This is a genomic window from Sphingomonas sp. SUN019 (genome assembly GCF_024758705.1).
In the GTDB taxonomy this organism is placed as follows: Bacteria; Pseudomonadota; Alphaproteobacteria; order Sphingomonadales; family Sphingomonadaceae; genus Sphingomonas.
In genome coordinates this window covers 396,044-452,644 of sequence record NZ_CP096971.1, presented here as the reverse complement: position 1 = coordinate 452,644, position 56,601 = coordinate 396,044, and the positions used below count along the sequence as shown (strand labels likewise).

The window sequence follows — 56,601 nt, the reverse complement described above, 5'->3', positions numbered from 1 at the left end:
CGGGCACGTCGATATCGTGGCCGGGAGGATTGACCTCGGGCGGCGGTGTGTCGGGGCGGCCCGGTTGGGTCGGCTGTGCAGGCACTTCGTTCGGTGGGGTAGTCGCCATCGTCATTCTCCTTATCCACCCCAACGCCCCGCGACCGCGCGGGTTGCCGCATGGCTTGCCCCGCGCGCATACCCGGTATAGAGGCGCGCGACCGGCGGTGCCTCAATGCGGGCGTGGCGGAACTGGTAGACGCGCTTGGTTTAGGTCCAAGTATCGCAAGATGTGGGGGTTCGAGTCCCTTCGCCCGCACCAGTCCCCGCTATGCGAGCGGGGTGGCACCACCCCCAGAAATTCCAGACGAAAGCGCTACCGATGCAGACTGTCGAGACGTTGAACGAGGGGCTGAAGCGCGCCTACACCCTCACCATCACCGCCAAGGACATCGAGAAGAAGGTCGATGCCGAGCTGAAGCGCGTCGCGCCGCAGGTGAAGATGCCCGGCTTCCGCCCCGGCAAGGTGCCAGCGAACCTGGTGCGCAAGATGCACGGTCCCGCGCTGATGCAGGATGCGCTGAACAATTCGATCCAGGAGGGCGTGCAGTCGCTGATCGCGGAAAAACAGCTCCGCCCGGCGATCCAGCCCTCGGTCGAGCTGGCCGACGGTTATGAGGACGGCAAGGACGCCGAGATCAAGGTCGCGCTGGAAGTGCTGCCGCAGGTGCCGACCCCCGCGATCGACGCGCTGAAGCTGGAGCGCCTCAGCGTGCCCGTCGCCGAGTCGGCGATCGAGGAGCAGTTGCAGAAGTTCGCCGACCAGCAGAAGAAGTGGGACGACGCCAAGGCGACGTACAAGGCCAAGACGGGCGACCTGGTGACGGTCGATTTCGCCGGCAAGACCGCCGACGGCGTCGCGTTCGAGGGCGGCACCGGTGAGGACATGGCGGTCGAGATCGGCTCGGGCCGCCTGATCCCGGGCTTCGAGGATCAGCTGGTCGGGACGAAGACCGGCGACGACAAGACGCTGAACGTCACCTTCCCCGACGATTATCCTGCCAAGGAACTGGCCGGTCAGCCCGCGACGTTCGACATAACGGTCAAGTCGGTGAAGACCGCTGGCGAGAGCGTGATCGACGAGGAACTGGCCAAGAGCCTGGGCCTCGAGAGCCTGGAGCAGTTGCGCGGCCTGCTGAAGGGGCAGATCGAGCAGGAGCATAACGGCCTGACGCGCACGCACATGAAGCGCAAATTGCTCGACCAGCTGGCCGAGGGGCATGATTTCGAAGTGCCGCCGTCGATGGTCGAGGCCGAGTTCGCGCAGATCTGGGCGCAACTCGAGCATGAAGCCACGCACGAGCCCGATCCCGAAGCCGCGATGAAGGAAATTGAAGCCGAGCGCGGCGACTATCAGAAGATCGCCGAGCGCCGCGTGCGGCTGGGCCTGTTGCTGTCGGAAATCGGCCAGGCGAACGGCGTCGAGGTGAGCGCGCAGGAGATGAACCGCCTGATCGCGCAGGCCGCGCAGCAATATCGCGGCGAGGATCAGCAGCGCTTCATCCAGTACGTGCAGCAGGATGCGATGGCCGCAGCCCAGCTTCGCGCGCCGCTATATGAGGACAAGGTCGTCGATTTCCTGTTCGACAAGGCCGAAGTGACCGACCGTGAAACGACGCGCGAGGAGCTTGAGGCGGCAATCGAGAGCGACGAGGGGTTTTCGACCGGCACGCATTCGCACGACCACGAAAACCACAAGCCGAAAGCGGCGAAGAAGGCCGCGGCCAAGAAAAAGGCCGAGCCTGCCGATGAAGCGGTAGCAGCGGAGCCTGCGAAGAAGGCGCCGGCCAAGAAGGCTGCGACGACCGAAGATGCGCCGGCCGAGGCTGCGGCCAAGCCCGCCGCCAAGAAGACGGCCGCCAAGGTCGAGGAAGCGCCGGTCGAGGCCGAAGCTCCTGCGAAGAAGCCTGCGGCGAAGAAGGCTGCAGCCAAGCCGGTGGCCAAGGACGATAACGCCGCCGTCGAGACTGCGTCCGCCAAGCCCAAGGCGAAGAAGGCCGCAGCAAAGTCGGAAGGCTGAAGCCTACCTCGTCATGCTGGATGTTTTCCGGCATCCACCGTTCGGCAAGGGTTTCGACCTAAATACGCGCTGGACGGTGGATCCCGGAACGAGTCCGGGATGACGAAGGAATTGTGATCTTGTCCGAACCCCGCATCGCCGTCCTGCTGCCGTGCTATAACGAGGAAGCGGCGATCGTGCAGACGATCGCTGGATTTCGCGCGGCGCTGCCGACGGCGGTGATCTACGTCTATGACAACAACAGCGCCGACCGGACGCGCGAGGTTGCGCGCGCGGCGGGTGCGATCGTGCGGTGCGAGCGTATTCAGGGCAAGGGCGCAGTGGTGCGGCGGATGTTCGCTGATGTCGACGCCGACGTCTATGTGATGGCCGACGGCGACGCGACTTATGACGCCGCGTCCGCACCTGCGCTGGTCGCGCGCGTGCTGGACGAACAACTCGACATGATCGTCGGCAGCCGGCTCGGCGAAGCGGCGGCGGCGTATCGTCGTGGGCATCGGCTGGGCAATGCGATGCTGACGGGGATGCTGGCGAAGTTGTTCGGACGCAGCTTCACCGATATCTTGTCAGGTTACCGGGTGTTCTCGCGACGGTTCGTGAAGAGTTTCCCGGTCCTGTCGGTCGGGTTCGAAATCGAAACCGAAATCAGCGTCCATGCACTCGAATTGAAGATGCCGACCGCCGAGGTCGAGACGCCGTATTTCGCACGGCCCGCGGGATCGGTGTCGAAACTCAGCACTTACCGCGACGGCTGGCGCATCCTGGGGACGATCGTGACGCTCTACCGGATCGAGCGTCCGATGTGGTTCTTCGGTGGGATCGGCGCGCTGCTCGCGGTGCTGGCGGTGATCCTCGCGATCCCGCTGGCGATCACCTATGCGCAGACCGGGCTGGTTCCGCGTTTTCCGACCGCGATCCTCGTCACCGGACTAATGATCCTGGCCGCGCTGTGCCTGTTCGCCGGGCTGATCCTCGACACTGTCGTGCGCGGGCGGCGCGAGGTGCGGCGGCTGGCCTATCTCGCCTATGGCGCACCGGGGGCGGAGCGGCTTACCGGCGGGGCTTGAACAAGCATTACGAAGCGCCGATGTTGGTGCTCTTCAGGGCATAAGAGAGTTTTTCCATGCACAATCCGTTCGAGACCGGCGACTTTGCGAGCCCGCTGGCCAGCGCCGGGCTCGGCCTGCAGCAGACGCAGGCAGGCCTCGTCCCCATCGTGATCGAGCAGTCGAATCGCGGCGAGCGCAGCTTCGACATCTTCAGCCGTTTGTTGCGCGAGCGTATCATCTTCGTGACCGGCGGGGTCGAGGACGGCATGGCATCGCTCATCACCGCGCAGTTGCTGTTCCTCGAGTCGGAAAATCCGAAGAAGGACATCTTCATGTATATCAACTCGCCGGGCGGAGTCGTCACGGCGGGCATGGCGATCCACGATACGATGCAATATATTCGTCCGCGCGTCGGGACGGTGTGTGTCGGTCAGGCCGCGTCGATGGGCAGCTTCCTGCTGGCGGCGGGCGAACCGGGGATGCGCGTCGCGCTTTCCAACGCTCGCATCATGATCCATCAGCCGTCGGGCGGGGCGCAGGGCATGGCCGCGGACATCGAGATTCAGGCGCGCGAAATCCTGCGGATGCGTCACGATCTCAATACCTTGTATGCGAAATATACCGGAAAGACGCTGGCCGAGATCGAGCACGCGATGGACCGCGACAAGTTCATGTCGACCGAAGAGGCGAAGACCTTCGGGCTGATCGACGAGGTGTTCGACAAGCGTCCGGCGCCGGCTGACGATCTGGCCCAGGCGGCTTGAAATCTGGCGGCCGGAAGGTCGGCGGGTGCAACCCGCCCGCTCTTTCGGCATTGCCGTTTCGTGACGGACCGGGTTACCATGCCCAGTCCGCAACACGCGCGTGATCCGCGCGGAAGGAATGATTGAATGACGAAGCTGAGCGGCGGCGATTCGAAGAGCACGCTATATTGCTCGTTCTGCGGCAAATCGCAGCATGAGGTGCGCAAGCTGATCGCGGGTCCGACCGTCTTCATCTGCGACGAGTGCGTCGAGCTGTGCAACGACATCATCCGCGAGGAAACGAAGTCCGCGCTGGTGAGCAAGAAGGACGGCGGTGTGCCGACGCCGCAGGAAATCTGCGACGTGCTCGACGACTATGTGATCGGGCAGAAGCGCGCCAAGCGCGTGCTGTCGGTGGCGGTGCACAATCATTACAAGCGGCTGAACCACGGCGCCAAGGGTGCCGATGTCGAGCTGTCTAAGTCTAATATCCTGCTCGTCGGGCCGACCGGTTGCGGCAAGACGCTGCTCGCGCAGACGCTGGCCCGCATTCTCGACGTGCCGTTCACGATGGCCGACGCGACGACGCTGACCGAGGCGGGCTATGTCGGCGAGGATGTCGAGAACATCATCCTGAAATTGCTTCAGGCATCGGACTACAACGTCGAGCGGGCGCAGCGCGGGATCGTCTATATTGACGAGATCGACAAGATTTCGCGCAAGGCAGAAAATCCGTCGATCACGCGCGACGTGTCGGGCGAGGGCGTGCAACAGGCGTTGCTGAAGCTGATGGAGGGCACCACCGCGAGCGTCCCGCCGCAGGGCGGGCGCAAGCATCCGCAGCAGGAGTTCCTGCAGGTCGATACGACGAACATCCTGTTCATCTGCGGCGGCGCGTTCAGCGGCCTCGAAAAGATCATCGGTGATCGCCTGCAGGGCAAGTCGATCGGGTTTGGGGCGTATGTCGCCAGTCCTGAGGAACGCCGCACCGGCGAGACGCTGAAGTCGGTCGAGCCCGAGGATCTGCTGAAATTCGGCCTGATCCCGGAGTTCGTCGGCCGTCTGCCGGTCATTGCGACGCTGGAAGACCTCGACATCCCGGCACTGGTGAAGATCCTGTCCGAACCGAAGAATGCGTTGGTGAAGCAATATCAGAAGCTGTTCGACATGGAGCAGGTGCAGCTTGGCTTCACCGACGATGCGCTGGTGCAGGTCGCGAGGAAAGCGATCGACCGCAAGACCGGCGCGCGCGGGCTTCGATCGATCCTGGAGAGCATCCTGCTCGACACCATGTTCGACCTGCCCGGCATGGACGGCGTCGACGAGGTGATGATCGACAAGGACGTGATCGAGGGCCGCAAGGAACCGATCCGCGTCTATGCCGAAAAGAAGAAGGCCGGCGACGCGGCCTAATCGCCGTCCATAAACGACAAGCTAGGGGCGTCGGGCGACCGGCGCCCTTTTCGTTTGCACACTTCGTTACGGACCCAATGCGGGTCCGCGCGCATTGGTTTGTCGGGCAACAGGAGCGACCATGACCGACACAACCGTGATGCATCCGACGAAGCGACCGTTGTTCGAGCGGATGGCGTTGCCGTGGTGGACGTGGGCATTTCCGCTGCTGGGGCTGGTCGCGATCGCGGTCGGACTGGCGAAGCTGGGGACGGCCGGCACGATCGCGGCGGCGGTGATCCTGATCGGCAGCGTATTGGCGGCGGTGCATCATGCCGAGGTCGTGGCACACCGCGTGGGCGAACCGTTCGGGACGCTCGTGCTGGCTGTCGCTGTGACGGTGATCGAGGTGTCGCTGATCGTCAGCCTGATGCTGGCCGATTCGGGCGATGCCTCGGCACTGGCGCGCGACACGGTGTTCGCGGCGATCATGATCATTCTGAACGGGATCGTCGGGCTGTGCTTGCTGGCGGGTGGACTGAAGCACGGCGAGCAGCGCTTTACATTACGTGGTGTAAGCGCGGCTTTGTGCGTGCTGGCGGCGATGGTGGTGCTGTCGCTGGTGCTGCCGAACTACGTCACGTCGACGCCAGGGCCGAGCTATGCGCCATCGCAACTGGTGTTCGTCGCGGTCGTCTCGTTGATCCTCTACGTGTCGTTCGTGATGGTGCAGACGGTGCGGCACCGCGATTATTTCCTGCCCGAGGGCGACAATCTGCCGAAGGACGCGCACGCCGCGCCGCCGACCGACGCCGCGGCCTGGGCGGCGTTTGGCACCTTGCTGGTAGCACTGGTCACGGTCGTATTGCTGGCGAAGGATCTGTCGGCGACGGTCGAGGCCGCGGTGTTGAATGCCGGGCTGCCGCTGGCGGTGGTCGGCATCGTGATCGCCGCGCTGGTGCTCGCGCCCGAAAGCCTGGCCGCATACCGGGCCGCATGGAAGGACCGGTTGCAGACCAGCCTCAACCTGGCGCTCGGTTCGGCGCTGGCGACGATCGGGTTGACGATTCCGGCGGTTGCGATCGTATCGCTGGTGCTGGGCCTGCCGCTGGCGATGGGACTCGATCCCAAGAGCATCGTGCTGCTGATTTTGTCGCTGTTTACGATCACCTTGTCGCTCGGCACCGGCAAGACGACGGTGCTGGGCGGCGTGGTGCATCTGGTGATCTTCGCGGCGTATCTGTTTACCACGATTGTGCCGTGAACGCGTCCGACGATTGATGGATTTCGCGCGCACACCATATATGATCCATCACGCCGCCTGAGGTGAGGGCGGTATCGGAGCGTTCATGACCCAGACCTTCCCCCTTCTTCCGCTGCGCGACATCGTCGTATTCCCCAACATGATCGTGCCGTTGTTCGTCGGCCGCGACAAATCGGTCGCGGCGCTCGAAGCCGCGATGGCCGCCGACAAGGAGATTTTCCTCGTCGCGCAGCTCGATCCTGCACAGGACGATCCCAAGGCCGACGATCTTTACGACATCGGCGTCACCGCGACCGTGCTGCAGCTGTTGAAGCTGCCCGACGGGACGGTGCGCGTGCTGGTCGAGGGCAAGACGCGCGGGCGGCTGGGCGGACTGGTCGAGGCCGACGGCTATGTCACGACCGAGGTCGTGCCGGTCGAGGACAAGGAAGCCGAAGGGACCGAAGTCGCCGCGCTGATGCGGTCGGTGGTCGATCAGTTCGAGAATTACGCGAAACTGAACCGAAAACTGCCCGCGGAGACCGCGGTGCAATTCTCCGAGATCGAGGATGCAAGCCGTCTGGCCGATGCGGTTGCGGGCAATATCTCGATCAAGGTGGCGGACAAGCAATCGCTGCTGATCGAGGCCGATCCCGGCAAGCGGCTGGAGATGGTCTTCGCCTTCATGGAGGGCGAACTGGGCGTCCTGCAGGTCGAGAAGAAGATCAAGAGCCGCGTGAAGCGCCAGATGGAGAAGACGCAGCGCGAATATTACCTGAATGAGCAGTTGAAGGCGATCCAGCGCGAACTCGGCAACGAGGGCGAAGAAGGCGAAGGCGACGAGATCGCCGAGCTGACCCAGAAGATCGCGACGCTGAAGCTGTCGAAGGAGGCGCGCAGCAAGGCGACAGCCGAGCTGAAGAAGCTGAAGTCGATGGCCCCGATGAGCGCCGAGGCGACCGTCGTGCGCAATTACCTCGACGTGCTGCTCGGCCTGCCGTGGGGCAAAAAATCGAAGCTGAAGAAGGATATCGCGCAGGCGCAGATCACGCTCGACGAGGATCATTATGCGCTGGAGAAGGTGAAGGACCGGATCGTCGAATATCTGGCGGTCCAGGCGCGCACCAACAAGCTGAAAGGCCCGATCCTGTGCCTCGTTGGTCCTCCCGGCGTCGGCAAGACGAGCCTCGGCAAGTCGATCGCCAAGGCGACCGGGCGCGAGTTCATCCGCCAGTCGCTGGGCGGCGTGCGCGATGAGGCCGAAATCCGTGGGCACCGGCGGACGTACATCGGATCGCTGCCGGGCAAGATCGTGACGAACCTGAAGAAGGCTGGAACGTCGAACCCGTTGTTCCTGCTCGACGAGATCGACAAGCTGGGTCAGGATTTCCGCGGCGATCCGGCGTCGGCGTTGCTCGAAGTGCTCGACCCCGAACAGAACGGCAAGTTCCAGGATCATTATCTGGAGCTGGACATCGACCTGTCCGACGTGATGTTCGTGACGACCGCGAACACGCTGAACCTGCCGCAGCCGCTGCTCGACCGGATGGAGATCATCCGGCTGGAGGGCTATACCGAGGATGAGAAGGTCGAGATCGCGCAGCGGCATCTGATCGCCAAGCAGATCGAGGCGCACGGCCTGAAAGCGGGCGAGTTCGAGCTGACGACCGAGGGGCTGCGCGCGCTGATCCAGATGTATACCCGCGAGGCCGGAGTGCGGACGCTGGAGCGCGAGATCGCCAAGCTCGCGCGGAAGGCTTTGCGTCGCATCCTCGAGGGCAAGATGACCAGCGTCATCATCACGCCCGAGAATATCGGCGACTATGCCGGGGTACAGAAATACCGCCACGGCCTGAGCGAGACCGAGGATCAGATCGGCGCGGTGACCGGGCTCGCCTGGACCGAGGTCGGCGGCGAATTGCTGACGATCGAAAGCGTCACCGTGTCGGGCAAGGGCGCGGCGAAGCTTACGGGCAAATTGGGCGACGTGATGAAGGAGTCGATCGAAACCGGCTTCAGCTTCGTCAAAGCGCGCGCGCCGAGCTATGGGATCAAGCCGAGCCTGTTCGCGCGGAAGGACATCCACATCCATCTGCCCGAAGGCGCGGTTCCGAAGGACGGGCCTTCGGCAGGCGTCGGGATCGTCACTTCGATCGTGTCGACGATGACCGGCATTCCGGTGCGGCGCGAGGTGGCGATGACGGGCGAAGTGACGCTGCGCGGCCGCGTGCTGCCGATCGGCGGGCTGAAGGAAAAATTGCTCGCGGCGCTGCGTGGCGGGATCGAGACGGTGCTGATCCCGCAGGAGAATGAAAAGGATCTCGCCGAGATCCCGCAGAACATCAAGGACGGGCTGAAGATCATTTCGGTCAGCCATGTCGACGAGGTGTTGCGACTCGCGTTGACCCAGCCGCTGGAGGCGATCGACTGGACGGAGGCGGACGAATTGGCGGCTCTCCCGCCGACTGCGGTTCCTCCGGTTGGTGCGGAGTTGCATCACTAATATAGATTAAGCATCTTTGCTGCCGCGGTTCATCGCAACCGCGGCGGTTTCGTTTGACAGCCCGAATTGGCGCGGCCTTACTGTCCCACTCGGCACCGCGCCGCGAATCCACAATTTTACTATAACAGATTGAACGGGGGCCTTTCGGTATGAACAAACAGGAATTGATCGCGGCCGTCGCGAATTTGTCGGGGCTGGCAAAGGGCGACGCCAGCCGCGCCGTCGAGGCAGTGTTCGACACGATTTCGGGCAGCCTGAAAAAGGGTGACGAGGTCCGTCTGGTCGGGTTTGGCACGTTCGCGATTTCGAAGCGCAAGGCGTCGACGGGGCGCAACCCCCGCACCGGCGAACCAATGACGATCAAGGCGTCGACCCAGCCGAAGTTCAAGGCGGGCAAGGTGCTGAAGGATTCGCTGAACTAGGGGCGGACCGACAGCTTTCCAATCCTCCCCTGCAAGGGGAGGTGGCAGCGCGCAGCGCTGACGGAGGGGTGTCACACTATCGATAGGGCGACACCCCTCCGACGCTACGCGCCACCTCCCCTTGCAGGGGAGGAACGTTTTTGATCCGCTCACGCGGATAAGGCGGCACCGGCCCGCTCCCCCGCCCCGCCTCCCTTTCAGGATACTCTGTGGGAGGTGAGGCGGGGGAGCGGGCCAGTGCCGCCTTCGCTAAAACAGCGGCCAAACGCATCTGGACAGCGGACCACACCCCGCTTAAAGGCCCGCTTCCGAATTCGATTTCGGGCGCGTAGCTCAGCGGTAGAGCACACCCTTCACACGGGTGGGGTCACAGGTTCAATCCCTGTCGCGCCCACCATTGATAGACCCCGTTGCTCCATCGTGAGCAGCGGGGTCTTGTCGTTAAGGCGCTCTTGTTTCTGCGGCTTGGGTGGCGGCTGTCACGAAACCGCCATGCAAGAGTCTCCGAACCGACCCCGAAACCCAACATCCCTGTCATGCGCCGCTCCTAGTGCGGCTGTCGAAGCCGATCGGGGGGTCCGAATCGGCCAGTCGTCACGCCTGCAACAGGTTCAGGGAGTTCCACATGACCAGCTTCAAGCGCGCTTCGCTCATGCTGATGGCGGGCAGCGCCATCGCCGCCCTCTCGGCCTGCGGCGCGAGCGATATTGCTTCCCCCGGCGAAGGCGTGATCGTGATCCCGTCGCCGACCCCGACGCCTGCGCCATCGCCGACCCCCACGCCGGGCGCGGGCCTCGTCACGCCAGCCGCGGCTTGTCCCACGATAGCGGGGCCGAACCCGCTGGTCGATCGCGGCACCATCACCGGCCCGACCGGCACCTATCGCAACTGCGCCTTCCCGGTGCGCTTCACCGCCTCGACGCAGATCCCCAAAGTGGCGGGCGTCGTCTACTCGCTCGATGGGCGCGTCGACGTCGGCACCGATGCGGGTGCGGCGAGCACCGGCAATACCGCGACGCTGACGATCGATCCGGGCGTCGTCGTCTTCGGTGCGACTGGCGTGTCGTTCCTGGCGGTCAATCGCGGCAACCAGATCAATGCGGTCGGCACCGCGACTCAACCGATCATCTTCACCGGTCGTGGCAACGTCGTTGGCCAGACCGACGACAATACGTCGCAGCTATGGGGTGGCGTGGTTCTCCTGGGCCGTGCGCCGATCACCGATTGCCTTGCACCGGGCGCGGCGCCCGGCACCACCGCGTGCGAGCGTGACACCGAAGGCACGTCCAACGCGCTCTACGGCGGCGCAACGCCGGCCGACAGCAGCGGCCGGATGAGCTACGTCCAGATCCGCTATTCGGGCTTCATCCTGTCGGCCGCCAGCGAACTGCAGGGCCTGACCCCGTCGGGCGTCGGTTCGGGCACGACACTGGACCACATCCAGATCCACAACAGCTCGGACGACGGCATCGAGGTGTTCGGCGGGCGTCCGAACATGAAGTATCTCGTCCTGACCGGGAACGAGGACGACAATCTCGACACCGACGTCGGGTACAAGGGCTTCATCCAGTACGTGATCGCTATCCAGCGTGCCGGTGGTGCGGTGGGCGATGCGATGATCGAGGCGGATTCGAACGGCAATGAAGACGCCGTGCCGCGCCAGAACGTGACGCTGTCGAACTTCACCTTCATCCAGCGTTCGACTTCGGGCGCGGACGTGAGTGCGATGCTGCTGCGCGGCGGCACCGACTATACGATGATCAACGGCGTCGTTTCGTCGCCTGCCAATCTGCCGTGCTTGCGCATCAACAGCCTGACCACGACGCAGGCGGCGAATGCCGCCCTCGACGAAGCCGGTCCGCCGCGCTTCTTCTCGGTCCTGCTGGCGGGTTGCAACCCGGCGTTCAACGGGTCGGGCGGCGTCGCGACCGCCGATGTGCAGTCGATCTTCAACGCTGGCACGAACAACAATTCAGCGTTCACGACCACGCTGACCAACGGCTTCATCAACGGCGCGAACGAAACCGCGGCGACCGCGGCGGACCCGACGACAGTGGTCAATTCGGGTGGGTTCTTCACCGCTGCGAGCTATGTCGGCGCGGTCAAGGATGCGAACGACACCTGGTATCGCAACTGGACCTGCAACTCAGCGACCGCCGATTTCGGCAGTGCCGGCGGGGCGTGCACCACTCTGCCCACCACCTGATGCCGGGCGTGCGGGGGGCGGCCGACAGGTCGTCCCCGCCGTCGATTGTTGAATGCCCGGGGGATTTGAAATGTTGAAGCCGATATCCTTTGCGAGCCTGTTGCTCGTTTCCACCAGCCTGATCGCTCCCGCGGCGTTTGCGCAGACGACCGCGCCGACCTCCAGCGCGCCATCGACCGCGACCGGCAGTCCTCAAGGCGACGAGCAGACGCAAACCGCTACGCCTGTTTCGTCTCAGCCGGGTGAAGATCCGCAAGGTTCCGCCAGCGATCAATCCGCCCCCGATGTTTCGATTCCCGGCGGCGGCGACATCGTGGTCGTCGGCCGTCGCCGCGTCGACGTGCAGCAACAGGCCCCGCAAGTCGTGTCGGTGCTGTCGAGCGAGGATATCGCGAGGACCGGCGAAGGCGATATCGCCGGTGCTTTGCAGCGCGTGACCGGCCTGTCGGTGGTCGGTGCGGGCTTCGTCTATGTCCGTGGTCTCGGCGATCGCTATTCGCTGGCGTTGCTGAACGGTTCGCCCTTGCCGAGCCCGGAGCCGCTGAGGCGCGTCGTGCCGCTCGATATCTTCCCGACCGACGTGATCGCATCGTCGCTCGTGCAGAAGAGCTATTCGGTCAATTTCCCCGGCGAGTTCGGTGGCGGCGTGATCAACCTGACCACCAAATCAACCCCGGACGAACCATTCGTGACGCTGAGCGGATCGGTCGGCGGCGACAGTTTCACGACCGGCAACCTCGGCTACGTCTATTACGGCAGCCCGACCGACTGGACCGGGTTCGACAACGGCACGCGCGACGTGCCGGGACCGCTGCAGGCGGCGCTGGACAGCGGAAAGCCGATCCTGGCGGGCGCGGATTTCAGCCGCGCCGACCTGCAGAATATCGCGATCAGCCTGAGCAATTCGCGCACCAGCGTGGTGCAGAAGGTCGGCAATATGCCGATCAACTTCTCCGGCAACGTGACCGGCGGCGGCAGCAAGGATGTTGGCGACGTGCGCCTGGGCCTGATCGCGTCGGCCGGGATCGGGAATACCTGGCGCACGCGCCAGACGTTGCAGCAATTCTCGGTCAGCGCGGATCTGTCGGGGCCGCCGCAGACCAGTTTCGACCGCGTCGTCACCGACAATCGCGTCGTCGTGAACGGGCTGCTGGGGCTGTCGGCGGAGTTCGGCGAGAATACGATCCGCTGGACCAACCTGTATATCCGCGACACGATCAAGCAGACGCGGCTGGCGATCGGCGTCGATCAGAACCAGCAGGACCGCGACGTCCTGAAGCAGGATACGGCGTGGTACGAACGCCAGCTGATCAATTCGCAACTGGTCGGCGAATTCAAGTTCGGCGACCTCGATCTCGATCTGCGCGGCGGCTACGCCAATTCGCAGCGTGAGGCGCCGTATGAGCGCACGTTCACCTATGTTCGCACAAACACCGTGGGCGACCCGACCGGCGACCGCCTCGTTAACGATCTGGGCGGCAACAAGGGCGATGCGACGATCGCGTTCAGCGACCTGAACGAAGATCTGTGGTCGGGCGGCGCGGACGCGGTCTATGCGATCGTCCCCGAAGTGAAGCTGGGGATCGGTTACGCTTATTCCGACACGCAGCGTACCGCGGTGCGCCGCGCGTTCCAGTTCCGCGCGACCAATCTGCCGGTGCCGGTGCAGCAATTGCGCCCCGATTACCTGCTGTCCGATTCGGTGATCCAGAATTTCGGCGTCGAACTGCAGGAAACGTCGGCGCAGGACGGGACCGCGGCGTTTGACGCCGGGCTGCGCACGCACGCCGGATACGGCCAGATCATTGCGCAGGTGCTCCCGTCGCTGAACATCACGGCAGGTGTTCGCTACGAGACGGCCAAGCAGACCGTCACCGCGATCGACCTGTTCAATTCTGGGCTGGGGACCGGGTTTAACACAAACCTGAACAACGATTATTTCCTGCCTGCCGTCACGCTCACCTACGAGTTGGCGCCCGAGATGCAGTTCCGGGTCAGCGGGTCGAAGACGATCGCGCGGCCGCAATTCCGAGAGCTGATCCGCCAGCTGTACATCGACACCGATTCAAACCGCACGTTCCAGGGCAACCCCTCGCTGGTCGACAGCGAGCTGACCAATGCCGAGGCGCGCTACGAATGGTTCTTCGCGCGTGACCAGCGCATCACGCTGGCGGGGTTCTACAAGAAGATCGATCGGCCGATCGAAACCTATTCGTCGATCCTGTCGTCCGACATCACGACCAGCTTCGCCAACGCGCCCGAGGCGACGTTGTACGGGGCCGAGCTTGAGATGCAAAAATACTTCCCGCTAGATACGCTGGGCGGCGAATTCTTCGCGACGCGCCGCCTCGCCCTGATCGGCAACTACACCTACACCAAGTCAAAGCTGAAGGTCGGGGCGGACGACGTGACCGTCATCAACGGCGTCGAACAGGCCGCAAGCAACTTCTTCCGCGATGGCGCGCCGCTGACCGGCCAGTCCGATCACATCGGCAACATCCAGATCGGGCTGGAGGACACCGACCATCTGTCGCAGCAGACCTTGTTGCTCAGCTATGCGACGAAGCGCGTGACGACGCGTGGTCCATCGGGCCAGCCCGACGTCTATGAGAAGCCCGGTTTCCGGCTCGATTTCGTGGCGCGCGAGGATGTCGACCTGTTCGGCCTGAACGCCGAGGTGAAGTTCGAGGCGCGCAACATCACCGCAACAAAGTATCAGGAGTTCCAGGAGTTCGACGGCCGGCGAATCTATTACAATCTGTACGATGTCGGCGCATCGGTTTCGCTCGGGCTGGGGCTGAAGTTCTAGTACAATACGAGAATTGTCCTCCCCTGGACCCCGGTTTCGGCCGGGGTCTTTTTTATGCCCAGGGGCGTTCGCGGAACCACTTCGTCACGATATACTTGGTGCCTGCGCGCACCTTCATGCCGTGATGGATCGTCGCAGGGTTGAGCGATCCGTCGGGACGGCGGTTGTCCCAGCAGAGCAGTTTGCCCTTCTCGGGCTGGACGATCTTGTCGATCGTCTTGAACCGCGTCGCGCCGCCGGCGTAGGGCTCGTTCAGATAGATCATCGCAGTCCACGTGCGGTTCCCCGCGACCGCGCAGAAGCGATCATAGTCGACGCCGTTCGGCTCGAAATAATCGGTGTGCGCCTTGAACTCCTGACCGACGGCGTAACGCTGGCCCTGGACCGGTTCGCCATGCGCGGCGTCGAGCCCGGTGAAGGCGGCGATCCGGTCGTTGACCGCCGCCACGATCGGGTCGGTGGCGGGCAGGTCGCAGGTCTCGCTGGTGCGGAACGCGGCGTCGCCGTTGAAGTCGGAGATGGTCGATGGGCGGCGCTGCGCTTCGATCCGTTCGATCAGCGCCGCACACAGATCGGCGTCGAGAAAATTCCTTTTCAGGAACAAGGTCAGTTTGGGGGAGGGCACGCGTTGGATGCCCGGTTGCGCGGTCAGCCGCGCGACGATCGGATCGGATGCCATGCGCGCGACGATACCGTCGGCCGGTCGCCCGCGCCAAGCCCCAGAAATATTACACAAGGCTGCAATGCGCCTGTAACATGGATGCCATAGCCGCGGCTGCGGGGACGGGCGTTACGAATGCGATTGAAGTTCGACGCCCGCGCGCGGGCGATCCTGAAACGGCTGCCGGTGGTGAACGTCTATTCGGTGCTGGAACTGCTGCTGCTGGCGGGGCTGGCGGTGCAGTGCGCGCGGCTGGTGTGGACCGTGCTGACGCCGGTGTCGCCGCTGGGCGACTGGCGTCCGGCGGGGCCGGTGATTCCCTCAGCGCCCGCGGCGGTGCTGCGCGGGTTCGACCCATTCTTTCGCATCTCGGGGACGCAGAGCGGTCCAGCGGTGGTGACGTCGCTGCAACTGAAACTGTTCGGCACACGTATCGACGAAGCTACGGGGCAGGGGTCGGCGATCGTCGCCGGACCCGACGGGGTGCAGCAAAGCATCGCGGTAGGAGAAGAGATCATTCCTGGTGTGGTTCTGAAAGAGGTCGCGTTCGATCATGTCGCGATCGAGCGTGGCGGCGTGCGGGAGGATCTGTTCCTCGATCAATCGGGCGGGGCGGCGGCGGTTACTGCTGCGCCCGCGCCCGGTGGAGCCGCGCCTGCGCCGGGTGCGCCATCACCGGCAGGCGGGGCGGGCGTGACGGTGCAGCAATTGCAATCCGACGTGGGCTTCATCCCGCGTATCGACAGCGGGCGGATCAGCGGACTGGTGGTGCGCGCGCAAGGATCAGGCGCCGCGTTTCGCGCAGCGGGGCTGAAGGACGGCGATATCGTCACTGCGATCGGCGGACGCCCCGTGACCGGGCCGGCTGACATCGACCGGCTATCAAGTGATTTCGCAGGCGGCGGCAATCTGTCGCTGACGGTCGAGCGCGGCGGGCAGACCTTGCCGATCGCGGTGCAGATGGCGGCGCCGAAGTGAGGCGCTTCCTGCTCGCCACCGGGCTGGCGCTGACGCTTGCCGCTCAGACTAACGCGCAGACCACGCTGAACGTCCGCGACGCCGATATCCGCGCGTTTATCGCCGATGCCGCGAAGGTCACCGGGCGCACCTTCATCATCGATTCGCGCGTGCAGGGGAAGGTGACCGTCGTCACCGACCGGCCGCTCAGCCGGTCGGAGTATTTCGAGGTCTTCCTGTCGACGCTGCGCGCCAACGGGCTGGTCGCGGTGCCGACCGCGGGCGGCGCGTTCCGCGTCCAGCCGACCGACAACGCCGCTGCGCAGCCGGGCCGCGTCGGGTCCGCAGGCGCGGCGCGCAACCAGTTTGTGACCGAGGTCGTCCGGTTGCGCGCGATCGACGCGCAGAGCGCGGTCGATACGGTGCGGCCGTTGGTCAGCGCGCAAGGGTCGGTAACCGCGAACCGCAGCGGCAATTCGATCGTCGTCGCCGATTTCGCCGACAACATCCGCCGCGTGCGTGAAGTGCTGCGCCGGATCGACACCGACGGGTCTGCAACACGCACGGTCGCGCTGCAGAATGCGGGCGCGCGCGAGATCGCGACCGCGTTGCAGGCGCTGGCGGGCGGCGGTCAGGGCGGCGCGGCGGGGCAGGTCGCAAACGCGGTGTCGGTGGTGCCGATCGAGAGCGCCAATTCGATCGCGATCCGCGGCGACGCGTCGAGCGTAGCTCGGCTGGCGCAGGTCGCGATCGATCTTGATCGCAAGGCCAAGAGCGGAACCGAAATCCGCGTCGTATTCCTAGAGAACGCAGACGCGGCGCAATTGCTGCCGGTGCTGCAGCAACTGGTGGGGCAAGCGCCCGATCAGGTGCCGCAGCAGGGGCTGTCGCAATCGCGTTTCGGGCAGAGCGCGCAGCAGGGTTCGACCGGTTCGATGCAGACATCGAATGCGCCGACCTCTTCCAGCAACGCACCCCAATCGGCGGGCAACGCCCCGGCCGAGGCTGCGGTCACGACGCAAGGCGGGCGCACCGCCGCGGTCGTCACGCGCTTTGCCGGGGCCAATGCGATCGTCATCGCCGCCCCCGCCGACATCCAGCGCCAATTGTCCGAGGTCGTGCGGCAGCTCGACACGCGGCGCGAACAGGTGCTGGTCGAGGCGATCGTCGCCGAGGTGTCGGACCAGACCGCCAGCCGCCTGGGCTTCCAGTTCCTGCTCGGCAGCCTGTCGGGTGGCGCGTTCGGGACGACCAGCTTTTCCAACAGCGCCCCCAATCTACTGACGATCGCGGGCGCGATCGGTGCTCGTGAACTGAATACCACGACGACCACGATCAACGGATCGACGGTCACGACGAGCACGAACAGCGCGGTCAGCGATTCGCTGGCGCAGTCTGCAATCAACTCGATCCTTGGCGCGGGCGGTGGGATCGCTGGGTTCGGCGGGACGATCGGCAAGGACACGATCTTCGGATCGATCATCAACGCGGTGAAGAGCGACACGACGTCGAACCTGCTGCAGGCGCCAAGCCTCATCACGCTCGACAATCAGGAAGCGCGCATCCTGGTCGGGCAGGAAATCCCGATCACCACGGGACAGGCGCTGAGCCAGAATTTCGACAATGCATTCCGCACGGTGCAGCGTGAGAATGTCGGCATCCAGCTGGAGGTACGGCCGCAAGTCAACTCCAGCGGATCGATCAAATTGTTCCTGCACCAGCAGGTCAGCTCGATCGCCGGGCCGGTGTCGAGCGACAACAGCGACCTGATCCTGAACAAGCGCGAGGTGGAGACGACGCTGACCGTCGACGACGGGCAGATCGCGATCATCGGCGGCTTGCTGAGCGACGACGAACGCCGGACGCTGGAGAAGATCCCGTTGCTGGGCGACATTCCGGTATTGGGAAACCTGTTCCGGTCAAAAGCGCGGCAGCGGACCAAGACGAACCTGATGGTGTTCATCCGCCCGACGATCCTCCGTTCGGCCGCGGACAATCGCCGGGTGACCGAACAGCGTTACGGCTATCTCCGGCTGCAGCAGGGCGAGCAGGAGCCGGGCCGCGAGCCGTCGATCGACCAACTGGTGCGCGATTACATGGGCGCGGCCCCGCCGATTCCGTCCGCCCCGGTGCCGGGCAATATCGAAGACCCGCGCGTCAACGTGCCGGTGGTGCGCAGCACGTCGACCGTCATCAAGCAGCAGCGGCGGAGGAACAAGTGAGCCTGCCGATCCGTCCCGATGAAACGGACGGAAACGTGCCTGCGCGTCCAATTAGTCATTCCCGCGAAAGCGGGAACCCATCGCCCGAGGTCGCCACAGACCAGCCGTCGGGCACGGACGAAGCACCGGAGATGGGTTCCCGCTTTCGCGGGAATGACGCGGGTGTTGCGGTCCCGCCCGTCATTCTGCCCTACCTCTTCGCCCGTAAATTCGGCGTCGTGCTGGATGGCGACCGCGTCGCGCTGCGCGAGGGGGCGGACCCGAAGGCGTTGCTCGAAGTGCGCCGCGCGCTCGGGCGGCCGTTCGACATAGCGATCGTCGAACCCGCGGCATTCGACAGGCTGCTCAGCGACAATTACGCGATGGACGGGCAGGCGACCGCGCTCGCCGCAGTCGGCATGGGCGACGAACTCGACCTTCTCGCCGAGGGCATACCGACCGCGGAAGATCTGCTCGACACCGCCGACGACGCGCCCGCCATCCGCCTCATCAACGGCGTGATCGCCGACGCTGCGCGGCATGGCGTTTCGGACATTCACATCGAGCCGTATGAAACCGGGCTGGTCGTGCGGATGCGGATCGACGGCGTATTGCGCGAGACGCTCAGGATGCCGCCGCACGTTGCGCCGGTCGTCGTAAGCCGGATCAAGGTGATGGCGCGGCTCGACATCGCAGAACGGCGTGTGCCGCAGGACGGACGGATGGGGCTGACGTTGGGCGGGAAACTGCTCGACGTACGTGTGTCTACCCTGCCCAGCCGCGCGGGCGAACGCGTCGTGCTACGTATTCTCGACAAGGAGAACGCCGGGATCGACCTCGACGCGCTCGGCATGGATGCGGCGATGTTCGCGCTGCTGGAGGGCGCGATTTCGGAGCCGAACGGCATCGTACTGGTCACCGGACCGACCGGCAGCGGCAAGACGACCTCGCTCTACGCCGCGTTGCGCTTGCTAAACGACGGCAGCCGCAACATCCTGACGGTCGAGGATCCGGTCGAATATGCGGTCGACGGGGTAGGGCAGACGCAGGTCAATCCGAAGGTCGGGCTGACCTTCGCCGCCGGGCTGCGCGCGATCCTTCGCCAAGATCCCGATGTCGTGATGGTCGGTGAAATCCGTGACCGCGAGACCGCCGAGATCGCGGTGCAGGCGTCGCTGACCGGGCATCTGGTTCTGTCGACGGTCCACACCAACGACGCGGTCGGCGCGATCACGCGGATGCGCGACATGAAGGTCGAGCCGTTCCTGCTTGCCTCCACGCTGCGCGCGGTGATCGCGCAGCGGCTGGTGCGGCGGCTGTGCCCGTCCTGCCGGCGCGCTGTGAAGGCGGAGGGGACGGTCGCGACGTTGCTCGGCATCGCGCCCGACGTCGTGGTTTACGAGGCGGTCGGCTGCGATCAGTGCAACCGCACCGGGTTCAAGGGCCGGATCGGCGTATTCGAGGCGGTGCGCGTCGACGACCGCATCCGCCGCTTGATTAACGATGGCGGCAACGAATCCGAGATCGCAGCGCACGCGTTTGCGAACGGCGATACGCTCGCGGCGTCGGCGAAGCGGCTGGTCGAACAAGGCATGACCACCGCCGAGGAAGCCGCACGCGTGTCGCGGCGCGATGCGGCGGACGTGGTGGAGCCGGTCACCGTCGATGGCTGATTTCGACTATCTCGCGATCGACACGCGCGGGAACGAGACGCGCGGGCACATCGCCGCCGAGACGATCGACGCGGCGCGCACGACGCTCGATCGACGGCGGTTATATGTCGTCCGGATCGAGCCGGGCTCCGCACCCGCCAACAAGGGGCGGCCGCTGTTCGGCTTGCAACTCGGCAGCGCCAAGATGTCGGGCAAGCAATTGACGTTGTTTACGCGTCAGCTGGCGACGCTGAACCGCGTGTCGCCGCTGGAGGAATCGCTCCGCACGATCACGCGCCAGACTGAGGAGGAGAAGGTCCGCGCGATCGTCGCGACGGTCCATTCGGGCGTGGTCGAGGGGCGGCGGTTGGCAGACGCGATGGCGCGTGAGCCAAAGAGCTTTCCGCCGTTGTACCGCGCGATGGTGGCAGCCGGGGAGAGTTCGGGGTCGTTGCCGACGATCCTCGAACGGCTGTCGATCCTGCTTGAACGCCAAGCCGAAATCCGCGGCAAGCTGCTGACCGCGATCGCGTATCCGGCGGTGCTGGCGGTCGTCGCGATGGGCGTCGTGCTGGCGCTGATGATGTTCGTGGTGCCGCAGGTGGTCGAGCAATTCGATACCGTGGGGCAGCAATTGCCGCTGTTGACGCGGATGGTGATCGCCCTGTCGGACTTCCTGGTCGGGTATTGGTGGGCGATCGCGCTGTTCATCGCAGCTGTCGGGGTCGGCGCATGGCAGGCGCTGAAGCAACCTGCGATCCGGCTGTCGTTCGACACGCGGCTGCTGCGCATCCCTCTCCTCGGGCGGTTGCTGCGCGATCTGCACGCGGCGCGGATGGCGCGGACGCTGGCGACGATGGTGGCAAGCCGGTTGCCGTTGCTGGAGGGGCTGACGCTGACCGGCAGCACGATCCGCAACCGCCGCTTGCGCCTGGCGTCGGACGAGATCACCGATTCGATCCGCAAGGGCGGCGGGCTGTCCGCGGCGATGCGGCGGACGGGCGTCTTTCCGCCGCTGCTGACGTATCTTGCGGCAAGCGGCGAGGCAGCGGGAAGGCTCGACGAGATGCTGGAGCGTGCAGCGGAATATCTCGAAAAGGAATTCGACCGCTTCACCGCGACCGCGCTGTCGCTGCTGGAGCCCGCGATCATCGTCTTGATGGGCGGCGTCGTCGCAACGATCGTGCTATCGATCCTGCTGCCGATCCTGCAGCTGAATACGCTCGCGGGACAATGAGGAAAGTCATGCGTACCGAACCGAAGAAGCGCCGGAAGAAGAACGGCTTTACGCTCGTGGAACTGATGGTGGTCGTGGTCATCATCGGCCTGCTGGCGACGATCGTCGCGCTGAACGTGCTGCCCTCGGGCGACACCGCGCGCATCCAGAAGGCGAAGGCCGACATCGCTACGATCGAGCAGGGCTTGGAGCTCTACAAGCTGCAGAACGTCAATTATCCGACGACCGCGCAGGGGCTTCAGGCGCTGATCTCCGCGCCATCGGGGTTGGCCGATCCGTCGCGCTATCAGGCGGGCGGGTATCTGAAAAAGCTGCCCGACGATCCGTGGGGCAAGGCGTATCTCTACGCCTCGCCGGGCCGGAACGGCGCGGCCGACGTCTGGACCAACGGCGCGGACGGCAAGGAAGGCGGCGAGGGGATCGATGCCGACATCGGCTCCTGGCAATAGGCCCACCGCGCAACGCGGTTTTACGCTGATAGAGCTGATGGTCGTCGTGACGATCATCGGGCTCGCGTCGGCGGCGGCCGTGCTGGCGATGCCCGATCCGCGCGGGCGACTGGCCGACGAGGGAACGCGTTTTGCGGCGCGGGTGCGCGCGGCGCAGGACAGCGCGATCATCGAGGCGCGGCCGGTCAGCGTGTGGGTGACGCCCGCGGGTTACGGCTTCGATCGCTGGCAGGCGGGCGGCTGGCGTGCGGTGGACGAAAAACCGCTGCGGGTGGAGCGCTGGTCGGACGGCACCAGCGCGGCGGTGACGTCTCGTGTCAGGCTGTCGTTCGATGCGACCGGCATGGCCGACCGCGCAGTCGACGTGCCGCTGCGGCGCGATCGAGCGCGGGTGACGGTATCGATCGCGGCGGACGGCAAGGTCCGGGTCGATGGCTAACCGAAGCGGCTTTACCCTCATCGAGATCATGGTCGCGCTGGTGGTGTTCAGTCTCGCCGCGCTGGCGTTGATCCGGCTGGAGGGAGCGACGATCCGCTCTACCGGTATCCTGGAAGAGACGCTCCTCGCCCAAATGGTTGCGCGGACGATCGCGGTGGAGGCGGTGACCGAGGGGACGCCGCCTGCGCTGGGCCGGGCGAGCGGAGTCGCGCAGAATGGCGGACGCGGGTGGCGCTGGACGCGCGACGTGCGCGCGACCGGCGATGCGCAGATTCTCCGCGTCGATGTCGCTGTGTTGGATAGCGGCGGGCGAACCGCGGGACGGCTGACAATGATCCGCCCGCCGACGATCACGGCGACCGCGCGATGACTCCCTCGCGACACCAAGCGGGGTTTACCCTCGTAGAAATCATGGTCGCGCTGCTGGTCTTCGGGATGATCGCGGCGGCCGGAGCGGCGCTTTTATCGTTCAGCGTGCGGGCGCAGGGGGCGACGGCGGCGAAGCTGGACGATGTCGGCGCGGTGGCGCGGCTCGATTCGCTGCTCGCTGCGGATTTCGCGCAGGCGGTCGACCGGCCATCGCGCGACGAGCGAGGGACGTTGCTGCCCGCCTTCACCGGTGACGGGCTGTCGTTTCGGCTGGTGCGCGGCGGGTGGATGAACGTCGACGCCGCGCCGCGATCGTCGTTGCAGAAGGTGGAATATCGCTTTTCCGCTAACGCGATCGAGCGGATCGCTTATCCTCTGGTCGATGGCGCGGCGCCGTTACCGCCGACGGTGGTGCTCGATCGTGTGACCGGACTGACGTGGCGCTACCGCATCCAGGGCGCGTGGAGCGAACGGTGGGACGGGACGCAAGGGTCGCCATTGCCGCAGGCGGCGGAGATGACGATCCAGCGCAGCGACGGGCGCAGCTATCGCCAAATGTACCTCGTCGGATCGGGCGCGCCGCCCGAGCCGCCGGAAATCCCCGAGCCGTCAAATGCGACGTGACGGCGAGCGCGGCGCGGCGCTGCTGACGGTGCTGCTGCTGGTCGCGATCGTCGCGGTGCTGGCGGCGACCGCGCTGGAGAAATTGCGGCTGTCGACACGGGCAGCGGGCAATGCCGTCGCGATCGATCAGGCGCGCGCTTATGCCTATGCCGCCGAGACGCTGGCGACGTCGCGCGTCACGACCTTGCTGTCGCGCGATCCGAGCCGCGTGACGCTGGCGGGCGGGTGGAGCGGTAAGCCGTTCGGGCTGCCGATCCCCGGTGGCGCGGCGACCGCGCGGGTGACCGACGGGGGCAATTGCTTCAACCTCAACAGTTTGGTCGTCGCGGGCGATGCGGGCGTGTACGCCGCCTCCACCCCGGCGATGCTGCAATTCGCGCGATTGATGCGACTGATCGGCGTGCCCAATGGCGAGGGCATCGCGGCGGCGACCGCCGACTGGATCGACAGCGATTCGGCTGAGCTACCGGGTGGGGCAGAGGATGGCGCTTACGGCGGACGCGATCCCGGATATCGCACTGCGGGGTCGTTGATGGCCGATCCGAGCGAACTGCGCGCGGTGGCTGGGGTCACGCCCGAAACCTACGCGACGCTGCGGCGCTGGGTCTGCACGTTGCCCGAGGCGAAAGTCTCGACGATCAATGTCAATACGCTGACGCCCGAACAAGCGCCTCTGCTGGCGATGCTGCTGCCCGACACGCTCGGCATAGAGGGCGCGCGTGCGCTACTGCTGCGGCGGCCGCTGGCGGGGTATCCAAGTGCGGCGGAGTTCTGGAACAGCCTGTCGCGAGGCAGTGCGATTACGCCCGATCCGGCGGCGCAGGCGCAGGCGGGCGTGACGTCGAAATGGTTCGCGCTGAACATCGACGTGCGGATGGGGGCGACCGAATTGAACGAAACCGCGCTGATCGACGCGACGGACCTTCCCGCGCGGCTCGTGTCGCGGCAATGGGGCGATGCGACATGAGTGCGACATTGCTCTTCTTGCCCGCCGTGGCCGACGATCCCTGGTTGTGGGCGCGCATTTCCGACGATGCGGTCGTCGCGCGCGGTGAAGGCGTGCCCGAGGGCGACGATTCGCCGATAATCGCGGTTGCGCCAGCCGATGCGGTGACGCTGCACTGGGCCGAACTGCCCGATCGTTCCGCGGCGCAGGCGGTGGCGGCGGCGCGTATCCTGGTGTCGGACGCGAGCGCGGTGCCGGTCGGCGAACTTCATGTAGCGGTCGGTGACGAGGCGACGCCGGACCGTCCGATCGGCGTGGTCGCGAACGATCGGATGCACGCGTGGCTCGCGATGCTGGCGGCGCAGGCGATCGATCCGGCTGCGATCATTCCCGCGCCGATGCTGCTGCCGCGACCTGACGAGGGATATCTGCGCGCCGATCTGGGCGGGCAGGCGGTCGTGCGGGGCGCGACCAGCGGCTTTGCCGACGAGGCGCGGCTGACCGAACTGATCACCGGTGGGGCGACGCCCGAGACGATGGGGCGCGAGGCGCTGGAGGCGGCCTTAGTCGCGACCGTCGCGTCGCCCGCGCTCGACATGCGGCAGGGCGCGTTCGCGCGACGCACGCGGCGCGCAATTGACTGGCGGTTGGTACGGCGGCTGGCGCTGCTGGGCGCTTCGATCCTTCTCGCCACGCTGGCGATCGATCTGGTGCGGATCGCGAAATATTCGGTTGGGGCATCGACACTGGAGGCGCGCGCCGACGCGGTCGCGCGCACCGGCCTACCGCGCGGGGCGGATCAGGGCGATTCGGCGCGGTTGCTGGCTGAACGCCTGTCGCGGCTGCGCGGGCCGGGCGAGGGGTTCAGCCGCACCGCCGCCGCCATCACCGCCGCGATCCGGTCCAGCGCCGGAACCGAACTGACCGCGCTGACCTTCGAACCGACCGGCGAATTGCGCGCGACCGTCGCCGCCGAGGGCGAGGCGCAGGTCAACGCGCTCGTTTCTCGGCTGCGTGAGACGGGGTTCGAGGTCCAGCCGAGCACGTTCGAATCCTCCGGCGGTCGTGTTTCCGGGCAAATCACGGTGAGCGCGCCATGACCGAACTTCGCGCCTGGTTTACGGGGCGGTCGTTGCGCGAGCGGCGGCTGATCCTCGTGATGTTCGCGCTGCTGGCGATCACGATCGTCTGGGCGGCGGTGATCCGGCCGGTCCGCGACGGACTCGCCTCGTCGCGCGATGCGCACGCCAGCGCGGTGGTGCGGCTGGGCGAGACCGAGGCGCAGGTGCGCGCGCTCAAATCGATCCAACGCAGCCGCCCGCAACCGCTCGACGCGCCGCTCGCCGATGCGATCCGCGCGCGCGCCGACACCGCGGGCTTCGCGCTCGCCAGCCTAGAGCCGGAGGGGGATCGCGTGCGCATCTCGATCGCCAGCGCCAAGCCCGGCGCGCTGCTCGGCTGGATCGCGGGGCTGGAGGCGGAGGGGATATTGGTCGACGGGGTGACGATCAGTGGCGCGGGGCCGGGGATCGTCAGCGCGACGATGACGCTGAAGGCGCGGTCGGCATGAGACGGATACGGCTTTCCACTGGTCCGCGGGCGCTGTTCCTGGCGATGTTCGTCGTCGCGATGATCGCGTTCCTGCCGCTGCGGCTCGCGCTCGGCTGGGTGGGTCTGGGCGATCAGGGCATGACCGCGCGCAGCGTCGGGGGCAGCGTGTGGGCGGGGTCGCTGACCGAGGCGCGGTTCGGCGCATTGGCGCTCGGCGATCTGGAGGCGGGGGTGTCGCCGCTGAACCTGCTGATCGGGCGCGCGCGGGTGGATTTCGACGGGCGTGACGATCCACCCGCGCCGGGCCTGACGGGTGCGATCACGCTGACCCGGCATAGCGTCGGGATGGACGACGTGACCGCCTCGCTTCCGGTCGGCAACGCCTTTGCACCGGTGCCCGTGACCATCCTCGACCTCGATCAGGTGAGCGTCCGCTTCGATGGCGATTCGTGCGAACGCGCCGAGGGCCGCGTGCGCGCGACGCTGGGCGGCGACTTGGGCGGAACGGCGATCCCGGTATCGATGAGCGGCAGCGTGCGTTGCGACGGCGGCGCGCTGCTGATCCCGCTGGCCAGCGCGAGCGGCGGAGAGGGGGCGGCGATCCGCGTCTGGCCCGACAGCCGCTATCGCGCCGAACTGACGCTGGCGGCGAGCGATCCGTTGGCCGTGCAGCGGCTGCAGCTGGCGGGTTTCGTGCAGACGCCAGCCGGAATGCAACTGTCCATCGAGGGGCGCTTCTGATAGCTTGACGCCTGACCGCCCGCCCCGCTAGAGGCGCATTCCTTCGCGGCGACCGTAGTTCAATTGGTTAGAGCGTCGGCTTGTGATGCCGGAAGTTGCGGGTTCAAGTCCCGTCGGTCGCCCCATTATTCTTCCCCGGATGTGCCATGATTAACTGGGGCTTCCCCGACTTCGACGACCATGAGGGCGTCCATCTGTTCACCGATCCGGCATCGGGGATGCGCGCGGTGATCGCCGTACATTCGACGACGCTGGGGCCGGCCGCGGGCGGCGTGCGCTTCTGGCATTACGGCAGCGAGGAGCGCGCGATCACCGACGCGCTGCGGCTGTCGCGCGGCATGAGCTTCAAGAATGCGATGGCGGGGCTGGAGCTGGGTGGCGGCAAGGGCGTCGTGCTGGCGGCCAATCCCGGCGAGACGATCACCGAGGATCAGCTGAAGGCGTTCGGCCGCGTCGTCGAATCGCTTGGCGGGCGGTACGTGACGGCCGAGGATGTCGGCATGTCCGAAGCGCGGATGAAGACGATCGCTGGTGAGACGCGTTACGTCTCCGGCCTGCCGGTCGCCAGCGGCGCGGCGGGCGGCGATCCGGGGCCGTACACCGCGCTGGGCATCTATCTGGGTGTGAAGGCCGCGGCGCAGCGGGCGCTCGGCGCGACCGACATGCGGGGCGTGCGCGTCGCGGTACAGGGCGTCGGATCGGTCGGCGGCGGGCTTGCTAAGCTGCTCGCGGCAGACGGCGCGGTGCTGACGCTGGCTGATGTCGACGAGGGCCGCGCGCAGCGGCTGGCGGGCGAACTCGGTGCGACTGCGGTGGCGGCCGAAGGTATTCTGGGCGTCGAGGCGGACATCGTTAGCCCGAACGCCTTGGGCGCGATCCTGACCGAAGGATCGATCGCGGGGTTGCAGGCGAAGGTCGTCGCGGGCGGCGCGAACAACCAGCTTGCGACCCGCAACGATGGCCACCGCATCCACGAGCGCGGCATCCTATATGCGCCCGACTACGTCATCAACGCGGGTGGGATCATTAACGTCGGGCTGGAATATCTCGGCCATGGCGACGAGGCCGAGGTGAAGGCGCGGATCGCGCATATCCCTGACCGGCTGACCGAGGTGTGGAACGAGAGCGACGCGTCGGGCGATCCGGCGTCCGAAGTCGCGGACCGCATCGCGCGGCGGTTGATCGGGCGGTAGGCATGTCGATCTGAACTGCGCACTTGGCGCGTGACGTCAGTGAGAATCGACAATATGTTGATTTCAGTGCCCGCCCTTCACGCCTTCGCCAATCCCAAACGCTTCCTGTCGATCGCGCGGCCGCTCACGCCTGTACTGACGTGGCTGGGCGCCGCGCTGATCGCGATCGGGTGCTGGGCCGGCCTCACGCAGACCCCGCCCGATTATCTGCAGGGCGAAACGGTGCGCATCCTCTACATCCACGTTCCCGCCGCCTGGCTCGGCATGGGCGGTTGGAGTGCAATCGCAATATCCAGCATCACCTTCCTAGTCTGGCGCCACCCGCTGGCCGATGTCGCGGCGCGCGCGATCGCGGTGCCGGGCGCGGCGTTCGCGCTGATCTGCTTGGCGACGGGGTCGATCTGGGGGCGGCCGACATGGGGGACGTGGTGGCAATGGGATGGGCGGCTGACGTCGATGCTGCTGCTGTTCTTCGTTTATCTCGGCTACATCGCGCTGGCTCGTGCCGATCGCGAGCGTGGCGGCGACGGGCGGATCGCGGCGCTCTACGGGATCGCGGGGACGGTGTTGCTGCCGATCATCCGCTATTCGGTGGTGTGGTGGAACACGCTGCATCAGGGCGCCAGCATTGGCCTCACCAAATCGACGATCGATTCGTCGATCCTGTGGCCGTTGCCGATCATGCTGGGCGGGTTCACCCTGCTGTTCGCAGGGATCGTGCTGATGCGGATGCGGACGCTGCTGGCCGAGGCGAAGGCCGAGGCGCGGTTGCGCCGGCGGGCCACCGCATGAACCCGTGGCCCTTCGTGACTGCGGCCTATGTCGTGACGATCGGCGGGACTGTAGCGGTCGCGCTGTGGAGCTGGATCGCGATGAAGCGAGCGGAGAAGTGAAGGCCAAGCATCAACGGCTGTCGCTGGCGTTGCTGGCGATCGCGGCGATCGTCGCGGCGGCGTTGCTCGCGCTGTCGGGGCTGAAGGATCAGGCGGCGTTCTTCTACGCGCCGTCCGATGTGGTCGGCGAACTTCCGCCGCTCGACCGCGCGGTGCGGCTGGGCGGGATGGTTGAGGGCGGATCGATCCGGCGCGCGGCGGACGGCGTATCGATCGCGTTCCTGGTGACCGACGGCAAGGCGACGACGCCCGTCACCTTCTCCGGTATCGCCCCCGATCTGTTTAAGGAAAGGTCGGGCGTTGTCGCGGAGGGGCATTTCCGCGCCGACCGGTCGTTCGTCGCGACCAATCTGCTGGCCAAGCACGACGAGAAATATATGCCGCCCGAACTGGCCGGAAAAATGCACGAGACGCGGACGCTTCAGCCATGATGGGCTTCGTTGCGCTCGGTGCGATCGCACTGCTGGCGTTCGCTGCGCTGGTGCTGCTGAAGCTGCCGCGCGGGCTGTGGATGCTGGCGGGCGCGGCATTGTTTCTCGGTGCGGCAGGCTATGCGTGGCAGGGTCGCCCAGCGCTGGCCGCGACCCCCGCCAAGCCTGTTGGCGATCCGGGCGCGGTCGATCCCGAGATGGTCGTGCTGCGTGAGATGCTGCTCGGGCGACTGTCTGCGGACGCGTCGTACATCGTCGCGTCTGAGGCGATGACGCGAGCGGGCGAACCGAAGGCGGCGGCGCAGGCGATCTTGGGCGGATTGCACAAGATGCCGCGAAGTTTCGTGTTGTGGACCATGCTCGGGACCACGCTCGCCGCAAACGACGACAATCAGATGTCGCCCAGCGCGCTGTTCGCGTTCCAGCAGGCGACGCGTCTCGCGCCCGAACATCCGGCACCGCCGTTTTACGCCGGCCTCGCCTATATTCGCAGCGGCGATTTCCCGCGTGGAAAGCGTCTGTGGCTGCGCGCGATTGCATTGTCCCCGCCAAAAGCACCTTATCGACAGGAAATAGCGGTCAGGCTGGCCGTGCTCGATCAGTTCGTTGCGATGACCGCAGGCGCACCGCCGACACGCTGACGCTATTTTCCGCGGCCCGTCTTTTCCTGCAGCGCATCGATCCGTTTCGAGGCGTCGGCCTTGGTCAGCGTCTCGTCGAAAGGTTCATCCGCCTCTTCGCTCAATGTCTTCAGATAACTCGCCTGCGCCCCGGTCATCTTTTCGTCGCCTGTCGTCCAGTCATCGGGATCTTTCTCGGCGTTAGAAAACGGTTCGGCTTTCGGATTGCTGTCGGTCATACAGAAATTCCTTTCATTGTTCCAACATATATGTTCATTTAATGTTCCTGACGGGCATCGGTTGCCGCTCCCCAAGGTGCGTGCTAGTGCCCGCGCCGCCATGAGCACCAATATGGGTCTTCCCGTCATGCCTACGGTTTCAGCGATCTCGTGAACACCGACGCGGCAAGCGGCGCCCAGCCTGCAGCCGAACCCAGAGCCGAGCCCTCGGTAGAGATACCGCACGGCCACAGCCATGCGCGTGACGGCCTGGCCAAATTGGCGCTCGGCGCGGTCGGCGTGGTGTACGGCGATATCGGCACCAGCCCGCTTTATGCGATGAAGGAGGTGTTCGTCGGGCACCATCCGCTGGCGGTCGATCAACCCCATATCTTCGGTGTCGTCAGCCTGATCTTCTGGTCGCTGGTGCTGATCGTCACCGTCAAATACGTCATGGTCATCATGCGCGCCGACAATAATGGCGAGGGCGGCAGTCTGGCGCTGCTGGCGCTGATCCAACGCCGTAGCGGTGCGGGAAAACGGTGGGGGCCGAGTCTGGTCATTCTCGGCGTGCTCGCCGCCGCGCTGTTCTTTGGCGACTGCATGATCACGCCCGCGATTTCCGTGCTGTCCGCGGTCGAGGGGTTGGCGACCGTTCAGGACGGATTCGATTCGTTCGTCATTCCCATCGCGGTGGCGATCATTATCGGGCTGTTCTGGCTGCAATCGGTCGGCACCGCGCGTGTCGGCAAATTGTTCGGTCCGATCATGGCGCTGTATTTCATCGTCCTGTCGGTGCTGGGCGTCATGCATATCCTCGACCGCCCGGATATCCTGTTGGCGCTCGATCCGCGCTGGGCCGTTCGGTTTGCTGCAAACGACGGAATGCTGGCGTTCCTGGCGCTCGGCTCGGTCGTGCTGGCGGTGACGGGCGCGGAGGCGCTGTATGCCGACATGGGGCATTTCGGGCGCAAGCCGATCGCCTATGCGTGGCTGTGGTTCGTGTTTCCGGCGCTGATGCTGAATTATCTGGGTCAGGGCGCATTGCTGCTGGGTGATCCCGGCGCGGCGCGAAACCCGTTCTTCCTGATGGCGGACGAAAGCCTGCGGTTGCCGCTGGTGATCCTGGCCACGATGGCGACGGTTATTGCCAGTCAGGCGGTCATCACGGGGGCGTATTCGGTCGTGCAGCAGGGCGTTCAGCTTGGGCTGATGCCACGGCTGCGGATCGAACATACCAGCGCGTCCGAGGCCGGACAGATCTACATTCCGTCGGTCAACTGGGCGTTGCTGGCGATGGTGCTGCTGCTGATCTTCGGCTTCGGCGAATCGTCCAATCTCGCGGCCGCCTACGGTATCGCGGTGACGGGCACGATGTTCATCAGCACGTGCATGGTTGCGGTGCTGATCCACCGTGTGTGGCATTGGCCGGTGTGGGGGACGGTCGCCTTCACCGCGATATTCCTCATCATCGATGGTCTGTACTTCGCATCGAACATGACCAAGATACCCGATGGCGGCTGGTTCCCGCTGCTCGTCGCGCTGGTGGTGTTCGTATTGCTCACGACCTGGGCCACGGGTCGCAAGCTGATGATCGAGCGGATGCGTGAGGGTGCGATGCCGATCAAGGTGTTCATCAACTCCGCCGCTGGATCCGCGACACGCGTGCCGGGCACGGCGGTATTCATGACCTCATCACCCGAAGGGGTGCCGCACGCTCTGCTGCACAATCTGAAGCACAATCGCGTGCTGCACGAACGTGTCATCCTGTTGACCGTAAAGGTCACCAATATGCCGTACTGGCCGGTCGACGATCGTTTCCAGCATGAGGATCTGGCGCAGGGGTTTCACCGCGTCGTACTGCGCTACGGGTTCATGGAGGCGCCGGACGTGCCAGCCGCGTTGAAGGTGTTCCATGAATGCGGTGCGGAATTCCGCATGATGGACACCAGCTTCTTCCTGTCGCGGCAGACCTTGCTGGCGTCGGAACGGCCGGGAATGGCGCTTTGGCGCGAGAAATTGTTCGCCTGGATGCTGCGCAACGCGGAAAGCGCGATGGAGTTCTTCAAGCTGCCCACGAACCGCGTGGTAGAACTGGGCAGCCAGATCGAGATTTGAGCGAGCCCACACCCATCCCAGCGCCCATTATCGTGACGGCGCTATTCGGTGCGCAGGATCAGTCGTTTTTCGACGGTCAGCGGACGCGGTATTTTCCGCCCGAACGCAACCACCTCGCGGCGCATCTCACGATGTTCCACCACCTCCCGCCATCGATCGCGAACGAAGTGAAGCATCGCCTGTCGCAGGAGACGCGCGGCGTTCGCGCGCCGGTCGCGCGGGTTGCGGGGCTGGTCTCGCTCGGACGTGGGGTCGCCTATCGCATCGAAAGTCCTGATCTGGCGTCGATCCGGCAGCGGTTGACGGACGCCTTTGCCGGTCTGCTGACGCCGCAGGATCAGGCGGGCTGGCGTGCGCACGTCACGGTGCAGAACAAGGTGGAACCGGCGGTCGCAAAGGCGCTGCTGAGCGACCTGCAGACCGGCTTCGCGCCGCGGCCTGTGGCTATCGCGGGACTTGCCGCGTATTGGTATCGCGGCGGGCCGTGGGAGTTGATGTCACGGCATATGTTCGCACCTTGACCGCCCGAAAACCACTGCTATAGCCCGCGCCTCACGAGTGAAGCACGCCTTCGATGGCGGAGTAGCTCAGTTGGTTAGAGCGGCGGAATCATAATCCGTAGGTCGGGGGTTCAAGTCCCTCCTCCGCTACCACTCGTGAACGTTCGTTTCGATCGTATCGCTGGCGCCATGGCTTGATTGGTGCGATCCTCCGCCTATTGGCGGGAGGCTGCGATGCGGCATGTTATCTTGATCGGTTTCGGATTGCTTCTGTCGGCCGCTGCGGCGTCGCCGCCGACGATCGCTTCGTTGCTCGCCGGGACGGCGGGGCGTTGGCAGGGCGAGCTGCAATATCGCGATTACCAATCGAACAAGTGGGAAGGCCTCCCGGTCAAGGTCGCGATCGTCGCCCAGCCGGATGCCCTGACGACGGTCCGCACCGCAGAATTCGATGACGGGCCGACGACGGGCCTGGTCTGGATCACGACGTTGTCGACCATTGATCCGGCGACCGGCAAGGAGAGCTATGCGTCGGCGCGCAAGGGCAAGCCGTTCGAGAGCGGATCGGCGCAATTGACGCTGCCGTCACCGCCGCGGGATGCAACGCACTGGACGATCGTCGCGACCGATACGCGCAACGACGGCAATGGGATGGCGAAGGTGCGCGAAACGACGGTGCGCGACGGCGCGCGGATGACCACGCAGAAGGATGTCGACCCGATCGGCGACGGTAAGGACGAATGGCTGCCGCGTAACCGTACGGCATTGACGCTGATCGAATAAGGCTCAGGCGGGGACGCCGAACAGATCGTGTTCGTCGGCGTCCTCGATCACGACCGGCACGATATCGCCCTGCGCCAGATGCCCGGCGTCGCGCAGATGGACTTCGCCGTCGATGTCGGGCGCGTCGGCGTAGGACCGGCCGGTCGCGCCGTCTTCCCCCACCACGTCGATGATGACGTCGAAGGTGCGACCGATCTTGGCCTGCAGCTTCGCCGCGCTGATCGCGGCGCATTTGTCCATGATGCGGGCGTAGCGTTCTTCCTTCACTTCCTCGGGGACGTGATCGGGAAGCGCGTTGGCGGAGGCGCCCTCCACGGGCTCGAAGCGGAACGCGCCGACGCGGTCGAGCTGCGCTTCGTCGAGCCAGTCGAGCAGATACTGGAAATCGGCCTCAGTTTCGCCGGGGAAGCCGACGACGAAGGTCGATCGGATCGCGATATCCGGACAGATATCACGCCAGCCGTGGATGCGGCTCAGCACCTTGGCGTCGTTCGCGGGACGCTTCATGCGGCGCAGGACGGCGGGGGCGGCATGCTGGAACGGGATGTCGAGATAGGGGAGGATCAGTCCCTCGGCCATCAGCGGGATGACGTTGTCGACGTGCGGATAGGGATAGACGTAGTGGAGGCGCACCCACGGGGCGATCTTGCCCAGTTCACGCGCCAGATCGGTCATGTGCGCGCGCACTTCGCCGCCGCCCTTCAACGGATACGTCGCGTGGCGGATGTCGACGCCGTAAGCCGAGGTGTCTTGGCTGATGACCAGCAATTCCTTCGTTCCCGCCGCCACAAGCTTTTCAGCTTCGCGAAGAATCGCGTCGGGGCGACGGCTGACGAGATCACCGCGGAGCGAGGGGATGATGCAGAAGGCGCAGCGGTGGTTGCAGCCCTCCGAAATCTTCAGATAGCTGTAGTGACGCGGGGTCAGTTTCAGCCCGGCGTCGGGGATCAGATCGAGATAGGGCGACAGCCCCGCGGGCGCGGCGGCGTGAACCGCCTCCACCACCTGTTCGTATTCGTGCGCGCCGGTGATCGCGAGCACCTGCGGGAAGCGCGTACGGATCGCATCGGCTTCCTTCCCGAAACAGCCTGTCACGATGACGCGGCCGTTCTCCGCAATCGCCTCGCCGATCGCCTCCAAGCTTTCTTCCTTCGCCGAATCAAGGAAGCCGCAGGTGTTGACCAGCACGACATCGGCGCCGACATAGTCGGGCGACATCTGGTAACCGTCGGCGCGCAGCTGAGTCAGGATCCGTTCGCTGTCGACCAGATTCTTCGGACAGCCGAGCGAGACCATGCCCACGCGGGGCGGGGAGGGGAGTTTCGTTGCCATGGGAGGCGCGGCACATAGCGACTTGCGCTCAAATTTCATAGAGTGACGCGGATGCACCGTTTTCACCTGATCCCACACCCCAATCATCCGCCGCTGGCGGTGCGCGAGATTACCGTGGAACTGCATCTGACGGACCGGGACGATGTTCTCCTGACCTATGTCGTGGAAGGGGCCGAGCGGCTTATCGTGCCGGAGTTGGTCACGCCCGAACGCGCTGACGGGCTGTGGAAGACCACCTGTTTCGAGCTGTTCCTGATGTTCAACGACGACGACGAACGATACGTCGAGTTCAATTTCTCCCCATCCACACGGTGGGCGGCGTACACGTTCGACGGCTATCGCGAGGGGATGGCCCCACTCGACCGCGACATAGCGCCGCAGATCGAGCGATTATCGGACCGCATTGAGGTGGACTGCGACCTCGGTGGATTGCCGCCGGGGCCGCTGCGCATGGCGTTGACCGCGGTGATCGAGGAGCAGGGCGAGCGGAAGTCGTTCTGGTCGCTCGCGCATCCGCCGGGCGCGCCGGATTTCCACAACCCGGCTTGCTTCGTCGCGCGGCTCCCGGCACCTGACGCCTCATGAAATTCGGTATCGATCGCCTGCTCGCCGACCCTGCCTTGCGCAAGCCGCTGGAGGGGAAACGCGTCGCCTTGCTCGCCCACCCTGCGTCGGTGACCGCCGACCTGACGCACAGCCTCGACGCGCTGGTCGCGGCGGGGGTGAACGTCACCGCGATGTTCGGGCCGCAGCACGGCGTGCGCGGTGATTTGCAGGACAATATGATGGAGTCGCCCGACTTCACCGATCCGACCTACAACGTGCCGGTCTTCAGCCTGTACGGCGAGGTGCGGCGGCCGAGCGGGCAATCGATGCACACGTTCGATGTGCTGCTGGTCGATCTGCAGGACGTCGGCTGCCGCATCTACACCTTCGTGACGACATTGCTGTACGTGCTGGAAGCAGCGGAAGCGCATGGGAAAGCGGTGTGGGTGCTCGATCGCCCCAACCCCGCCGGCCGCCCGGTCGAGGGGCTGACGCTGCGACCCGGCTGGGAGAGTTTCGTCGGGGCGGGGCCGATGCCGATGCGGCACGGGATGACGCTGGGCGAGATGGGGCGGTGGTTTGTCGACCATTTCCGGCTCGACGTGGATTACCACGTGATCGCGATGGAGGGGTGGCAGCCCGAGATTGGGCCGGGCTTCGGCTGGCCTGCCGAACGACCGTGGATCAACCCAAGCCCCAACGCCGCCAACGTCAACATGGCTCGCGATTACGCCGGCACCGTGATGCTGGAGGGGACGACATTGTCCGAAGGCCGCGGGACGACGCGGCCATTGGAGCTGTTCGGTGCGCCGAATATCGATGCGAAGGCGGTGATCGCCGAGATGCGCCGCCTCGCACCCGAGTGGCTGACCGGCTGTACATTGCGCGACGTGGCGTTCCAGCCGACCTTCCACAAACATCACGGTCAACTGTGCAGCGGTGTCTTCATCCACGCCGAGGGGGCAGGGTACGATCACGCCGCGTTCCGCCCGTGGCGGGTGCAGGCGCTGGCGTTCAAGGCGATCCGCATACTATATCCGGACTACGACCTGTGGCGCAACTTTCCGTATGAATATGAGTTCGACAAGCTCGCGATCGACGTCATCAACGGCGGCCCGGCGCTACGCGAATGGGTTGACGATACGTCCGCAACGCCCGCCGATCTCGATGCGATCACGCTGCCCGACGAGGCCGCGTGGATGGAAACCCGGCGATCGTACCTACTTTATTGAGTGATCGTCGCCGTCGCGGGGTGATGCTTGTCGAGGTGGCGCTTGATCGTCTTCAGGTTGCGCGTGTTCGACCGGTAGAAGAAATCAGCCGCATCGCCGATCAACGGCACCGCGCCCAGGAGCGCGTCGAACCCGACGCGGCCCGCCATCCGCGTCAGCTGGAACTTCGTCATGCCGAGGTTGCGCGCCTCCCACACGATCCACGCGCCCAGTGCGGCGGCGAACAGGTCGCCGACGACCGGGACCAGCCCCAACGCGAAGTCCAGCCCCACGCGCCGGTTGATGCCGGGGATGACGACAGCGCCCTCCAGCAATTGCTCCATCGCCTCGATCCGCTTGCGGACCGATGCGGGATCTGTCCCCGGCGTAATGCCGGTGGCGAACGGGGCGGGGTCGATATGGGTTGCGCGCTCTGTCATCACCCTCAATTGGTGTCGCGACGCAGCCGGTTCAACGGGTGCCACGCGCGCGCGTTCGCCTGCCACTGCCGCAAGCGCAGCGCGACCAGCGACCAGCGGAACGGCCGCGCGATTGGGATGTACGACACGTCGAGCGCCAGCGCAGCGTCGGCAGCGGCCAGCGCGGCGGCGCGTTGGCCCAGCGTCGGGGCGAGCCGCGCGGCCTCGATTGCTGCCGTCGCCTCGGTGCTGCATGGCGCGCAGGCATTCGCGACGTACCAGCGCGCGCTATCATGCGGCGCGACCTGATCGATCAGCCGCAGGTCGGCGTCATCGTCCATCCCGACGCGCGTGGGACGGACGCCGATCGCCATCAGGTCGACCGCGATGCGAGTCCACAGCGTCGTCGCTCCCGGACCGACCGGCAATGCGACGCGAACCGCCGGTGCGGCGCCACGGTTAGCGCCGCGCCATCGCGCTACCGCGTTGCGGCCGGCGATCCGACGATCGGCGAGCGGAACGCTGGCCCAGGCGGGTTGTGCGGGCGGAATGGTCGAATCGAGCTGATCGGGAAGCAACGTCTCGGTCGGCGTCCAATCGGGGGTGAAGGTTTCGGTCAGGGCCTCGCGGTCGATCGCGCCGGCCACCGCGGCGCGGTTCTCGACCGCGGCCAGAAAACCTTCGCGATTGACGATCGTCAGTCCGAACAGACCGGCCGCGGGATCGAGACGGATGTTGGCGGGGGCGACCTCCGTCATGGCGATCAGCGGCCAATCGGCGATCGTGCCGCCGGTCACCAGATCGGACTGTTTCGCAGCGAAGCGGACGATCGCACGCGCGGCGCGTTCCGAGATCAGCCGCACGTCGTCTTCGGGCGTTGGCTCACGCTGCTCGTCGATCGCGCGGTTGGGATCGGGAACCGGCGTCATCCGGAGCGATCGCGCTCCCTGCCGCACGATGCGGAAAGGCCCGGTGCCGCCCGGTGGACGCAACCGCACGATCGCCATTTCGGGCTGGGCGAACAGCTTCAGGAGATCGGGTCGCGGGCGGCTCAGCTCGATCTGGATCACCTGCGGCGTCATCTCGACGATCGAATCGATCGCAGTCAGATACGGCGCGAGCGGGTTGTGCGAACCCGGCGCGATCTGCCGTTTCAGGATGGTCACGATATCGGCCGCGGTAACCGGCTTGCCGTCGGACCATTCGGCGTCGCGCAGACGGAAGATGTAGCTGTTGCCTTCGTCGGTGACGATCCAGCGTTCGGCGATCCCGGGTTCGATCTGCCCTGCGGCGTCGAACCGAACCAGGCCCTGAGCGATCGAGTCGGCCAGCACGCGCGCCGGCGTATCGCGCTTCGTAAGACTGGCATCGCTGAGTTCCGGCGGCTCGCCGATCGCGCTGACGACGACCGGCCCTACGTCTGCGCGCTGGCCGCATCCCGCGAGCAGAAGCGCAGCGAGCAGGGTGGTGCGGACGGCGGGACTCGAACCCGCATGCCGTTGCCAGCGAGGGATTTTAAGTCCCGTGCGTCTACCAATTTCGCCACGTCCGCACACAGCGTCCGAAAGAGACGACGGCGCGGCTGGCGTCAAGCGCGGGGCCGCATCATCCGGTGGCGGTCACACGTTCAGGCGGACGCGCATTTCCTTGCCGGGTTTGAAATAGGGCACGCGCTTGGCGGTAACGTCGACCAGTTCGCCGGTGCGCGGGTTGCGGCCGGTACGCGCGCCGCGTGCGCGGGTGGAGAAGGCGCCAAAGCCACGCAGTTCGACCCTGCCGTCCTCGGCAAGCCGTCGCACGATCTCATCGAAAAACGTCGACACGATCGCTTCGACGTCGCGCAACGACAACTCCGGGTTGTCCTCTGCAATCTGCTGTACAAGTTCAGACCGGATCATCCTCGGCATCCCCAAAGGTTTGCCGAATCACACTATCCGGCATCGCGGTTACACGCTCCGCAATAGATACAGGTCAATCGGTTCACCGAATAGGTCCGAAGTGAAACTTTTTGTCGCCATATGACAACATAGGATAGGGGGAGCCGGGCGGGCGATTGCCCACCTGGCTCCCCCGCTCGTCGTATCAGTTCTTGCCGTCGTCGGTCTTCGCCTTGAGCGCCGCACCCAGGATATCGCCGAGCGATGCGCCCGAATCCGACGAGCCGTATTGCGCCACGGCCTGCTTCTCTTCGGAGATCTGCATCGCCTTGATCGAGAAGGTAGGCTTCTTCGACCGATCGAAGCCGGTGACCATCGCGTCGAACTTCTGCCCGACCTGGAACCGCTCCGGACGCTGCTCGTCGCGATCGCGGCCTAGGTCCGTACGCTTGATGAAGCCGGTCGCGCCATCGTCGCCCTGCTGCACTTCGAGGCCCGCGTCGCGAACTTCGAGCACGGTCACGGTGACGACCGCATTCTTGTTCAGCTTGTCGCCAGCCGCCGCGATGCCGCCCGCAACGGGTGCGCCACGCTCGAGCTGCTTCATGCCGAGCGAGATGCGCTCCTTCTCGGGATCGATGTCGAGCACGACTGCCTGGACGGTTTCACCCTTGCGATGGAGGTTCAACGCATCCTCGCCCGACACGCCCCACGCGATGTCCGACATATGGACCATGCCGTCGACGTCGTTGTCGAGCCCGATAAACAGGCCGAATTCGGTCGCGTTCTTGACTTCGCCCTCGACGGTCGAGCCGATCGGATGTTCGGCGGCGAACGCCTCCCACGGATTGCTGATGGCCTGCTTCAGGCCCAGCGAGATGCGACGCTTGTCCTCGTCGACCTCGAGCACGATGACGTCGACTTCCTGCGAGGTCGACACGATCTTGCCCGGATGGACGTTCTTCTTGGTCCAGCTCATCTCGCTGACATGGACCAGGCCTTCGATGCCCGCTTCCAGTTCGACGAACGCGCCATATTCGGTGATGTTCGTGACGCGGCCCGACAGCTTCGCGCCGACCGGATACTTCGCCATCGCGCCATCCCACGGGTCGCTCTCGAGCTGCTTCATGCCGAGGCTGATGCGCTGCGTGTCCTTGTTGATGCGGATGATCTGCACCTTCACGGTGTCGCCTATGTTGATCATCTCGCTCGGGTGGCCGACGCGCTTGTAGCTGAGGTCGGTGACGTGCAGCAGGCCGTCGATCCCGCCGAGATCGACGAACGCACCGTAATCGGTGATGTTCTTAACCACGCCTTCGATGATCTGGCCCTCGGCCAGGCTCATGATCAGGCCCGAACGCTGCTCTGCACGGGTTTCTTCGAGGACAGCGCGGCGCGATACGACGATGTTGCCGCGCTTGCGGTCCATCTTCAGGATCTGGAACGGCTGCGGGATGTCCATCAGCGGGGTCACGTCGCGCACCGGGCGGATGTCGACCTGCGAGCCGGGCAGGAACGCCACCGCGCCGCTCAGGTCGACGGTGAAGCCGCCCTTCACGCGGCCGAAGATCACGCCTTCGACGCGCGCGGTCTTGGTGAATTCGGTTTCCAGCTTGTCCCAGGCGGCTTCGCGGCGGGCGCGATCGCGCGACAGCATCGCTTCGCCGTGGACGTTTTCCACGCGGTCGACATAGACCTCGACTTCGTCACCGACCTTCAGCTCGGCCTTCTGGCCCGGCGCGGCGAATTCGCGCAACGGCACGCGGCCTTCGCTCTTCAGCCCGACGTCGATGACCGCCATGTCGTTTTCGATGCCGGTGACGGTGCCGTGCACCACGCGGCCTTCGAAGCTGTCGGCGCCGCCGAACATGTCATCGAGCATCGCCGCGAAATCGTCGCGTGTGGGATTTGCCTGGGTGGCCATAAAAGTCAGTGTCCTAAATCGTTCGTTTCGGGCCAGCCGGTTGTGTCCGGCGGTCTTGGCCTAAACGCCGCGCAGGCCCCATGCCGACGCAGCATCCGTGCGAAATGGAGCAGTGGCGGACCTCGACGCACAAATGCGAAAAGGGCGCGTGAGGAATCCTCCGCGCCACGCCGCCGCAAGCCCCAGCCCGCCGGACCGCGCGCCCTTAGCGCAACAGCGGCTTCAGGGCAAGATAGCGCGGCATTTCAGGGGATGGGATCGGCATAGCTGTCGATCACCGGCCCGAGCGCATCGCGCAGCGGCCCGAGATGGCGGTCGAAGCGACGCCATTGATTGGTACCCTGATTGCCGATCGGTTGGCGGACCTGTTCGGCGCTGGGCGTACGGATCGCGCCTGCGTTCTCATGCGGCGACAGGCAGGCGGCGTCGAACGGCAGATGGAGATAGTCGAGCAAGGCGCGAACCTCCCCCTCCACATCGGCGATCAGGCGTTCGTTGACGACACGGTGGACTCGGCCGGGCAGGGCGCGATCATACGCGCGCATCAACTCGACATAATCGACGTAATAGCGACCAAGCTCAGTCAGTTCATAGCTGAACTGCTGATGATGCGCGAAGCTTTGCTTGAAACAGGAAAAGCCCGTCGCCATCGGATGCCGCCGCGCATCGACAATCCGCGCGTTGGGCAGGATTAGCTGAATCAGTCCGACGTGATGGAAATTGTTGGGCATCTTGTCGATGAAGTACGGCCGTTCGGTGCGCCGCATCGCGCCTGCGCGATCGAGATATTCGCGGCCCATCGCGTAGCGCTGCTCGGGCGTCAGCGTCGCGAGGATTTCCGGGTAGTGGCCCGTGGCGTCCTTGCCCGCGCGGTCGTCAATCCGCTGGATGATCCGGGTCAGGAACGACAGTTCGCGCGTGCTTTCGACCAACGGATGGCTGCCGATGATTTGTTCGACCAGAGTCGATCCCGAGCGCGGCATCCCGACCACGAAGATCGGTTCGGGCGACGGGCAGCCGCCGGGGCGAGCGGCGAAGAAGGCGGCGTCGAACAGGGTCTCGCAGCGGTGCCGCAGGGTGGTCGTTTCCTCGGCGTCATAGGGGGTCGTCTCACGCCGCAGCGCATTGCCGCGGGAATAGTGCGCGAAGGCGGTTTCGTCCTCCTTCGCGTCTTCCATCGCCTTTCCCAGCGCGAATTCGGTTGCGGCGCGGTCGGCGTGGCTGGTGCCGGGATTCGCCACCAGCGCGCGCATTGCCGTCACATCCGCATCGGTGAAGCGGAACGTCTTGAGGTTGGCCAGGCTCCACCACGTTTCGCCGACCGAGATGTCACGCGCGATCGCCTGTCGATAGGCGGCGATCCCTTCGTCGGTGCGACCGACCGACTTCAAAGCATGCCCCAACCGCAGCCACGACGACGCGGCGCCATCGGGCGCTTCGGCCAGCAGTTTCTGGAGCAGTTCGATCGCGGCCTCCTCGTCGCCGCGCTGGATCAGCAGCGCGCCCTTCAACTCGCGCGCCGGAATGTCCGACGGAACTTCGTTCAGGATCAGCGCGACCTGCTCAAGCCCTTCGGCGGTGCGCGAGCGACTGTAGTGCGCGAAGGCCAGGCTCTGGCGGGCCGGGCGGAAGCCGGGCGCGATCTCCAGCGCGCGCGTCAGCAACCGGTCGGCATCCTCGAAATGCCGCGCGCGCACCGCGAGATCGCCGAGCATCGCCAGCGCCGCCGCATCGCTCGGCCGCGCAGCCAGGCGCTCCTTCAACAATCGTTCGGCAGCGGCATAGTCGCGTTTCGTCATCGCCGCCTTGGCCGCCGCCATATCCGGTTCGCGCAAAGCCGCCTCGATCGCGCGCAATTGCGCGTCGGCCGCCATCTGTGGCGCGCCCGCCGCCCGCCACGCGCCGGCCAGCGCGCGCCAGCCGATCGACGTGCCAGGATCGAGCGCGCGATGCCCTGCAAGCAGTTCGCGCGCCTGTTCGGGCTGTTTCGCCTCGATCAACCGGCGCACCTCGCCGAGCAGATTCGTCAGCGGATCGAGCGTGTTGGTTTCGGTCGTCATGCCGCGGTCGTAGCTCAGCCGCGGCGGCGGGTCACGATGCTTTGGCGCGTGCCTCCGGCGCGGTGGTTTCGCGCTCGGCCTGTCCGCCGACGCGCGCGTCGACCAGCGCGATCGCCTTCTGCACGCTGGCCTCGATCGACAGGAAACTGGTGTCGAGCAGCGCCGCGTCATGCGCCGGGGTCAGCGGCGCGGCGGCGCGGGTGCTGTCACGCTGATCGCGCGCCCGGATATCGGCCAGCACCCGGTCAAGGCTGAGCATCGATCCGTGCGCCTGCAATTCGGCGTGGCGGCGCTTGGCGCGGATCGTCGGAGTCGCGCGGATGAACAGTTTTGCATCGGCGTCGGGGGCGATGACGGTCCCGATGTCGCGCCCGTCGAGTACCGCACCGCTCGTCTGATGCGCGAACCTCTTCTGCCGCTGCAGCAGCGCGGCGCGCACCAACGGATGCGCCGAGACGATCGAGGCGACCTTTCCGACATGATCCTCACGCAGCACCGGATCCGCCAGCGTCAGTTCGTCGAAATCGCACGCCGCGACCGCATCGGCCTCGATCGCGGGGTCCAACTCCAGGCGCAGCACCGTCGCGGCGACGGCACGGTAGAGAAGCCCCGTATCCAGATGCGGCAGATTGTAATGACGGGCGAGCGCCTTCGCGATCGTCCCCTTGCCCGAAGCAGCCGGGCCATCGACGGCAATAATCAACGCACACCCCGACACAATTGCGCAAGCTGATCGAAAAACGCCGGATAACTGGTCGCCACCGGGCCTGCGTCATCGATCGAGACGGGTTTCGCCGCATGAAGTCCAGCCACCGCCATGCTCATTGCGATACGGTGGTCGAGTTTCGAGGCGACCCGACCGCCGCCGGGGATCGCTTCGCCGCCGCTACCGTCGATCGTCAGGCCGTCGTCGTGTTCTTCACACGCGACGCCGTTCGCTTCGAGCGCGTCACGCATCGCGGCGATACGGTCCGATTCCTTCACCCGCAGTTCGTGAGCCCCGCGTGCGATCGTGCGGCCCTGTGCAAACGCCGCGGCGACGAACAACACGGGATATTCGTCGATCATCGATGGCGCGATGTCGTGCGGCACCTCGATCCCGGTCAGTGCGGCGTGCCGCACGCGCAGGTCGGCGACCGGCTCGCCCCCCACGTCGCGAGGGTTCAGTTCGGTGATGTCCGCGCCCATCAGCCGCGACACCGCGATCAGCCCGGCGCGGGTCGGGTTCAGCCCGACATTCTCGACCACGATGTCGCTGCCGGGCACGATCGAGGCGGCGACCAGCCAGAACGCGGCGGACGAGGGGTCGCCCGGTACTACGATTGACTGCGGCTTCAACCCCGCCTCGCCGTGGAGCGAGATGACGCGGCCGCGGGTGGTCGCCTCGACGGTCAGGTTCGCACCGAAACCCGCCAGCATCCGTTCGCTGTGATCGCGCGTCGGGACGGGTTCGATCACCCGCGTGATGCCCGGCGTGTTGAGCGCGGCGAGCAGGATCGCCGACTTCACCTGCGCCGACGCGACGGGCAGCGTGTATTCGATCGGGATCGCGGGACACATCCCGCGGACCATCAGCGGCAACTTTCCGCCGGGGGAGGCGGTTATGTCCGCCCCCATCGTCGAGAGCGGATCGATCACCCGCGCCATCGGCCGTCCCGAAAGCGAGGCGTCGCCGGCGAAGGTCGCGGTGATCGGGTGGCTCGCGACCAATCCCATCAGCAACCGGGTCGACGTGCCCGAATTGCCCATGTCGAGCGCCTGGGCCGGCTGCAGCAATCCGCCGACGCCGACGCCATGGATGCGCCAGACGCCGTCCTCGCCACGTTCGATCTGCGCCCCCATCGCGCGCATCGCCGCCGCGGTGGCGAGCACGTCCTCGCCCTCCAGCAGTCCCTCGACCCGGCTTTCGCCGACCGCCAGCGCCGACAGCATCAACGATCGGTGGCTGATCGACTTGTCGCCCGGCACGCGGATACGGCCGTGCAAGCCGGTGCTGGGTTCGATCGTAACGGGCCGAGCGGGGGGGTGCGTCATCGCGGCGGCGCTTTGACAGCGCCCTTGTGCTATGGCAAGGCGCGCCCACTTTGCGGAGGAGACCTCTGCAGACCACCCATTCGAAAGGCTGAATACGGCATGATCAAGCCGGAGTGGGGCACGAAACGCTCGTGCCCGAAATGCGCGACGCGTTTCTACGACCTCGAAAAGGACCACCCCGTCACCTGCATCGAATGCGGGTATGCGTGGGAGCCGGAAGCAATCCTGAAGTCCAAGCAACCGCTGCCGTTCGAGCAGGCGAAGGTCGCCAAGGAGAAGGTCGACGACGATCTGGCGGGTGACGATGAGGATATCGACACCGGTGAAGACGAGGAGCCCTCGGCCGACGACGAAGTCGATCTGGGCGGTGACGATGATCTGGGCGTCGAAGCCCCGACCAACGACGACGACAATTGATCTGATGTGATCGGGTGAGGCAGGCGGTGCGACGCGCCGCTTGCCAAGCCCGCAGCGCCTCGTTAGGGGGCGCTCCCGGACGGATGGGGCCGTAGCTCAGCTGGGAGAGCGCTGCAATGGCATTGCAGAGGTCAGGGGTTCGATCCCCCTCGGCTCCACCAATTCGCGCCGGCGACGCGACAGCATAGCTGTCGCCAGCCTCAGGCGCGAACGGCCAGCGGCGCTCAGGCGCCGACTGACGACGCGGCTTCGCCGCGGCGTTCAGCCGTACCTAAATCCTACCGCTCCACCACATCCCGCTTCATCGGCGCAAGCTTCGCCAGGAACCGGTTTTGCGCGCGGAAATCCACGCCCTCGGCGCGCATCGCGGCCTGCAAATTCTCTACCAGAGCGCCCATGTCGGCCTGCTGAATGCCCATATCCTTGTGCGCATCCTTCATGGTGCGGCCGGAATAATCGCAGCCGCCGTTCAGGATGTAGCAGAACTGCTCCTTCAGCACGCGGCGCAGGCGGACCATGTCCTGCCCCTTGAAGATATCGCCGATGCGCGGATCGGACTGGTTGCGCGCGACGAACGCCTCGACGATCCGATCGACCCCTTCGCGCCCGTGAAATGCGCGCCACATCGCGTCGTCTGCGAACGCCGTCGCGCCGGCATTGGCGTTGTTCTGGGTATAGGGATCAACCGCTTCTTCGGTGGGGGCTGCCTGCGCGCCAAGCAGCAAGACGGTGGCGAGAAACAACGACATGAAACCTCCTAGAATGCGCCCTGCAGCGACAGGAACAGCCCGCGCTGGTTCTTGACCGTCGCGATGTCACCAAGGTCGGCGTAGGCGGCGGTGACGGTGACGTTGCGGTGGACCGCCCAGGCGGCGAAGACGTCGAATGAATCGTCCTCTTCCGCAAAGCCGAGATTGTCGGGCTTCGTGCGATATTCGGCCCCGACGACGATGCTGGGGCTGAGCATGACGCCTGCCGATCCCTCGAACTGGGCGGTTCGCGAAGATTGCTTGTCGCCGCCGAAGCCCAGCAGCCCCCATTGGTTGGCTTTCGTGAAGCGGACCGTCGCGTTCAGGATCGCGCTTTGCGACAGGATCAGCTTCGTCGCGGCGACGTAGATATCCGCGCCCTTGTCCTGTCGCGCGCCGACCGCGCGGACGACCGCGTCGCGGTTCGCGTCCTTGTATTGCACGCCGACCGCGACCTGCGGCACCCAACTGTCCTGCGCCCAGATCGCGTCGCCCAGCAATCGGACCTTTGCGCCGAACACGTCCTGTCCGAAGGTGAACCCCTTGCCGAGACCAAGCGCCGCGCCCGCATCGCGCGTGTCGAAGACGTGGCGGGTGTAAGACAGCTCAACCCGGTCGTGGATGCCGATCGCCGCGCCGAAGCTCTTCAGCGAGAAGTCGGGGAGGGCGACCAGCGTCGCGTGCGCCGATCCGCCGATGCCGCGGTTCGTTTCGTTTCCTGCGATCACCGCCCATGTCGCGATGCCGCCGCCCGCGGCGCCCTCGACCGTGGTGATGCCGTCGGTCAGCAGCAGTTTCCCACCCGCGCGGCCATCGTCGGCATACGCCGGGGCTGCGGCGATCAATCCGAGAGCAATCAAGAATCTGGAGAAGATCATCGGCGTTTCCAGGTGGTTCGTTCCTGCTCGCAATGACCCCGATATGGTTGAATTGGCGTTAAGGCGGCCTTTACAACGCCGTAACCGGATCGCGACTAAGGCAGCAGGCATGACCGTTCGCTTGTTCCTGCTCGCCGCGACCAGCGTATTTTACGCAAGCGCCGCTTTCGCCGCCCCCGTGACGATCGACGTGCGCGGGCCTGACGGCAAACCGATCGCAGGCGCGGTCGTCGCGGTGGAGGCTCCCGGCGTCGCCACGCCGCCGCCGCGCGGCGCGTATTCGGTCGAACAGCGCAACATCCAGTTCCAGCCGCATGTCCTGATCGTGCCGGTCGGCGCGAGCGTCGCGTTTCCCAATCGCGACAAGGTGCGGCACCACGTCTATTCATTCTCCAAGCCGAAGAAATTCGACCTTAAGCTGTATGGCCGGGAGGAAGCGCGCACAGTTACGTTCGACAAACCTGGCGTCGTGGCGCTGGGCTGCAATATCCACGATTCGATGAGCGGTTTCGTGTTCGTCGTGAGTACCCCGTTCGCTGCGCAGACCAACACCACGGGCCGTGTCGCGTTGCAGGGCGTGCCGGCGGGCGCCGTGACCGTCCGCGTCTGGCATCCGTCCATCCGCGCACCGGGCAACACGCTGGTGCAGGCGCTGCGCGTCGCGCCGAACGGACTATCGACGACGGTCAACGCGCGCTGATGGCATTTTCGCGGCCCCGCTTCCGCTCGCTGCGGACGAAGCTGGCGGTGCTGTACGCCGGGCTGTTCGCGCTTGCGCTGGTCGCGATCGTCGCGGTGACGCAAGTGATCGTGCGCCACAACGCGCGCGAATCGGTGATGGCGGAACTGGCCGCGAGCGGGACGGTGTACGACCGGTTGTGGGCTCTGCGGCAGCAGTCGCTGGCGGGGGCGGCCGACGTGCTGGCGCGCGATTTCGGCTTCCGCAGCGCGGTGGCGAGCGGCGACGCCGCGACGATCGAATCGGCGTTGGTGTCGCTTCGGGCGCGGGCGCGAGTCCGCGATGCGATGGTCGTCGATCTTGAGGGTCAGGTGATCGGCGCGGCGGGACCGCTGGCCACGGCGGTGTCGCAACTGCCGTTCACGCTCAGCGCCGGGCGGCATGACGCCGTGGTCGTCGTCGACGGTCAGGTTTACCGCGTCGTCTTGTCGCCGATCCTCGCACCGACCGAAATCGGCTGGGTCGTGTTCGCGTTGCGGCTCGATTCGGCCGAGATGCGCGGTCTGCAAAAACTGTCGTCGATCCCGTTGATCGCGACGATCCTGCACCCCGACGAGGCAGGGCATTGGGTGGCCGCGGATCGGTCGATCGCGCCGGATCGCGGGCTCGACCAGTTGGTCGCCGAATCGAGCAACGCGCGCCCGCTGACGACGCTCTCGTTGCCGACGGGACGAGCGTTCGCATTAGCCAAGCCGTTGCGCGGGGCCGACGGCAAGGTGACTGCGGCGATGCTGATCCGCTACCCGACCCATCTTGCGCTCGCCCCGTACCGCCCGATCAGCGTCGGCATCGTGATCGCCGGATTGCTCGGATTGATAGCGGTCGTTCTTGGCAGCGGCCGGCTGGCGCGCGGGATCGCGGGTCCGATCGCTGCACTGGACGCCGCCGCGCAATCGCTGGAGGAGGGCACGCGCGCGGAAGTTTCGATCGAGAGCGGTGACGAGATCGGGCGGCTGGCGGAAAGCTTCAACCGGATGTCGGCGGGGATCGTCGAGCGCGAACATCGCATCACGCATCTGGCGTTCCACGATTCGCTGACCGGCCTGCCGAACCGGGTATCGCTGCGTCAGGCGCTCGATCAGGCGCTGGCGCGGTCGGCGCATAACGGCGATCCGATCGCAGTGCTGTGCCTCGACCTGGACGGGTTCAAGGGCGTCAACGATACGCTTGGGCACCCGGTCGGCGACGCGCTGCTGAAGCTGATTGGATTGACGCTGACGACGCTCGCGCCCGACGCCTTCGTCTCAAGGTTGGGGGGTGACGAGTTCGCGATCCTGCTGTCGGGCGGTTTCGATGTCGATCGGCCGCGCGCGCTGGCGCAGTCGATCGTCGATTCGCTGACCGAGCCGGTGCAGACAGAGGGGCATCTGATCGCCACCGGCACCAGCGTGGGGATTGCGCTCAGCCCCGGCGACGGGCGGGACGCGGATCAGCTACTGAAGAACGCCGATCTCGCACTGTATCGCGCCAAACAGGATGGCCGCGGCGTTTTCCGTTTCTTCGAACCCGCGCTGGACGAAGCCGCGCGCCGCCGTCGCCAGATCGAACTCGACCTGCGCCAGGCGCTGAAATGCGGCCAGTTCGAGTTGAATTTTCAGCCGATCGTCGATCTGAAGCGCGACCGCGTCGGCTGCTTCGAAGCGCTGCTTCGCTGGCATCACCCGACACGCGGTCTCGTCTCACCCGTCGAGTTCATCCCGGTCGCCGAGGAGACGGGGTTGATCGTTTCGATCGGGGAGTGGGTGTTGCACGAAGCGTGCCGCGCAGCGACGGCGTGGCCCGAGCATATCCGCATCGCGGTGAACGTTTCGCCGCTGCAGTTCCGCAATTCGGGCTTCCAGGCGATAGTGCTGCAGGCGTTGACCCGCAGCGGCCTCGCGCCGCAACGGCTTGAGGTGGAGATCACCGAATCGGTGTTCCTCGACGGGGAGGAGAACGTCGTCGCACTGCTCCACCGCCTTCGTGCGATGGGCGTTCGCGTCGCGCTGGACGATTTCGGCACCGGCTATTCATCGCTCAGCTATCTGCGCAGTTTTCCGTTCGACAAGATCAAGATCGACCGGTCTTTTGTAACGCCGGTTGCCTCGGATCACAGCGCCGCCGCCATCGTCCGCGCAATCGTCGACCTGGCGACGGCATTGCACATGGAGACGACCGCGGAGGGCGTGGAGGATGCGGAGCAGCTATCCGAACTGCGCGGGCAGGGATGCAGCAGCATTCAGGGCTACTGGTTCAGCCGCCCGCTGGATGCGGCTGCGGCCGGGGCGTACATCGCCGCCGAGGGAGTAACGCTGGCGGCCTGAGCATAACGGCTCTAGATGGTCGCATCTGTTACTTCTGGCGATTCGGGAGCCCATCATGCGCGTCGGCGTGCCCAAGGAAATCAAGAACCACGAATATCGCGTCGGGCTGACGCCGGGCGCGGTGCGCGAATACCGCGCGCGCGGGCATGAGGTGCTGGTCCAGACCGGCGCTGGAGCGGGCATCGCCGCAGACGACGCAGCCTATGTCGCGGCGGGCGCGACGATCATTCCGACCGCCGGAGAGGTGTTCGCGCAGGCCGAGATGATCGTGAAGGTGAAGGAGCCGCAGCCGTCCGAATGGGTGCAGCTGCGCGAGGACCATATCCTCTTCACCTACCTCCACCTCGCGCCCGATCCCGAGCAGGCCAAGGGATTGATGGCGTCGGGCGTAACGGCGGTCGCGTATGAAACCGTGACCGACACGCACGGCGGCCTGCCGCTGCTCGCGCCGATGAGCGAAGTCGCGGGGCGGTTGTCGATCGAGGCCGCGGGAACGGCGTTGAAGGCGTATAACGGCGGCCGCGGCGTGCTGATGGGTGGCGTCCCCGGCGTCGCGCCGGCGCGGATCGTAGTGCTGGGCGGCGGCGTCGTCGGCACCCACGCCGCGAGGATGGCGGTCGGGCTGGGAGCGGAGGTGACGATCGTCGACCGTTCGATCCCGCGGCTGCGCCAGCTCGACGAGCTGTTCCAGGGGCGTGTCCGTACGCGCGTGTCGACGCTCGAATCGATCGAGCATGAGATTTCGGAGGCCGATGCGGTGATCGGCGCCGTGCTGATCCCCGGCGCGTCGGCCCCGAAGCTGATCACCCGCGCGATGCTCGGCCACATGAAGCCGCGCGCGGTGCTGGTCGACGTCGCGATCGATCAGGGCGGCTGCTTCGAAACCAGCCATGCGACGACTCACGCCGACCCGACCTATGAGGTCGACGGCGTGATCCATTATTGCGTCGCCAACATGCCGGGCGCGGTGCCGCTGACGTCGAGCCACGCGCTCAACAACGCGACGCTGCCGTACGGTCTGGCGCTGGCCGACAAGGGTTATGCGGCGTGCGAGGCGGATGTGGGGCTGATGAACGGCCTGAACGTCCGCCACGGGAAGATCGTCAATCAGGCGGTCGCCGAGAGCCTGAGATAGGAATTCGAGGTAGGGGAGGAGGGGGTTCGCCACGAAGCGGACCCCCCACTACCAGAGATGTCGCACGCTTGGTGACTTCCCCGGCGAAGGCCGGGGTCCAGTTTCACAGGTGCCTGTTACGGTTGGCTGAACCAGCCAACTAAAGACGTTGCAACTGGGCCCCGGCCTTCGCCGGGGAGGTGTTACGCGGTCGAGTGATCGGAAAACCTACCGCTTCCGCGTCAATTCCCGCATCCCGTCGTCCAGCCCGGCCAGCGTCAGCGGGTACATACGGTCGTTCATCAACTCGCGGATGATCTTCACCGACTGCGAATAGCCCCATTGCGCGCTCGTGACCGGGTTCAGCCACACTGCGGCCGGGTACGTCGTGGTCAGCCGGTGCATCCACACCGCGCCAGATTCCTCGTTGAAATGCTCGACCGAGCCACCCGGATGCGTGATCTCATACGGGCTCATCGACGCGTCGCCGACGAACACCAGTTTATAGTCGTGGCCGTATTTGTGGAGCACGTCCCACATCGGCGTGCGTTCGGAAAAGCGCCGCTTGTTGTCTTTCCACACGCCCTCATACGGGCAATTGTGGAAATAGAAGAATTCGAGATTTTTAAACTCGCTGGTCGCGGCCGAGAACAATTCCTCGCACAGCTTCACGAACGGGTCCATCGATCCGCCGACGTCCAGGAACAGCAGCAGCTTCACCGCATTGCGGCGTTCGGCGCGCATCACGATGTCCAGCCAGCCCTGCCGCGCGGTGCCCGCGATCGTGCCGTCGATATCCAGCTCGTCCGCCGCACCCTCGCGCGCGAACCGGCGCAACCGGCGCAGCGCGATCTTGATGTTGCGGGTGCCGAGTTCCTTGGTGTTGTCGAGATTGCGGAATTCGCGCTGGTCCCACACCTTCAGCGCGCGCTTGTGCTTCGATTCGCCGCCGATCCGCACGCCTTCCGGGTTGTAGCCGCTGTTGCCATAGGGCGACGTGCCCTTCGTCCCGATCCACTTGTTGCCGCCCTCATGGCGTTTCTGCTGTTCCTCGAGTCGCTTCTTCAGCGTCTCCATGATCTCGTCCCACGAACCGAGCGATTTGATCGCTTCCATTTCCTCGGCGCTGAGATATTTCTCGGCGACCGCCTTCAGCCAGTCGGCCGGAATTTCCGCGGTCTGCTGCCCGAAATTGGTCTCGATGCCCTTGAAGACCTTGGCGAAGACCTGATCGAACTTGTCGAGCAGCCCCTCGTCCTTCACATACACCGATCGCGACAGGTAATAGAATTGCTCGGGCGTCCGATCGATCACCTCGCGGTCGAGCGCCTCGAGCAGGATCAGATGCTCCTTCATGCTGGCCGGAATGCCCGCGCTGCGGAGCTCGTCGAGGAAGTTGAGGAACATCAGCCGAAGGTTCCGAAGGTTCCGGAAAAACGACAACACGCCATGTCCGGGCAATCGTCGACAGGTCGATCGATGATAACGGAGCGCGCGCGGGTCATTGGGCGTGTCTGGCATATATCATTGTTGTAGGACAGCCCGCGCGAATGCCGTTTTAGCGCGTCGCGGCCTCCGCGCCCGGCACATAAGCGTCGATCAGCGCGCCGATGTAATCGGGATTGCGGCTGGTGATGTCGGGGGAAGGGCGGCCGGGGGCGTAGATGAAGCCGTTGACGCGGTAGATGGTGCCGCCGAGGCCGGTCGCGTCGCGATACCAGACCTTCACCTCGCTCCAGTCGTTGTCGCGGCTGACGTCGAACAACGTCACGTCCTGTTCGGCATGGCCACGTTCTCCATTCTGGCGCGACCAATTGGCGTGGGTCAGCATCACCACGCGCTGTTCGACGATCCGGCTGACCACCGCGACGTGGCCCAGCGGCAGGCGCGATTGCTTGGCGAAGGCGATGACCGATCCTACCCGCGGGCGTTCGCCACGGTCGTACTTGCCCCCCGCCTGATCCCACCACGTCCAGGCGTCGCCATAAATCTGAATGCCCGATGCCGCCCGCGCGAACGGCACGCACTGGCCGACATAGTCGAGCAACGACCTGGCAGTAGCTTGCCCGGCGGCGGCGAGCGACAGGCTCAAGAAACTGGCGAAAAGGAACACGTTACGCATACACGACACCTATCCGGCGTCCCCCAACCAAGGGGTGTCCGTAAAAGGTTAACGAAAAGTTAACTATGCGGCGGATCGAGTTTCGTGCGTCCGGACCAAGCATAATGTGATATTACCGCGCCAATAAGAGCCGTTGCCGGGTCGCGCTGCACATCCTTTTTGGGGAGGAGCGATCATGACTGGTTTCAACGAAGAGCGCCTTCACGCGCTGGTGGGCAAGATGCTGGGCGATCTGGGCGGCGCGTATAGCGTTCCGACCGCGCGGATCGGATATCGGCTCGGGCTGTTCGACGCGTTGCACCGGGACGGCCCGGCGACAGCGGCGGAACTCGCCGAAAGGGCGGGCGGGCTGGCGGAACGCTATGTCCGCGAATGGGCGATGGCGCAGGCGGCCAACGGATACGTCGACTATGACGCGGCGAGCGGACGCTTTGCGCTGAACCCGGAACAGGCGATGGTGTTCGCGGTGACCGACAGCCCGGTCTATCTGCGCGGTGCGTTCGATCTGGCCGCGGCGATGATCGAGGGCGAGCCCAAGGTCGAGGCGGGTTTCCGCGACGGCAGCGGCGTGGCGTGGGGCGACTCCGCGGGATGCCTGTTCTGCGCGGTCGGCGCGTTCTTCCGTCCCGGCTATGTCAACAACATCGTCCAGAACTGGCTGCCCGCGCTGGATGGCGTTGGGCCGAAGCTGGAATTAGGCGCGGACGTCGCCGACATCGGCTGCGGCGTCGGTTTCTCGACCTTGCTGATGGCGCAGGCGTTCCCGAACAGCCGCTTCGTAGGTTACGATTTTCACGAACCATCGATCGCCGAGGCGAACGCCCATGCGGCGGCGCACGGCCTGAGCGATCGGGTGCGGTTCGAGACCGCGGCGGCGAAGGACATTGCCGACGATGGGTTCGACCTGATCACGGTGTTCGATTGCCTGCACGACATGGGAGATCCGCGCGGCTGCGCGGCGCACATCCGGCAGATGATGAAGCCCGACGCCAACTGGATGATCGTCGAGCCGATCGCGGCGGATCGGCCTGAGGACAATATCGGCAATCCGGTCAGTCGGCTGTACTACAACGCGTCGACGATGATCTGCGTGCCGACGTCGCTGGCGCAGGAGGTCGGTGCCGCGCTGGGCGCGCAGGCCGGGGAGGCGGCGATCACCGGCGTTTTGCGCGACGCTGGGTTTTCGCGTGTGCGGCGCGCGGCGGAGGGGCCGTTCAACATGATCCTGGAGGCGCGGGCGTAGAGGCTGGGCCTGTCAGCCCTTGTTCGCCTGTCGCTTGGCCATGAACGCCAGCCGTTCGAACAGCATCACGTCTTGTTCGTTCTTCAGCAGCGCGCCGTGGAGCGGGGGGATCGCCTTGGTCGGGTCGCGGTTCTGCAGCACGTCGAGCGGCATATCCTCGTGCAACAGCAGTTTCAGCCAGTCGAGCAATTCGCTCGTGCTGGGCTTCTTCTTCAGACCGGGCACGTCGCGGACATCGTAGAAGATGTCCATCGCCTTGCTGACCAGGATCTTCTGGATGCCGGGGAAATGGACGTCGACGATCGCCTGCATCGTCTCGCGGTCGGGGAATTTGATGTAGTGGAAGAAGCACCGGCGCAGGAATGCGTCGGGCAGTTCCTTTTCGTTGTTCGACGTGATGACGACGATCGGGCGTTCGGCGGCGCGCACCGTCTCCTTCGTCTCATAAACGTGAAATTCCATCCGATCGAGTTCCTGCAACAGATCGTTGGGAAACTCGATATCGGCCTTGTCGATCTCGTCGATTAGCAGGACGGGCGGGGTGGGATGGGTGAACGCCTCCCACAATTTGCCTTTGCGGATATAGTTCGCGATGTCGTGCACCCGCTCATCGCCCAACTGACCGTCGCGCAGACGGGCGACCGCGTCATATTCGTACAGGCCCTGCTGCGCCTTCGTGGTGGATTTGATGTTCCACTCGATCAGCGGCGCGCCAACCGCCTTCGCGATTTCATAGGCCAGAACGGTTTTTCCGGTCCCGGGTTCGCCCTTCACCAGCAGTGGGCGACGGAGAGTAACCGCAGCATTCACCGCAACCTTCAGATCGTCGGTCGCAACGTAGCTCTGCGTTCCCTCGAAGCGCTTCATGCCCATTTCCCGTATCGTTCGAAAACCGGGTTTGGCGATAGCGGGAAGGTGCGCGTCAGTGCAAGCCGCGTCAGCGGTCGCGGCGGGCCGAGGCGCGGGCGTCAAGAAGTTGCCAGACCCCGCGGTGCTGCGCGAGCAATTGCTGCACGCCGAACGCGATCGCGCGTTCGGTGGCGGGACTGGGCGCGAGGTCGACGAGCAGCGCGGTGACGTCCTCCGCGCGTGGCATCGTATCGGCACGCTGCTCCACGCCTGCGCGCACCGTCGCAATGTCCAGGATGCGACGAATCCCGCGCCAGTCCAGCAGGAAGGCCGCCGCCGCGCCGATCGCGCATCCGGTGCGGTCGGACCGGGCCAGCATCGTCAACGCGTGCCGTTGCGCGAGTACCGCCGCTTCGCATTCGGCCTGTCCGGGCGTGGATGGCAACGGACCAACCGCGGCGGTCAGCGCCACCAGCGCGGCGCGTTCGTCGGCAAAGGCATCGGCGGCGGCGTCCAGCGCATCATGGATCGGCTGTGCGCCGTTCGCGTGTCGTGCGAGATCGACGATTCCCGGTGCGGTGGCATGAAGCGCGCAGAGGGTGTGGACCGCGTCCGCCAGATCGCGCAACGCAACCGCCGGACCGATCAGCGCGTTCGGCCAGGCGGCGGCGGCGGTGCCGTCCGCCTGGACCATCGCGACGATCGTCTCGCTTAGCGCGGCCCGTCCCGCAATCGTTACCGTCGCCACGCAATTCCCCCGCCTGGGCGCGAAAAGCGCACCCTCCCGCCCGGTGTGAAGCATGGGTTTATACGAAGCGTGTAAAGACGCGGTTTACGGGTGCGGGGCGCCCGCGCGCGATACGGTGATGGTCGCGACCAATTCCTCGATCCGGGTCGCCGGCCGGAGCGCCGACAGGCCGATCGTCACCGGAATCGCTTCGGCGCCGCGGACCAGCAGGCTGGTTACGACACGGCGTGGCGCGGCGTCGCCGAGCACCGATTCCATCGCTTCGCCGACAGCAACCCGGCCCGACACGTCGATCAGCGAAGCGAAGCGGACAGTCTCCAGCGCGTCGCGCGCCACACCGATCAGATGGGCGAGCGCGACTGGCGGGTCGATCAGATAGCCGCGCAGGCCGATCCGCGTGACGACCGCGCCGCTCGCCTCGATCGCAGCCGTGATCGCGTTGTTGCGCGCGCGGGTGACGGCCAGATCTTCTTGGGTCGTCAGATCATGGATGTGAATGAGGCAGCCGTTCGGAAATGGCGACAGAACGCAGGCGATGCGGCGTGTCGGATAGCGCGCGGGCACCATTTCCACCTGCTCGTCGATTCCGCTGACGGAGACGCGCGCGATCGCATCGGACAAAAATCCGCCGCCCACGACCGCCATTGCGGCGGGGCTTGCGCCGCTGCGCACCATATCGCCGAAGCGCGCGCGCACGGCGCGGCTGGTGGCGACGATCGCGCCATCGTGGTCCGCGATCATCACCAGTTCATCGATGGCGTCGAGCAGCGCGGCGAACGCGGCCTCGTCCCCCAAATCGGCGCTGTGTGGTGCGCAAAGCGCATCCATGACGTCGAGTGAGGTCAGCGCAAAACGCGGCCGGCCGCGGTGTAGAATGTACACCGGCGCGCGCGCCGCACGTTCCTGCCAGATGCCAAAATGGCGGACCAGGTCCGATGCGGTGACACATTGCTGTGCGGCGGGTGAGCTTGGAAGCGCGTTTGCCATGACGAAGGGCTCGCGCAGCACAACGGGCTTCGCAAGGCAG

53 protein-coding genes and 6 tRNA genes (1 of these 59 running past the window's edge) are annotated in these 56,601 nt (G+C 65.6%); 40 read left to right on the top strand and 19 right to left on the bottom strand.

Going from position 1 to position 56,601, the window contains the following annotated elements; translation table 11 throughout:
• A protein-coding gene (locus M0208_RS02270; RefSeq protein ID WP_258890116.1) for a hypothetical protein crosses the window boundary here: on the bottom strand, positions 1–109 show its 5' portion. 47 nt of this gene lie to the left of the window's left edge; the window shows 109 of its 156 coding nt (coding positions 1–109); its start codon is at positions 107–109; its stop codon lies beyond the left edge, outside the window.
• Positions 110–216: 107 nt separating this feature from the next.
• On the opposite strand from M0208_RS02270, the gene M0208_RS02265 reads away from it, so the two are divergent.
• The 11 genes from M0208_RS02265 (at position 217) to M0208_RS02215 (ending at position 14,426) form a co-directional block, all read left to right on the top strand.
• A tRNA-Leu gene (locus M0208_RS02265) sits at positions 217–301 on the top strand.
• Positions 302–361: 60 nt separating this feature from the next.
• The gene (gene tig / locus M0208_RS02260; RefSeq protein WP_258890115.1) at positions 362–2,059 is read left to right on the top strand and encodes a trigger factor; all 1,698 of its coding nucleotides are present in this window, start codon (positions 362–364) and stop codon (positions 2,057–2,059) included.
• Positions 2,060–2,178: 119 nt separating this feature from the next.
• Complete coding sequence (locus M0208_RS02255) at positions 2,179–3,126, top strand: glycosyltransferase family 2 protein (RefSeq protein ID WP_408988073.1); 948 nt, start codon at positions 2,179–2,181, stop codon at positions 3,124–3,126.
• A 56-nt stretch (positions 3,127–3,182) separates the two neighbouring features.
• Positions 3,183–3,872 carry an ATP-dependent Clp protease proteolytic subunit gene (locus M0208_RS02250; RefSeq protein ID WP_258890114.1) on the top strand — a complete coding sequence of 230 codons (690 nt, stop codon included), beginning with the start codon at positions 3,183–3,185 and terminating at the stop codon, positions 3,870–3,872.
• Positions 3,873–3,998: 126 nt separating this feature from the next.
• Positions 3,999–5,264, top strand: a complete 1,266-nt coding sequence (gene clpX, locus M0208_RS02245) for an ATP-dependent Clp protease ATP-binding subunit ClpX (protein ID WP_258890113.1) — start codon at positions 3,999–4,001, stop codon at positions 5,262–5,264.
• Positions 5,265–5,385: 121 nt separating this feature from the next.
• Positions 5,386–6,507, top strand: a complete 1,122-nt coding sequence (locus M0208_RS02240) for a calcium:proton antiporter (protein WP_258890112.1) — start codon at positions 5,386–5,388, stop codon at positions 6,505–6,507.
• A gap of 85 nt (positions 6,508–6,592) precedes the next feature.
• The gene (lon, locus tag M0208_RS02235; RefSeq protein ID WP_258890111.1) at positions 6,593–8,989 is read left to right on the top strand and encodes an endopeptidase La; all 2,397 of its coding nucleotides are present in this window, start codon (positions 6,593–6,595) and stop codon (positions 8,987–8,989) included.
• Between the two features lie 149 nt (positions 8,990–9,138).
• Positions 9,139–9,411 carry an HU family DNA-binding protein gene (locus tag M0208_RS02230; RefSeq protein ID WP_258890110.1) on the top strand — a complete coding sequence of 91 codons (273 nt, stop codon included), beginning with the start codon at positions 9,139–9,141 and terminating at the stop codon, positions 9,409–9,411.
• A gap of 322 nt (positions 9,412–9,733) precedes the next feature.
• A tRNA-Val gene (locus tag M0208_RS02225) sits at positions 9,734–9,808 on the top strand.
• A gap of 228 nt (positions 9,809–10,036) precedes the next feature.
• A complete protein-coding gene (locus M0208_RS02220) occupies positions 10,037–11,617 on the top strand; it encodes a hypothetical protein (RefSeq protein ID WP_258890109.1) in 1,581 nt (526 codons plus the stop codon).
• 70 nt (positions 11,618–11,687) lie between these two features.
• Positions 11,688–14,426: a TonB-dependent receptor domain-containing protein gene (locus M0208_RS02215; protein ID WP_258890108.1), complete on the top strand. Its 2,739-nt coding sequence runs from the start codon at positions 11,688–11,690 to the stop codon at positions 14,424–14,426.
• 52 nt (positions 14,427–14,478) lie between these two features.
• On the opposite strand, the gene M0208_RS02210 is transcribed toward M0208_RS02215, so the two are convergent.
• Positions 14,479–15,105: a 2OG-Fe(II) oxygenase gene (locus M0208_RS02210; protein ID WP_258890107.1), complete on the bottom strand. Its 627-nt coding sequence runs from the start codon at positions 15,103–15,105 to the stop codon at positions 14,479–14,481.
• Positions 15,106–15,222: 117 nt separating this feature from the next.
• Here M0208_RS02210 and M0208_RS02205 point away from each other — a divergent pair, with 117 nt between their 5' ends.
• The 17 genes from M0208_RS02205 (at position 15,223) to M0208_RS02125 (ending at position 29,411) form a co-directional block, all read left to right on the top strand.
• On the top strand, positions 15,223–16,065 hold the full coding sequence (locus M0208_RS02205; RefSeq protein WP_258890106.1) for a type II secretion system protein N: 843 nt from the start codon (positions 15,223–15,225) through the stop codon (positions 16,063–16,065).
• A complete protein-coding gene (gene gspD, locus M0208_RS02200; RefSeq protein WP_258890105.1) occupies positions 16,062–18,266 on the top strand; it encodes a type II secretion system secretin GspD in 2,205 nt (734 codons plus the stop codon). Before M0208_RS02205 ends, gspD begins: the two co-directional genes overlap by 4 nt.
• Positions 18,267–18,397: 131 nt before the next feature.
• Positions 18,398–19,918: a GspE/PulE family protein gene (locus M0208_RS02195; protein WP_258890104.1), complete on the top strand. Its 1,521-nt coding sequence runs from the start codon at positions 18,398–18,400 to the stop codon at positions 19,916–19,918.
• Positions 19,911–21,134 (top strand): type II secretion system inner membrane protein GspF, encoded by a 1,224-nt coding sequence (gene gspF, locus M0208_RS02190; protein ID WP_258890103.1) that lies wholly within the window; start codon positions 19,911–19,913, stop codon positions 21,132–21,134. The genes M0208_RS02195 and gspF overlap by 8 nt, the downstream gene beginning before the upstream one ends.
• Before the next feature lie 8 nt (positions 21,135–21,142).
• Positions 21,143–21,583 (top strand): type II secretion system major pseudopilin GspG, encoded by a 441-nt coding sequence (gene gspG / locus M0208_RS02185; protein WP_258890102.1) that lies wholly within the window; start codon positions 21,143–21,145, stop codon positions 21,581–21,583.
• Positions 21,558–22,022: a GspH/FimT family pseudopilin gene (locus tag M0208_RS02180; RefSeq protein ID WP_258890101.1), complete on the top strand. Its 465-nt coding sequence runs from the start codon at positions 21,558–21,560 to the stop codon at positions 22,020–22,022. The genes gspG and M0208_RS02180 overlap by 26 nt, the downstream gene beginning before the upstream one ends.
• The gene (gene gspI, locus M0208_RS02175) at positions 22,015–22,392 is read left to right on the top strand and encodes a type II secretion system minor pseudopilin GspI (protein WP_258890100.1); all 378 of its coding nucleotides are present in this window, start codon (positions 22,015–22,017) and stop codon (positions 22,390–22,392) included. Before M0208_RS02180 ends, gspI begins: the two co-directional genes overlap by 8 nt.
• On the top strand, positions 22,389–23,015 hold the full coding sequence (gene gspJ / locus M0208_RS02170; protein WP_258890099.1) for a type II secretion system minor pseudopilin GspJ: 627 nt from the start codon (positions 22,389–22,391) through the stop codon (positions 23,013–23,015). Before gspI ends, gspJ begins: the two co-directional genes overlap by 4 nt.
• Positions 23,005–23,982: a type II secretion system minor pseudopilin GspK gene (gene gspK / locus M0208_RS02165; RefSeq protein ID WP_258890098.1), complete on the top strand. Its 978-nt coding sequence runs from the start codon at positions 23,005–23,007 to the stop codon at positions 23,980–23,982. Before gspJ ends, gspK begins: the two co-directional genes overlap by 11 nt.
• Positions 23,983–24,008: 26 nt before the next feature.
• Positions 24,009–25,061, top strand: coding sequence for a type II secretion system protein GspL (gene gspL, locus M0208_RS02160; protein WP_258890097.1), 1,053 nt, complete (start codon positions 24,009–24,011; stop codon positions 25,059–25,061).
• Positions 25,058–25,531, top strand: a complete 474-nt coding sequence (locus tag M0208_RS02155) for a type II secretion system protein M (protein WP_258890096.1) — start codon at positions 25,058–25,060, stop codon at positions 25,529–25,531. Before gspL ends, M0208_RS02155 begins: the two co-directional genes overlap by 4 nt.
• Positions 25,528–26,253, top strand: coding sequence for a type II secretion system protein N (gene gspN / locus M0208_RS02150; RefSeq protein ID WP_258890095.1), 726 nt, complete (start codon positions 25,528–25,530; stop codon positions 26,251–26,253). Before M0208_RS02155 ends, gspN begins: the two co-directional genes overlap by 4 nt.
• Before the next feature lie 48 nt (positions 26,254–26,301).
• Positions 26,302–26,378, top strand: a tRNA-His gene (locus M0208_RS02145).
• 21 nt (positions 26,379–26,399) lie between these two features.
• Positions 26,400–27,446 (top strand): Glu/Leu/Phe/Val dehydrogenase dimerization domain-containing protein, encoded by a 1,047-nt coding sequence (locus tag M0208_RS02140; protein WP_258890094.1) that lies wholly within the window; start codon positions 26,400–26,402, stop codon positions 27,444–27,446.
• Positions 27,447–27,512: 66 nt separating this feature from the next.
• Entirely contained in the window at positions 27,513–28,238 is a 726-nt protein-coding gene (gene ccmC, locus M0208_RS02135; RefSeq protein WP_258890093.1) for a heme ABC transporter permease CcmC, read from the top strand.
• Between the two features lie 97 nt (positions 28,239–28,335).
• A complete protein-coding gene (ccmE, locus tag M0208_RS02130; protein ID WP_258890092.1) occupies positions 28,336–28,770 on the top strand; it encodes a cytochrome c maturation protein CcmE in 435 nt (144 codons plus the stop codon).
• A complete protein-coding gene (locus M0208_RS02125) occupies positions 28,767–29,411 on the top strand; it encodes a hypothetical protein (protein WP_258890091.1) in 645 nt (214 codons plus the stop codon). Before ccmE ends, M0208_RS02125 begins: the two co-directional genes overlap by 4 nt.
• A 2-nt stretch (positions 29,412–29,413) precedes the next feature.
• Here M0208_RS02125 and M0208_RS02120 read toward each other — a convergent pair whose 3' ends face one another.
• Entirely contained in the window at positions 29,414–29,629 is a 216-nt protein-coding gene (locus tag M0208_RS02120; protein ID WP_258890090.1) for a DUF3072 domain-containing protein, read from the bottom strand.
• A 216-nt stretch (positions 29,630–29,845) separates the two neighbouring features.
• On the opposite strand from M0208_RS02120, the gene M0208_RS02115 reads away from it, so the two are divergent.
• From M0208_RS02115 to M0208_RS02100, 4 genes are all read left to right on the top strand, one after another.
• Positions 29,846–31,726, top strand: a complete 1,881-nt coding sequence (locus M0208_RS02115) for a potassium transporter Kup (RefSeq protein WP_258893147.1) — start codon at positions 29,846–29,848, stop codon at positions 31,724–31,726.
• 32 nt (positions 31,727–31,758) lie between these two features.
• Positions 31,759–32,247 (top strand): 2'-5' RNA ligase family protein, encoded by a 489-nt coding sequence (locus tag M0208_RS02110; protein WP_408988072.1) that lies wholly within the window; start codon positions 31,759–31,761, stop codon positions 32,245–32,247.
• Positions 32,248–32,302: 55 nt separating this feature from the next.
• Positions 32,303–32,379, top strand: a tRNA-Met gene (locus tag M0208_RS02105).
• A gap of 81 nt (positions 32,380–32,460) precedes the next feature.
• Complete coding sequence (locus tag M0208_RS02100) at positions 32,461–33,009, top strand: hypothetical protein (RefSeq protein WP_258890089.1); 549 nt, start codon at positions 32,461–32,463, stop codon at positions 33,007–33,009.
• Between the two features lie 3 nt (positions 33,010–33,012).
• Here M0208_RS02100 and rimO read toward each other — a convergent pair whose 3' ends face one another.
• Positions 33,013–34,341, bottom strand: a complete 1,329-nt coding sequence (gene rimO, locus M0208_RS02095; RefSeq protein WP_258890088.1) for a 30S ribosomal protein S12 methylthiotransferase RimO — start codon at positions 34,339–34,341, stop codon at positions 33,013–33,015.
• Between the two features lie 51 nt (positions 34,342–34,392).
• Between rimO and M0208_RS02090 the strand changes: the two genes are divergently transcribed.
• Positions 34,393–34,926, top strand: a complete 534-nt coding sequence (locus tag M0208_RS02090) for a DOMON-like domain-containing protein (protein WP_258890087.1) — start codon at positions 34,393–34,395, stop codon at positions 34,924–34,926.
• Entirely contained in the window at positions 34,923–36,119 is a 1,197-nt protein-coding gene (locus M0208_RS02085) for a DUF1343 domain-containing protein (protein ID WP_258890086.1), read from the top strand. Before M0208_RS02090 ends, M0208_RS02085 begins: the two co-directional genes overlap by 4 nt.
• On the opposite strand, the gene M0208_RS02080 is transcribed toward M0208_RS02085, so the two are convergent.
• The 8 genes from M0208_RS02080 to aroA form a co-directional block, all read right to left on the bottom strand.
• A complete protein-coding gene (locus tag M0208_RS02080; protein WP_258890085.1) occupies positions 36,113–36,538 on the bottom strand; it encodes a DUF4112 domain-containing protein in 426 nt (141 codons plus the stop codon). The two genes, M0208_RS02085 and M0208_RS02080, sit on opposite strands and share 7 nt — an antisense overlap.
• 5 nt (positions 36,539–36,543) lie before the next feature.
• Positions 36,544–37,851: an ABC transporter substrate-binding protein gene (locus M0208_RS02075; protein WP_258890084.1), complete on the bottom strand. Its 1,308-nt coding sequence runs from the start codon at positions 37,849–37,851 to the stop codon at positions 36,544–36,546.
• A gap of 131 nt (positions 37,852–37,982) precedes the next feature.
• Positions 37,983–38,069, bottom strand: a tRNA-Leu gene (locus M0208_RS02070).
• A 67-nt stretch (positions 38,070–38,136) separates the two neighbouring features.
• Positions 38,137–38,415: an integration host factor subunit beta gene (locus M0208_RS02065; RefSeq protein ID WP_258890083.1), complete on the bottom strand. Its 279-nt coding sequence runs from the start codon at positions 38,413–38,415 to the stop codon at positions 38,137–38,139.
• Between the two features lie 184 nt (positions 38,416–38,599).
• Entirely contained in the window at positions 38,600–40,318 is a 1,719-nt protein-coding gene (rpsA, locus tag M0208_RS02060; RefSeq protein WP_258890082.1) for a 30S ribosomal protein S1, read from the bottom strand.
• Positions 40,319–40,563: 245 nt separating this feature from the next.
• The gene (locus M0208_RS02055; RefSeq protein WP_258890081.1) at positions 40,564–42,378 is read right to left on the bottom strand and encodes a tetratricopeptide repeat-containing sulfotransferase family protein; all 1,815 of its coding nucleotides are present in this window, start codon (positions 42,376–42,378) and stop codon (positions 40,564–40,566) included.
• Between the two features lie 31 nt (positions 42,379–42,409).
• Positions 42,410–43,081: a (d)CMP kinase gene (gene cmk, locus M0208_RS02050; protein ID WP_258890080.1), complete on the bottom strand. Its 672-nt coding sequence runs from the start codon at positions 43,079–43,081 to the stop codon at positions 42,410–42,412.
• Positions 43,078–44,412 (bottom strand): 3-phosphoshikimate 1-carboxyvinyltransferase, encoded by a 1,335-nt coding sequence (gene aroA / locus M0208_RS02045; protein WP_258890079.1) that lies wholly within the window; start codon positions 44,410–44,412, stop codon positions 43,078–43,080. Before aroA ends, cmk begins: the two co-directional genes overlap by 4 nt.
• Before the next feature lie 99 nt (positions 44,413–44,511).
• On the opposite strand from aroA, the gene M0208_RS02040 reads away from it, so the two are divergent.
• Positions 44,512–44,829, top strand: a complete 318-nt coding sequence (locus M0208_RS02040) for an FYDLN acid domain-containing protein (protein ID WP_258890078.1) — start codon at positions 44,512–44,514, stop codon at positions 44,827–44,829.
• An 85-nt stretch (positions 44,830–44,914) separates the two neighbouring features.
• A tRNA-Ala gene (locus tag M0208_RS02035) sits at positions 44,915–44,990 on the top strand.
• 117 nt (positions 44,991–45,107) lie between these two features.
• On the opposite strand, the gene M0208_RS02030 is transcribed toward M0208_RS02035, so the two are convergent.
• Both M0208_RS02030 and M0208_RS02025 read right to left on the bottom strand, forming a co-directional pair.
• Entirely contained in the window at positions 45,108–45,578 is a 471-nt protein-coding gene (locus tag M0208_RS02030) for a group 1 truncated hemoglobin (protein ID WP_258890077.1), read from the bottom strand.
• An 8-nt stretch (positions 45,579–45,586) separates the two neighbouring features.
• Positions 45,587–46,456 carry a DUF3034 family protein gene (locus M0208_RS02025; protein ID WP_258890076.1) on the bottom strand — a complete coding sequence of 290 codons (870 nt, stop codon included), beginning with the start codon at positions 46,454–46,456 and terminating at the stop codon, positions 45,587–45,589.
• A gap of 109 nt (positions 46,457–46,565) precedes the next feature.
• Here M0208_RS02025 and M0208_RS02020 point away from each other — a divergent pair, with 109 nt between their 5' ends.
• The 3 genes from M0208_RS02020 to ald are packed head-to-tail and all read left to right on the top strand — an operon-like array spanning position 46,566 to position 50,633.
• On the top strand, positions 46,566–47,156 hold the full coding sequence (locus M0208_RS02020; protein ID WP_258890075.1) for a methylamine utilization protein: 591 nt from the start codon (positions 46,566–46,568) through the stop codon (positions 47,154–47,156).
• On the top strand, positions 47,156–49,498 hold the full coding sequence (locus M0208_RS02015) for a bifunctional diguanylate cyclase/phosphodiesterase (RefSeq protein ID WP_258890074.1): 2,343 nt from the start codon (positions 47,156–47,158) through the stop codon (positions 49,496–49,498). Before M0208_RS02020 ends, M0208_RS02015 begins: the two co-directional genes overlap by 1 nt.
• Before the next feature lie 55 nt (positions 49,499–49,553).
• Positions 49,554–50,633: an alanine dehydrogenase gene (gene ald / locus M0208_RS02010; RefSeq protein WP_258890073.1), complete on the top strand. Its 1,080-nt coding sequence runs from the start codon at positions 49,554–49,556 to the stop codon at positions 50,631–50,633.
• A 207-nt stretch (positions 50,634–50,840) separates the two neighbouring features.
• Here the strand turns inward: ald and M0208_RS02005 are convergent, their stop codons facing one another.
• The gene (locus tag M0208_RS02005) at positions 50,841–52,019 is read right to left on the bottom strand and encodes a VWA domain-containing protein (protein WP_258890072.1); all 1,179 of its coding nucleotides are present in this window, start codon (positions 52,017–52,019) and stop codon (positions 50,841–50,843) included.
• A gap of 151 nt (positions 52,020–52,170) precedes the next feature.
• Positions 52,171–52,734 (bottom strand): CHAP domain-containing protein, encoded by a 564-nt coding sequence (locus tag M0208_RS02000; RefSeq protein WP_258890071.1) that lies wholly within the window; start codon positions 52,732–52,734, stop codon positions 52,171–52,173.
• Between the two features lie 175 nt (positions 52,735–52,909).
• Here M0208_RS02000 and M0208_RS01995 point away from each other — a divergent pair, with 175 nt between their 5' ends.
• On the top strand, positions 52,910–53,977 hold the full coding sequence (locus tag M0208_RS01995) for a class I SAM-dependent methyltransferase (protein WP_258890070.1): 1,068 nt from the start codon (positions 52,910–52,912) through the stop codon (positions 53,975–53,977).
• 12 nt (positions 53,978–53,989) lie between these two features.
• Here M0208_RS01995 and M0208_RS01990 read toward each other — a convergent pair whose 3' ends face one another.
• The 3 genes from M0208_RS01990 to M0208_RS01980 form a co-directional block, all read right to left on the bottom strand.
• The gene (locus M0208_RS01990; protein ID WP_258890069.1) at positions 53,990–54,844 is read right to left on the bottom strand and encodes a MoxR family ATPase; all 855 of its coding nucleotides are present in this window, start codon (positions 54,842–54,844) and stop codon (positions 53,990–53,992) included.
• 70 nt (positions 54,845–54,914) lie between these two features.
• Entirely contained in the window at positions 54,915–55,574 is a 660-nt protein-coding gene (locus M0208_RS01985; protein WP_258890068.1) for a DUF6975 family protein, read from the bottom strand.
• An 84-nt stretch (positions 55,575–55,658) separates the two neighbouring features.
• A complete protein-coding gene (locus M0208_RS01980; RefSeq protein WP_258890067.1) occupies positions 55,659–56,561 on the bottom strand; it encodes a hypothetical protein in 903 nt (300 codons plus the stop codon).
• Between the last annotated feature and the right edge of the window lie 40 nt (positions 56,562–56,601).

What these genes read in the sequence shown, in the direction of transcription:
- tig (WP_258890115.1), top strand. Translation starts at nt 362, where the DNA reads ATGCAGACTGTCGAGACGTTGAACGAGGGGCTGAAGCGCGCCTACACC.
- M0208_RS02250 (WP_258890114.1), top strand. Translation starts at nt 3,183, where the DNA reads ATGCACAATCCGTTCGAGACCGGCGACTTTGCGAGCCCGCTGGCCAGC.
- clpX (WP_258890113.1), top strand. Translation starts at nt 3,999, where the DNA reads ATGACGAAGCTGAGCGGCGGCGATTCGAAGAGCACGCTATATTGCTCG.
- M0208_RS02240 (WP_258890112.1), top strand. Translation starts at nt 5,386, where the DNA reads ATGACCGACACAACCGTGATGCATCCGACGAAGCGACCGTTGTTCGAG.
- lon (WP_258890111.1), top strand. Translation starts at nt 6,593, where the DNA reads ATGACCCAGACCTTCCCCCTTCTTCCGCTGCGCGACATCGTCGTATTC.
- M0208_RS02230 (WP_258890110.1), top strand. Translation starts at nt 9,139, where the DNA reads ATGAACAAACAGGAATTGATCGCGGCCGTCGCGAATTTGTCGGGGCTG.
- M0208_RS02220 (WP_258890109.1), top strand. Translation starts at nt 10,037, where the DNA reads ATGACCAGCTTCAAGCGCGCTTCGCTCATGCTGATGGCGGGCAGCGCC.
- M0208_RS02215 (WP_258890108.1), top strand. Translation starts at nt 11,688, where the DNA reads ATGTTGAAGCCGATATCCTTTGCGAGCCTGTTGCTCGTTTCCACCAGC.
- M0208_RS02210 (WP_258890107.1), bottom strand. Translation starts at nt 15,105, where the DNA reads ATGGCATCCGATCCGATCGTCGCGCGGCTGACCGCGCAACCGGGCATC.
- M0208_RS02205 (WP_258890106.1), top strand. Translation starts at nt 15,223, where the DNA reads ATGCGATTGAAGTTCGACGCCCGCGCGCGGGCGATCCTGAAACGGCTG.
- M0208_RS02195 (WP_258890104.1), top strand. Translation starts at nt 18,398, where the DNA reads ATGGGTTCCCGCTTTCGCGGGAATGACGCGGGTGTTGCGGTCCCGCCC.
- gspF (WP_258890103.1), top strand. Translation starts at nt 19,911, where the DNA reads ATGGCTGATTTCGACTATCTCGCGATCGACACGCGCGGGAACGAGACG.
- gspG (WP_258890102.1), top strand. Translation starts at nt 21,143, where the DNA reads ATGCGTACCGAACCGAAGAAGCGCCGGAAGAAGAACGGCTTTACGCTC.
- M0208_RS02180 (WP_258890101.1), top strand. Translation starts at nt 21,558, where the DNA reads ATGCCGACATCGGCTCCTGGCAATAGGCCCACCGCGCAACGCGGTTTT.
- gspI (WP_258890100.1), top strand. Translation starts at nt 22,015, where the DNA reads ATGGCTAACCGAAGCGGCTTTACCCTCATCGAGATCATGGTCGCGCTG.
- gspJ (WP_258890099.1), top strand. Translation starts at nt 22,389, where the DNA reads ATGACTCCCTCGCGACACCAAGCGGGGTTTACCCTCGTAGAAATCATG.
- gspK (WP_258890098.1), top strand. Translation starts at nt 23,005, where the DNA reads ATGCGACGTGACGGCGAGCGCGGCGCGGCGCTGCTGACGGTGCTGCTG.
- M0208_RS02155 (WP_258890096.1), top strand. Translation starts at nt 25,058, where the DNA reads ATGACCGAACTTCGCGCCTGGTTTACGGGGCGGTCGTTGCGCGAGCGG.
- gspN (WP_258890095.1), top strand. Translation starts at nt 25,528, where the DNA reads ATGAGACGGATACGGCTTTCCACTGGTCCGCGGGCGCTGTTCCTGGCG.
- M0208_RS02140 (WP_258890094.1), top strand. Translation starts at nt 26,400, where the DNA reads ATGATTAACTGGGGCTTCCCCGACTTCGACGACCATGAGGGCGTCCAT.
- M0208_RS02125 (WP_258890091.1), top strand. Translation starts at nt 28,767, where the DNA reads ATGATGGGCTTCGTTGCGCTCGGTGCGATCGCACTGCTGGCGTTCGCT.
- M0208_RS02120 (WP_258890090.1), bottom strand. Translation starts at nt 29,629, where the DNA reads ATGACCGACAGCAATCCGAAAGCCGAACCGTTTTCTAACGCCGAGAAA.
- M0208_RS02100 (WP_258890089.1), top strand. Translation starts at nt 32,461, where the DNA reads ATGCGGCATGTTATCTTGATCGGTTTCGGATTGCTTCTGTCGGCCGCT.
- rimO (WP_258890088.1), bottom strand. Translation starts at nt 34,341, where the DNA reads ATGGCAACGAAACTCCCCTCCCCGCCCCGCGTGGGCATGGTCTCGCTC.
- M0208_RS02090 (WP_258890087.1), top strand. Translation starts at nt 34,393, where the DNA reads ATGCACCGTTTTCACCTGATCCCACACCCCAATCATCCGCCGCTGGCG.
- M0208_RS02085 (WP_258890086.1), top strand. Translation starts at nt 34,923, where the DNA reads ATGAAATTCGGTATCGATCGCCTGCTCGCCGACCCTGCCTTGCGCAAG.
- M0208_RS02080 (WP_258890085.1), bottom strand. Translation starts at nt 36,538, where the DNA reads ATGACAGAGCGCGCAACCCATATCGACCCCGCCCCGTTCGCCACCGGC.
- M0208_RS02065 (WP_258890083.1), bottom strand. Translation starts at nt 38,415, where the DNA reads ATGATCCGGTCTGAACTTGTACAGCAGATTGCAGAGGACAACCCGGAG.
- rpsA (WP_258890082.1), bottom strand. Translation starts at nt 40,318, where the DNA reads ATGGCCACCCAGGCAAATCCCACACGCGACGATTTCGCGGCGATGCTC.
- M0208_RS02055 (WP_258890081.1), bottom strand. Translation starts at nt 42,378, where the DNA reads ATGACGACCGAAACCAACACGCTCGATCCGCTGACGAATCTGCTCGGC.
- aroA (WP_258890079.1), bottom strand. Translation starts at nt 44,412, where the DNA reads ATGACGCACCCCCCCGCTCGGCCCGTTACGATCGAACCCAGCACCGGC.
- M0208_RS02040 (WP_258890078.1), top strand. Translation starts at nt 44,512, where the DNA reads ATGATCAAGCCGGAGTGGGGCACGAAACGCTCGTGCCCGAAATGCGCG.
- M0208_RS02030 (WP_258890077.1), bottom strand. Translation starts at nt 45,578, where the DNA reads ATGTCGTTGTTTCTCGCCACCGTCTTGCTGCTTGGCGCGCAGGCAGCC.
- M0208_RS02025 (WP_258890076.1), bottom strand. Translation starts at nt 46,456, where the DNA reads ATGATCTTCTCCAGATTCTTGATTGCTCTCGGATTGATCGCCGCAGCC.
- M0208_RS02020 (WP_258890075.1), top strand. Translation starts at nt 46,566, where the DNA reads ATGACCGTTCGCTTGTTCCTGCTCGCCGCGACCAGCGTATTTTACGCA.
- M0208_RS02015 (WP_258890074.1), top strand. Translation starts at nt 47,156, where the DNA reads ATGGCATTTTCGCGGCCCCGCTTCCGCTCGCTGCGGACGAAGCTGGCG.
- ald (WP_258890073.1), top strand. Translation starts at nt 49,554, where the DNA reads ATGCGCGTCGGCGTGCCCAAGGAAATCAAGAACCACGAATATCGCGTC.
- M0208_RS02005 (WP_258890072.1), bottom strand. Translation starts at nt 52,019, where the DNA reads ATGTTCCTCAACTTCCTCGACGAGCTCCGCAGCGCGGGCATTCCGGCC.
- M0208_RS02000 (WP_258890071.1), bottom strand. Translation starts at nt 52,734, where the DNA reads ATGCGTAACGTGTTCCTTTTCGCCAGTTTCTTGAGCCTGTCGCTCGCC.
- M0208_RS01995 (WP_258890070.1), top strand. Translation starts at nt 52,910, where the DNA reads ATGACTGGTTTCAACGAAGAGCGCCTTCACGCGCTGGTGGGCAAGATG.
- M0208_RS01990 (WP_258890069.1), bottom strand. Translation starts at nt 54,844, where the DNA reads ATGAAGCGCTTCGAGGGAACGCAGAGCTACGTTGCGACCGACGATCTG.
- M0208_RS01980 (WP_258890067.1), bottom strand. Translation starts at nt 56,561, where the DNA reads ATGGCAAACGCGCTTCCAAGCTCACCCGCCGCACAGCAATGTGTCACC.